At 66.7% G+C, this 56,929-nt stretch carries 50 protein-coding genes and 1 tRNA gene (1 of these 51 cut by a window edge); 26 read left to right on the top strand and 25 right to left on the bottom strand.

Translation table 11 applies throughout. The features are described from left to right. From DIE23_RS12935 to purT, 4 genes are all read right to left on the bottom strand, one after another. A protein-coding gene (locus tag DIE23_RS12935; protein ID WP_124612481.1) for a DEAD/DEAH box helicase crosses the window boundary here: on the bottom strand, positions 1–233 show its 5' portion. It extends 1,315 nt beyond the left edge of the window; 233 of the gene's 1,548 nt are visible here — the first part of the coding sequence; the start codon lies at positions 231–233; the stop codon falls past the left edge of the window. Positions 234–665: 432 nt separating this feature from the next. Further along, positions 666–1,049 carry an MliC family protein gene (locus DIE23_RS12925; RefSeq protein ID WP_124612480.1) on the bottom strand — a complete coding sequence of 128 codons (384 nt, stop codon included), beginning with the start codon at positions 1,047–1,049 and terminating at the stop codon, positions 666–668. Positions 1,050–1,131: 82 nt separating this feature from the next. Next, on the bottom strand, positions 1,132–1,326 hold the full coding sequence (locus tag DIE23_RS12920; RefSeq protein WP_124612479.1) for a DUF6726 family protein: 195 nt from the start codon (positions 1,324–1,326) through the stop codon (positions 1,132–1,134). Positions 1,327–1,344: 18 nt separating this feature from the next. Further along, complete coding sequence (gene purT, locus DIE23_RS12915; RefSeq protein WP_124612478.1) at positions 1,345–2,559, bottom strand: formate-dependent phosphoribosylglycinamide formyltransferase; 1,215 nt, start codon at positions 2,557–2,559, stop codon at positions 1,345–1,347. A gap of 216 nt (positions 2,560–2,775) precedes the next feature. Here purT and DIE23_RS12910 point away from each other — a divergent pair, with 216 nt between their 5' ends. Both DIE23_RS12910 and DIE23_RS12905 read left to right on the top strand, forming a co-directional pair. Then, entirely contained in the window at positions 2,776–3,321 is a 546-nt protein-coding gene (locus DIE23_RS12910; protein WP_124612477.1) for an META domain-containing protein, read from the top strand. Positions 3,322–3,510: 189 nt separating this feature from the next. Beyond that, complete coding sequence (locus tag DIE23_RS12905) at positions 3,511–8,406, top strand: DNA translocase FtsK (RefSeq protein WP_124612476.1); 4,896 nt, start codon at positions 3,511–3,513, stop codon at positions 8,404–8,406. Between the two features lie 110 nt (positions 8,407–8,516). Here DIE23_RS12905 and DIE23_RS12900 read toward each other — a convergent pair whose 3' ends face one another. Next, positions 8,517–9,764, bottom strand: coding sequence for a lactonase family protein (locus tag DIE23_RS12900; protein WP_124612475.1), 1,248 nt, complete (start codon positions 9,762–9,764; stop codon positions 8,517–8,519). A gap of 166 nt (positions 9,765–9,930) precedes the next feature. On the opposite strand from DIE23_RS12900, the gene DIE23_RS12890 reads away from it, so the two are divergent. Further along, positions 9,931–11,760, top strand: a complete 1,830-nt coding sequence (locus tag DIE23_RS12890; RefSeq protein ID WP_124612474.1) for a glycoside hydrolase family 15 protein — start codon at positions 9,931–9,933, stop codon at positions 11,758–11,760. Positions 11,761–11,972: 212 nt separating this feature from the next. Beyond that, positions 11,973–13,457 (top strand): polyhydroxyalkanoate depolymerase, encoded by a 1,485-nt coding sequence (locus DIE23_RS12880; RefSeq protein WP_124612472.1) that lies wholly within the window; start codon positions 11,973–11,975, stop codon positions 13,455–13,457. A gap of 97 nt (positions 13,458–13,554) precedes the next feature. Here the strand turns inward: DIE23_RS12880 and DIE23_RS12875 are convergent, their stop codons facing one another. Next, positions 13,555–14,187, bottom strand: coding sequence for a TetR family transcriptional regulator (locus DIE23_RS12875; RefSeq protein ID WP_124612471.1), 633 nt, complete (start codon positions 14,185–14,187; stop codon positions 13,555–13,557). A 156-nt stretch (positions 14,188–14,343) separates the two neighbouring features. On the opposite strand from DIE23_RS12875, the gene rsxB reads away from it, so the two are divergent. Beyond that, positions 14,344–15,333, top strand: coding sequence for an electron transport complex subunit RsxB (gene rsxB, locus DIE23_RS12870; RefSeq protein ID WP_124612470.1), 990 nt, complete (start codon positions 14,344–14,346; stop codon positions 15,331–15,333). Continuing rightward, on the top strand, positions 15,330–15,974 hold the full coding sequence (gene nth, locus DIE23_RS12865) for an endonuclease III (RefSeq protein ID WP_124612469.1): 645 nt from the start codon (positions 15,330–15,332) through the stop codon (positions 15,972–15,974). Before rsxB ends, nth begins: the two co-directional genes overlap by 4 nt. A 104-nt stretch (positions 15,975–16,078) precedes the next feature. On the opposite strand, the gene DIE23_RS12860 is transcribed toward nth, so the two are convergent. Then, the gene (locus DIE23_RS12860) at positions 16,079–17,008 is read right to left on the bottom strand and encodes a DMT family transporter (RefSeq protein ID WP_124612468.1); all 930 of its coding nucleotides are present in this window, start codon (positions 17,006–17,008) and stop codon (positions 16,079–16,081) included. Between the two features lie 247 nt (positions 17,009–17,255). Here DIE23_RS12860 and DIE23_RS12855 point away from each other — a divergent pair, with 247 nt between their 5' ends. Then, a complete protein-coding gene (locus DIE23_RS12855) occupies positions 17,256–17,690 on the top strand; it encodes a DUF1841 family protein (protein ID WP_044846445.1) in 435 nt (144 codons plus the stop codon). 72 nt (positions 17,691–17,762) lie between these two features. On the opposite strand, the gene DIE23_RS12850 is transcribed toward DIE23_RS12855, so the two are convergent. Both DIE23_RS12850 and DIE23_RS12845 read right to left on the bottom strand, forming a co-directional pair. Next, complete coding sequence (locus DIE23_RS12850; RefSeq protein WP_124612467.1) at positions 17,763–18,122, bottom strand: cytochrome c; 360 nt, start codon at positions 18,120–18,122, stop codon at positions 17,763–17,765. Between the two features lie 40 nt (positions 18,123–18,162). Next, positions 18,163–18,522, bottom strand: a complete 360-nt coding sequence (locus DIE23_RS12845) for a cytochrome c (RefSeq protein ID WP_124612466.1) — start codon at positions 18,520–18,522, stop codon at positions 18,163–18,165. A gap of 245 nt (positions 18,523–18,767) precedes the next feature. Here DIE23_RS12845 and DIE23_RS12840 point away from each other — a divergent pair, with 245 nt between their 5' ends. The 5 genes from DIE23_RS12840 (at position 18,768) to DIE23_RS12820 (ending at position 23,909) form a co-directional block, all read left to right on the top strand. Further along, the gene (locus tag DIE23_RS12840) at positions 18,768–19,610 is read left to right on the top strand and encodes a MoxR family ATPase (RefSeq protein WP_124612465.1); all 843 of its coding nucleotides are present in this window, start codon (positions 18,768–18,770) and stop codon (positions 19,608–19,610) included. A gap of 21 nt (positions 19,611–19,631) precedes the next feature. After that, positions 19,632–20,807 (top strand): VWA domain-containing protein, encoded by a 1,176-nt coding sequence (locus DIE23_RS12835; RefSeq protein WP_124612464.1) that lies wholly within the window; start codon positions 19,632–19,634, stop codon positions 20,805–20,807. 57 nt (positions 20,808–20,864) lie between these two features. Further along, entirely contained in the window at positions 20,865–22,076 is a 1,212-nt protein-coding gene (locus DIE23_RS12830; RefSeq protein WP_124612463.1) for a benzoate/H(+) symporter BenE family transporter, read from the top strand. A gap of 168 nt (positions 22,077–22,244) precedes the next feature. Continuing rightward, positions 22,245–23,198, top strand: a complete 954-nt coding sequence (gene tal / locus DIE23_RS12825) for a transaldolase (RefSeq protein WP_124612462.1) — start codon at positions 22,245–22,247, stop codon at positions 23,196–23,198. Positions 23,199–23,453: 255 nt separating this feature from the next. Next, on the top strand, positions 23,454–23,909 hold the full coding sequence (locus tag DIE23_RS12820; RefSeq protein ID WP_124612461.1) for a VOC family protein: 456 nt from the start codon (positions 23,454–23,456) through the stop codon (positions 23,907–23,909). Positions 23,910–23,985: 76 nt separating this feature from the next. Here the strand turns inward: DIE23_RS12820 and mctP are convergent, their stop codons facing one another. The 3 genes from mctP to DIE23_RS12805 all read right to left on the bottom strand — a co-directional run bounded on the left by mctP (position 23,986) and on the right by DIE23_RS12805 (position 26,891). Continuing rightward, positions 23,986–25,536: a monocarboxylate uptake permease MctP gene (mctP, locus tag DIE23_RS12815; RefSeq protein WP_124612460.1), complete on the bottom strand. Its 1,551-nt coding sequence runs from the start codon at positions 25,534–25,536 to the stop codon at positions 23,986–23,988. Next, a complete protein-coding gene (locus DIE23_RS12810) occupies positions 25,533–25,775 on the bottom strand; it encodes a DUF3311 domain-containing protein (RefSeq protein WP_124612459.1) in 243 nt (80 codons plus the stop codon). The genes mctP and DIE23_RS12810 overlap by 4 nt, the downstream gene beginning before the upstream one ends. A gap of 198 nt (positions 25,776–25,973) precedes the next feature. Further along, complete coding sequence (locus DIE23_RS12805; RefSeq protein WP_124612458.1) at positions 25,974–26,891, bottom strand: spermidine synthase; 918 nt, start codon at positions 26,889–26,891, stop codon at positions 25,974–25,976. A gap of 143 nt (positions 26,892–27,034) precedes the next feature. On the opposite strand from DIE23_RS12805, the gene DIE23_RS12800 reads away from it, so the two are divergent. The 3 genes from DIE23_RS12800 (at position 27,035) to DIE23_RS12790 (ending at position 28,853) form a co-directional block, all read left to right on the top strand. Beyond that, on the top strand, positions 27,035–27,289 hold the full coding sequence (locus DIE23_RS12800) for a hypothetical protein (RefSeq protein ID WP_124612457.1): 255 nt from the start codon (positions 27,035–27,037) through the stop codon (positions 27,287–27,289). Positions 27,290–27,671: 382 nt separating this feature from the next. After that, positions 27,672–28,232: a hypothetical protein gene (locus DIE23_RS12795; RefSeq protein WP_124612456.1), complete on the top strand. Its 561-nt coding sequence runs from the start codon at positions 27,672–27,674 to the stop codon at positions 28,230–28,232. Between the two features lie 33 nt (positions 28,233–28,265). After that, positions 28,266–28,853, top strand: a complete 588-nt coding sequence (locus DIE23_RS12790) for a hypothetical protein (RefSeq protein ID WP_124612455.1) — start codon at positions 28,266–28,268, stop codon at positions 28,851–28,853. A 96-nt stretch (positions 28,854–28,949) separates the two neighbouring features. Here the strand turns inward: DIE23_RS12790 and DIE23_RS12785 are convergent, their stop codons facing one another. From DIE23_RS12785 to DIE23_RS12770, 4 genes are all read right to left on the bottom strand, one after another. After that, the gene (locus DIE23_RS12785) at positions 28,950–29,426 is read right to left on the bottom strand and encodes a DNA-deoxyinosine glycosylase (protein WP_124612454.1); all 477 of its coding nucleotides are present in this window, start codon (positions 29,424–29,426) and stop codon (positions 28,950–28,952) included. Beyond that, on the bottom strand, positions 29,426–30,022 hold the full coding sequence (locus DIE23_RS12780; protein WP_124612453.1) for a chorismate lyase: 597 nt from the start codon (positions 30,020–30,022) through the stop codon (positions 29,426–29,428). The genes DIE23_RS12785 and DIE23_RS12780 overlap by 1 nt, the downstream gene beginning before the upstream one ends. Before the next feature lie 8 nt (positions 30,023–30,030). Next, positions 30,031–31,929, bottom strand: a complete 1,899-nt coding sequence (htpG, locus tag DIE23_RS12775) for a molecular chaperone HtpG (protein ID WP_124612452.1) — start codon at positions 31,927–31,929, stop codon at positions 30,031–30,033. A gap of 158 nt (positions 31,930–32,087) precedes the next feature. Beyond that, positions 32,088–33,548, bottom strand: a complete 1,461-nt coding sequence (locus DIE23_RS12770; protein WP_124612451.1) for a PLP-dependent aminotransferase family protein — start codon at positions 33,546–33,548, stop codon at positions 32,088–32,090. A gap of 230 nt (positions 33,549–33,778) precedes the next feature. Between DIE23_RS12770 and DIE23_RS12765 the strand changes: the two genes are divergently transcribed. The 7 genes from DIE23_RS12765 (at position 33,779) to DIE23_RS12730 (ending at position 42,141) form a co-directional block, all read left to right on the top strand. Then, entirely contained in the window at positions 33,779–34,471 is a 693-nt protein-coding gene (locus DIE23_RS12765; protein ID WP_124612450.1) for a VOC family protein, read from the top strand. Positions 34,472–34,526: 55 nt separating this feature from the next. Further along, positions 34,527–35,435: a DMT family transporter gene (locus DIE23_RS12760; RefSeq protein ID WP_006752871.1), complete on the top strand. Its 909-nt coding sequence runs from the start codon at positions 34,527–34,529 to the stop codon at positions 35,433–35,435. 152 nt (positions 35,436–35,587) lie between these two features. Beyond that, complete coding sequence (locus DIE23_RS12755; RefSeq protein WP_124612449.1) at positions 35,588–36,769, top strand: PLP-dependent aminotransferase family protein; 1,182 nt, start codon at positions 35,588–35,590, stop codon at positions 36,767–36,769. Positions 36,770–36,803: 34 nt separating this feature from the next. Beyond that, the gene (locus DIE23_RS12750) at positions 36,804–37,271 is read left to right on the top strand and encodes a RidA family protein (protein WP_409364232.1); all 468 of its coding nucleotides are present in this window, start codon (positions 36,804–36,806) and stop codon (positions 37,269–37,271) included. A 22-nt stretch (positions 37,272–37,293) separates the two neighbouring features. Next, on the top strand, positions 37,294–38,172 hold the full coding sequence (locus tag DIE23_RS12745; protein WP_124612447.1) for a PhzF family phenazine biosynthesis protein: 879 nt from the start codon (positions 37,294–37,296) through the stop codon (positions 38,170–38,172). A 220-nt stretch (positions 38,173–38,392) separates the two neighbouring features. Continuing rightward, complete coding sequence (locus DIE23_RS12735) at positions 38,393–40,732, top strand: EAL domain-containing protein (protein ID WP_124612446.1); 2,340 nt, start codon at positions 38,393–38,395, stop codon at positions 40,730–40,732. Positions 40,733–40,932: 200 nt separating this feature from the next. Beyond that, entirely contained in the window at positions 40,933–42,141 is a 1,209-nt protein-coding gene (locus DIE23_RS12730) for a chromate transporter (RefSeq protein ID WP_124612445.1), read from the top strand. Positions 42,142–42,184: 43 nt separating this feature from the next. On the opposite strand, the gene DIE23_RS12725 is transcribed toward DIE23_RS12730, so the two are convergent. Next, complete coding sequence (locus tag DIE23_RS12725; RefSeq protein WP_059509958.1) at positions 42,185–42,631, bottom strand: multidrug/biocide efflux PACE transporter; 447 nt, start codon at positions 42,629–42,631, stop codon at positions 42,185–42,187. Between the two features lie 111 nt (positions 42,632–42,742). On the opposite strand from DIE23_RS12725, the gene DIE23_RS12720 reads away from it, so the two are divergent. Further along, positions 42,743–43,627, top strand: a complete 885-nt coding sequence (locus DIE23_RS12720; protein WP_124612444.1) for a LysR family transcriptional regulator — start codon at positions 42,743–42,745, stop codon at positions 43,625–43,627. A 62-nt stretch (positions 43,628–43,689) separates the two neighbouring features. Here DIE23_RS12720 and DIE23_RS12715 read toward each other — a convergent pair whose 3' ends face one another. The 5 genes from DIE23_RS12715 to DIE23_RS12695 form a co-directional block, all read right to left on the bottom strand. Next, the gene (locus DIE23_RS12715; RefSeq protein ID WP_124612443.1) at positions 43,690–44,148 is read right to left on the bottom strand and encodes a CopD family protein; all 459 of its coding nucleotides are present in this window, start codon (positions 44,146–44,148) and stop codon (positions 43,690–43,692) included. 244 nt (positions 44,149–44,392) lie between these two features. Beyond that, the gene (gene parC / locus DIE23_RS12710) at positions 44,393–46,714 is read right to left on the bottom strand and encodes a DNA topoisomerase IV subunit A (protein WP_124612442.1); all 2,322 of its coding nucleotides are present in this window, start codon (positions 46,712–46,714) and stop codon (positions 44,393–44,395) included. A 224-nt stretch (positions 46,715–46,938) separates the two neighbouring features. Continuing rightward, positions 46,939–48,921: a DNA topoisomerase IV subunit B gene (locus DIE23_RS12705; RefSeq protein WP_124612441.1), complete on the bottom strand. Its 1,983-nt coding sequence runs from the start codon at positions 48,919–48,921 to the stop codon at positions 46,939–46,941. A gap of 223 nt (positions 48,922–49,144) precedes the next feature. Continuing rightward, the gene (locus DIE23_RS12700) at positions 49,145–51,130 is read right to left on the bottom strand and encodes an ATP-binding cassette domain-containing protein (RefSeq protein WP_185646440.1); all 1,986 of its coding nucleotides are present in this window, start codon (positions 51,128–51,130) and stop codon (positions 49,145–49,147) included. 206 nt (positions 51,131–51,336) lie between these two features. Next, positions 51,337–51,741, bottom strand: coding sequence for a DUF4399 domain-containing protein (locus DIE23_RS12695; protein WP_124612439.1), 405 nt, complete (start codon positions 51,739–51,741; stop codon positions 51,337–51,339). Between the two features lie 199 nt (positions 51,742–51,940). Here DIE23_RS12695 and DIE23_RS12690 point away from each other — a divergent pair, with 199 nt between their 5' ends. The 3 genes from DIE23_RS12690 to DIE23_RS12680 all read left to right on the top strand — a co-directional run bounded on the left by DIE23_RS12690 (position 51,941) and on the right by DIE23_RS12680 (position 53,729). Then, positions 51,941–52,123, top strand: coding sequence for a rubredoxin (locus tag DIE23_RS12690; protein WP_006478164.1), 183 nt, complete (start codon positions 51,941–51,943; stop codon positions 52,121–52,123). Positions 52,124–52,270: 147 nt separating this feature from the next. Continuing rightward, positions 52,271–52,345: transfer RNA gene (locus DIE23_RS12685), tRNA-Arg, on the top strand. A 163-nt stretch (positions 52,346–52,508) separates the two neighbouring features. Further along, positions 52,509–53,729, top strand: a complete 1,221-nt coding sequence (locus tag DIE23_RS12680) for a phage integrase central domain-containing protein (RefSeq protein WP_124612438.1) — start codon at positions 52,509–52,511, stop codon at positions 53,727–53,729. Between the two features lie 163 nt (positions 53,730–53,892). On the opposite strand, the gene DIE23_RS12675 is transcribed toward DIE23_RS12680, so the two are convergent. From DIE23_RS12675 to DIE23_RS40145, 3 genes are read right to left on the bottom strand one after another with little or no spacing between them, the layout of a single operon-like run. After that, positions 53,893–55,281 (bottom strand): restriction endonuclease subunit S, encoded by a 1,389-nt coding sequence (locus tag DIE23_RS12675; RefSeq protein WP_124612437.1) that lies wholly within the window; start codon positions 55,279–55,281, stop codon positions 53,893–53,895. Then, positions 55,278–56,720, bottom strand: coding sequence for an N-6 DNA methylase (locus DIE23_RS12670; protein ID WP_124612436.1), 1,443 nt, complete (start codon positions 56,718–56,720; stop codon positions 55,278–55,280). The genes DIE23_RS12675 and DIE23_RS12670 overlap by 4 nt, the downstream gene beginning before the upstream one ends. Positions 56,721–56,730: 10 nt before the next feature. Beyond that, positions 56,731–56,865: a hypothetical protein gene (locus DIE23_RS40145; protein ID WP_260436051.1), complete on the bottom strand. Its 135-nt coding sequence runs from the start codon at positions 56,863–56,865 to the stop codon at positions 56,731–56,733. Positions 56,866–56,929 lie beyond the last annotated feature (64 nt).

Below are 56,929 nucleotides of genomic sequence, written 5' to 3'. Positions count from 1 at the left end.
TGCGCGGCGCCCATGACGTCGCGGCCGGCGAGCACTACCGGAATGGCCTGCGCCTGAATCGGCGTCGGCGTCGTATAGCCCTGCTCCGCAATGGCTTTCAGGATATCGGCGGCAAGGCCGAATTGATCGAAGGTTGCGTCGGCTGGCTTGGCGACAGAATCGGACATGGTGGCGTTTCGCTCAAAAGGCGCGGCGGGGACATCGTGCGTCAGGCCGGCCGGGCCTGCGCTCATCACATTTCGGAAGTAGACGGAGCCGCGGCGCGCCGCGCGGCGCCGCTCTGGCGCTCGGGACCGGTTCGATTCGAACATCGGGCGCCACAGGCCGTGCGGACTCCGTTCGGCGCGAATGCCGGCGGAAAGGGCCGTATTGTAGCACTGCGCAGCAATCTGTCCGTGACAACGCCGCGAACGGCCCCGATGGCGGTTCGCGGCGGGCGCCAGCAGGCCGGGCGCGGGCGGTGCGTCGAGCGATCGGGCTATCCCGATCGGCTGATGGTGAATATCAGGGGTCAAATCTCGACCACCCCCGTCGGAAAGTCAGCAGGCGGCCAACGAGCGCGATCGCTGCCCGCCCCACCGTCCTGTCCAAGGTCGAACCCGGCGGCCCGCACCGATCGCGGCGATCGGCACGCTCGCATGACTACCCGATCGCGTGCGCAGCGCTCAACCCTTCTTCTTTTTCTTCTTCTCGACCTGCACGCAGTCGCCAAGCAGCGGTGCCGCATTCTGGTCGGCGATCTCGTCGCGCAGCGTCCCTTCCTTGCCCTTCGTCCACCACGTATAGCGTCCGGCCTCGTAGCGCGCGCCCGACGCAGAAACGGTATCGACGAACAGCAACTGCTGCCCGTTGACCGGCACCAGCGCGAAGCTCTGGCCGTTGCCCGCGCGCCAGTACGACACGCGCACCGGCTGCTTCTGGTTCGCGCACTGATAGAGGGTCTGCACGCGCGAATCGGCGTCGATCTCCTCGACGGTCAGTTGCGCGGCATGCGCAACGGAAACGGCGGCGCCGGCCAGCGCGAGCGCGGCGAAGGTTTGGCGAATCATGCAGGTCCTCTCACGAGACGGATGGAGGCGCGCCCTCGCGGGACGCGCGGTTATCGTTGGTTATGGGTTAACGGTTCGCCGGTCAGGGATCGATGACGTCGGCGCACGCGTCGGTCGGCGCGGCCGCGACATGGCCGACGACCGGCACGATCTTCAGCCCGGCCGATGCGATCCGGCACGGCGCGGCCGCGAGGCCGCACCCCGCAAGACTCGCGACGAGCGCCAGCGCGGCGCCCAGCTTGCCGATACGGCCGATCCGCCGCCATGTCGACACCATCGCGCTCTCCTGGCCGGATCAGCGCGCCGACACGGGCCGTACGGCCGCCGCGGCGCGCTTCGCGCGTTCGCGGGCTTCGTCGACGGTCGCGCCGGTCGCGAGTGCGACGCCCATGCGCCGCTTCGCAAAGCTTTCCGGTTTGCCGAACAGGCGCAGGTCGGCGCCCGGCACGGCCAGCGCGTCGCGCACGCCCTCGAACGCGATGCCGCGCTCGTCGAGCCCGCCGTAGATCACCGCCGACGCGGCCGGCGAGCCGAGCGTCGGATCGACCGGCAGCCCGAGAATCGCGCGCGCGTGCAATTCGAACTCCGACTGGCGCTGCGACGCGAGCGTCACGAGGCCGGTGTCGTGCGGCCGCGGGCTCACCTCGGAGAACCAGACTTCGTCGCCGCGCACGAACAGCTCGACGCCGAACATCCCGCGCCCGCCGAGCGCTTCGGTCACCTTGTGCGCGATCTCGCGCGACTTTTCAAGCGCGACGGCGCTCATCGGTTGCGGCTGCCAGGATTCGACGTAGTCGCCCGCCACCTGCACATGCCCGACAGGCTCGCAGAAGTGGGTACGCGTCTCGAGCGTCGCCGGGTCGATCGCGCGCACGGTCAGCTGCGTGATCTCATAGTCGAAATCGATGAAGCCCTCGACGATCACGCGGCCGTGGTTCACGCGGCCGCCCGCCATCGCGTAGTCCCAGGCGGGCTTCACGTCGGCTTCGGTCCGCACGACCGACTGCCCCTTGCCCGACGACGACATCACCGGCTTCACGACGCACGGCATGCCGATCTTCGCGACGGCCGCGCTGAACGCGTCGAACGACTCGGCGAACGCATACGGCGAAGTCGCCAGCCCGAGCTCCTCGGCCGCGAGGCGGCGGATACCTTCGCGGTTCATCGTGAGCTGCGTCGCGCGTGCGGTCGGGATCACCTCGGCGAGGCCGGCCGCCTCGATCGCCGCGAGCGCATCGGTCGCGATCGCCTCGATCTCCGGCACGATCAGGTGCGGACGCTCGGCCTCGACGACCGCGCGCAGCGCGGCGGCGTCGGTCATGTCGATCACGTGCGCGCGATGCGCGACCTGGTGGCCCGGTGCGTCCGGATAGCGGTCGACCGCGACGACTTCGACGCCGAGCCGCTGCAACGCGATGATGACTTCCTTGCCGAGTTCGCCCGCGCCGAGCAGCATGACGCGCGTGGCCGAGGGTGAAAGCGGCGTACCGAGCCGCTGACCGATCTGCATGTGATTTCCCGCTGGTTCTGTTGGAGGACGAAAACGGCTTCGATGTTAACACGCGCACCCGTGCCGGTCCGGCCGGTTTCGTCGCGTCGCCGCTCCGCCGCGCGAGGCTCGCGGGCGGGTTGCGAACGTTTTCACGCGCGAAGTGTCGGCTCGCCTCGCGCGGGGCGGGTGCGTTACTCTTACGCCTTGATCAGAATCCGATGAGGAACGAGGCTCATGTCCCACCTGTCCGCCGCCGCACGCGCACGCACCGGCCTGCTTCGCCCGTTGCGCGCGCCGCTCTGCGCGTTGACGCTTGCCACGCTTCTCGCCGCCTGCGCGATGCCGACCCACCCCGATTCCGCCGCCCCCGCACCCGACCCGTACAACCCCGCCGCCGTCCAGCTGCTCGACGACACGACCTGGGAACTCACGAGCTGGGTGAACGCCGACGGCACGCCACGCACGATTCCGCATGGCGACAACGGCGAGCCGATCAAGCTCGCGCTGTCCACCGAATCGGGCGTCCGGCGCGCCAGCGGCTTTTCGGGCTGCAACCGCTACATGGGAACCTACGCGCTCAAGAACGGCCTGCTGAGCTTCGGGCCGCTCGCCGGCACGCGCATGGCATGCCCGAACGCGCTCGGCGGCCAGCTCGAACACGCGTACCTCGATGCGCTCGCGCACATCGAGAAGACCGGCGTGCAGATGCGCGAGCCGCAGCAATTGCAGATCGTGACCGAAGCCGGCGCGACGCTGACCTTCACGCGTCGGAGCCCCTGATGCTGCGCGCGGGCGAAGGCCGACCGGCCGCCTTCGCCGCGCGCGAATCCCGGACGCCTGCATCGCGCTGCCTGGAAGCGCTTCGACGCCTTCATGCTGCCTTGGCGTCCTGTCAGTCTTGTTCGCCGGCCGGTTAAACTCGGCGGGTCGCGCACCGCGCTCCCCGCCCTCTTCCTGTTTCATCAAAGCATGCACACGGTTGTCTTCGGCTGGTTCGGCATCTCCGCCGTCTGGTTCCTCCTTCTCATCTGGCGTCTCGTTCAGGCGATGCTGCCCGGCGGCGGCGGACTCGCCGGCCGCGGCTCGATTCGCCTGTGGCTCGGCTTCGCGGCCGTGTTCATTGCAAGCTGCGCGCTGACGAGCCCGCTGTCGGGCCCCGACACGAATGCGCTCGGCCACGCGCTCTCGAACGGCTTCGCGCATGTGCTCGGCCCGATCGGCACACCGGTCACGATGGTCGTGCTGTTCTTCGCGGGCCTGCCATGGCTGACCGGCATCGGCTGGCGGCAGTTCGCCGCGTGGGTCGACACGTCGTTCGGCGTCAAGCTCGCGCGCGACGTCGGCGACGACGACGTGCGCGGCGTCGCCGACCTGCCGCGCAGCGCGCTGCATCGCGACGACGACATCGTGCAGCCAACCACCGCCCATACCGTCAACTCGATGGCGCCGCGGCAGAACGGCCGGTATTCGCGCCCGACGTTGTGGAAACCCGATCCGCAGGCCCGGCCGAAGCCACGCAGCCAGGCAGCACCGCGTCCGCTCGCGGAGCCGGTCGCGCCGTCGGGCTGGCTGAAGCCGACGTCGGCCACGCGCATGTCCCCGCCGCCCGCACCGGGCACGACGAGCGCCATGCCGCCTCCGACGACCGGCAGCACCGCCAGCCTCGCGCGCGCCGCCGCGAACGCGCAAGTGCCGCGCCCCAGTCCGGCCCCGCTTCCGGCCGGGTTCGAGCCCGTTCGGCCGCAACCGACCGCCGCGCGACCGGCCGCAGCCGCACTGAAGCAGCCGGCCGCGCAGCGCAGCGCGGTCACGCCACGCCCGGTCGCCGCGACGCCGCCGCGTACGCCCGCGCGCCCGGTGACGGGCGCCGGCGCCGCCGGCCAGTCGCCGGATGCGGCACGACGCCGCCCCGCGCCGCCGCCCCCCGCACGCGCGCCGCTCTACGCGTGGGTGCAACAGCCCGCGGAGCCGATCACGCCGGCGCCGAGCGTTCACGACACGCTGCGCTCGATCGAGGCCAGTACCGCGCAGTGGGCGACGCTGGACGATGTGCTGTCGACCGATGCATCGCCGGCGACGGCCGCCGCGGCGACCGTGGCTGGCGCGGTTGCAGCGGCAGGCAGCGTGGCCGCGTCGGCATCGCCGGCCGTACCGGCCGGGGCCCTTCCGGTTGCGCACCCGGCCGCGCCCCGCGACGCCGGCCGTCCGGATGCGCGCGAAGCTGCGCCGGCATACGACGACGCGCCGATCGTGCTGGATGCGTTCATGCCGGCCGAGCCGAGCGTGCGCATCGATACGGGCGCCTCGGCGTTCGGCGAGGCCGTGCGGCATGCCATGCCGGATCTCGGCGTCGAGACCGATGCGCCGACGCGTCATGCGGACGGCGAGCAACGGCATGGCGCCGATGCGCCTGCCGCGCCGGCATTCGATGCCCCGATCGACTTTGCACCATGGGAAGACATCGTCAGCCAGCCGGTTTCCGGACTCGGCGCGTCGCACGAAAGCCCGATTGCGGCGCCGCTGTCGGACGCGGATGAGCCGGTGGCCGCGAGCGCGGCTGTCGATACGCCTTCGGCCGCCGTCACGTCGACGGCAAGCGCCATCGGCCGTACCGTCGATGCGAAGGATTCGGCAACGGCCGCCGGGATCGTCGGCCAGGCCCAATCTCAATCTGCGGCGCTTGCCGATACCGCGGCATCGGTCCATACGAAACAAGGCGCGCACGCGACTCAGGACGTTGTGAACCTTGTTCAGCAGGTCACGCCGACCACTCCCCTCCCCGCTTCGCCGATCGCGGCAACGCCGGCGCGGCCGCTTGCCGATACGATGCCGGTCGCCGCACCGACGACGGTCTCCGTGGCCCTGTCGGATACGGCACCGGCCGGCGTCGTGACGGGAACGACCTGGCATGCAGCAACAAAGCACGCCGGCGAAACCGCACCGTCGCCTGCAGGCACGCAACGCGCGACGCCGCCGGCACCGGCGAGCACGTCGAACAGCACACCTGTCGCCGCGACGCAGTCATTTGTCGACATGACGAGCACGGCCTCCGATTCGCTGTCGCAACCGGCTGCATCGGCTGCATCGGCCGCGTCCGTTGCATCGGTTGCGCCGTCCGCGCCGGCGGGTGCCACGGGCACCGCATACGGTTCCAGCGATCGCGTGCCGGCTGTGGCATCGTCGGCGATCGGTACTACGGGTCCGGCATCGGGCACGGTCACGCCGGCGCCCGCACCGACGACGCCTGCCAACACGCATTCAACGGGTGCCGCCGTCCTGCCCACCGCGCAACCGTCCGCGCCAGCGGCCACGTCTGCGCCGACGCATGCGACCGGTGCCTTCGGTCTGACCGCGGCACGACCTCTTGCGTCCGCGCCGGGTACAGCGGCGGCGACCTCCGTCCTGACGTCCACGACGAGCACGTCCGGTCCGGCCACCGCGCAACCTTTCGGGTCCACACCGGCCGCAGCAGCCGCGACATCTGTCCCGACGTCCGCGGCAGGCGCTTCCAGCCCGACCGCGGTGCAGCCTCTCGCACCCGCACCGTTCGCCGCGGCCGCGACGTCTGCGACGGGCGCCTCGGGCATGACCGCCACGCAGCCGTCCGTGACCTCACCCGCGTCGACCGGCACGTCCCTCGGCGCAACCGCATCGCAACCGCCACAAAGCATACCGGTGTCGCCTGCCGACTCGTCTTCCGCGCCGTCGGGCAGCGGATTTGCCGCAACGTCGACCGCATCGGCGATGCCTTCGGCAGCACCGACGAACCGTACGCCTGACACTTCGTCGATCGGCGCACCGGCCACGCCGACCGCGCAAACGGCAACCGGCACCGCGCCTACCGCCGCCGTCGTCCCGGCACCGTCGTCCGGGGCACTTGCCCCGACGAGAACGGTCGCGACCGCAGCGACAGTTGAGACCGCTGCGACCGCCGCGTTCGGCGGCACGCCTGCCGCGACAAATGGCGCGCTGGCCTCCTTCGCCGCAACCGCCGCCGCGACGGCACCGGCCGCGCCCCCGACTTCCGCGCCCCCACCGGTGCCGGCATTGCCGACGTTCTCCGCGCCGGGCGGATCCATCGACACCGCGACACTGGCGCAATCCATCGCGTCCGCACCGGTGCCACAGACCCAGCCGTTCACCCCCCCGCCTGCTCCCGCCGCTGCGCCGGCAAGCTGGTCAATGCCCGGCGCCGGCGCGACGCCCACGACAACCGGCACCGCCATCCCGGCCGTCGCGACCGCGCCGCTTCCGGCCGCAACGCCTCCGGAAGCCACCGTGCCGCCGGCACCGGCGGAATCGATCACCCCGGCCCCCGACGCATGGGCCGCTTCCGCCCGCCCGCCGCGTCCGAACGCGTTCGAATTCCACGCACCCGCATCGTTCAACGTCGAACTGCCGACGCTCGACCTGCTCGAGCCCGCCTCCGACGACATCGAAACAATCACCGAGGAACACCTCGCGCAGACGGCCCAGGTGATCGAACAGCGCCTGCAGGAGTTCAAGGTGCCGGTGACGGTGGTCGGCGCATCGGCGGGCCCGGTGATCACGCGCTTCGAGATCGAACCCGCGCTCGGCGTGCGCGGCAGCCAGATCGTCGGCCTGATGAAGGATCTGTCGCGCGGCCTCGGCCTCACGTCGATCCGCGTCGTCGAGACGATTCCCGGCAAGACCTGCATGGGCCTCGAGCTGCCGAACGCGAAACGCCAGATGATCCGCCTGTCGGAGATCCTCGAATCGCGCCAGTACCAGCATTCGGCGTCGCAGCTGACCATCGCGATGGGCAAGGACATCACCGGCCACCCGGTCGTCACCGATCTCGCAAAGGCGCCGCACATGCTGGTCGCTGGCACGACGGGTTCGGGCAAGTCGGTCGCGATCAACGCGATGATCCTGTCGTTGCTGTACAAGGCGGCGCCCGAGGACGTGCGCCTGATCATGATCGACCCGAAGATGCTCGAGCTGTCGGTCTACGAAGGCATCCCGCACCTGCTCGCGCCGGTCGTCACCGACATGAAGCTCGCGGCGAACGCACTGAACTGGTGCGTCGGCGAGATGGAGAAGCGCTACCGGCTGATGTCGGCCGTCGGCGTGCGCAATCTCGCGGGCTTCAACCAGAAGATCCGCGACGCGGAGGCGAAGGAAAAGAAGATCGGCAACCCGTTCTCGCTGACGCCCGACGATCCCGAGCCGCTGTCGAAGCTGCCGCTGATCGTCGTCGTGATCGACGAGCTGGCCGACCTGATGATGGTCGCCGGCAAGAAGATCGAGGAGCTGATCGCCCGTCTCGCGCAGAAGGCGCGCGCGGCCGGCATCCACCTGATCCTCGCGACCCAGCGTCCATCCGTCGACGTGATCACCGGTCTGATCAAGGCGAACATCCCGACGCGCGTCGCGTTCCAGGTGTCGTCGAAGATCGACTCGCGCACGATCCTCGACCAGATGGGTGCCGAATCGCTGCTCGGCCAGGGCGACATGCTGTTCCTGCCGCCGGGCACGGGCTACCCGCAGCGCGTGCACGGCGCGTTCGTCGCGGACGAGGAAGTGCACCGGATCGTCGAATACCTGAAGCAGTTCGGCGAGCCGCAGTACGAGGAAGGCATTCTCGACGGCCCGGCCGCCGACGGTGCGACGCAGGACCTGTTCGGCGACGCGCCGGATGCGGAAGCCGATCCGCTGTACGACGAAGCGGTCGCGTTCGTCGTGCGCACGCGGCGCGCGTCGATCTCGTCGGTGCAGCGGCAGCTGCGCATCGGCTACAACCGCGCCGCGCGCCTCGTCGAGCAGATGGAAGCGGCCGGACTCGTGTCGCCGATGGGCATCAACGGCAGCCGCGAGGTGCTCGTGCCGGCCGCGGCCGACTGAGCATGGCGGCCGCACGGCCGCCGACGAGCGAGACGGGCGCCCCGCGCAAGCGGCCGCCCGAACGAACAAGGGCGCTGCCTCGGCAGCGCCCTTTTTTCATTGGCCGCGATTTACTGCGCCACCGGCACCAGCTTGAAATCGACCGGGCTGCCGAGCGCCACCTTCTGCGGATTCGCGCCGAGCCGCCCCGTTTCGACATCGCGGCTGAACACGTAGAACGTATCGCTGTCCTGGTTGCCGACGATCAGCCACTTGCCGGTCGGATCGATCAGGAATTCGCGCGGCGTCTTGCCGAGGCTCGACTGGCGCCCGACGGTCTTCAGCCGGCCATCGGACTGGTTCACCGCGTAGATCACGATGTCGTTCACGTCGCCGCGGTTGCTCGCGTACAGGAAGCGGCCGTCCGGCGACAGGTGGATCGCGCCGCCGCCGACCTTGCCCTTGAAGCCCGCCACCGTCATCGGCAGCGTCTCGACCGGCGTCAGCTTGCCGTCGTGGTAGCCGAACACCTCGACCGATGCGTTGAGTTCGCTCGTCACGTACGCGAAGCGGCCGTCGGCGCTGAACACCATGTGACGCGGGCCGGAGCCGGCCTTCACCGGCGTGTAGCGCGTGTCGGTCGGGCTGAGCAGCCCGCGGCTGCCGTCCACCGTGTAGCGGTAGCCGTAGATCTTGTCCGCGCCGAGGTCCTGCACGAACAGGTAACGGCCATCGGGCGAAAACACCGTCGAGTGTACGTGCGCGCCGTCCTGGCGCCCCTTCACGGGCCCCGTGCCTTCGTGATGCACCGTCAGCACGGCCGGGCCGACCGCGCCGCCGTCGCGGAGCGGGAACACGGCGAAGCTGCCGCCCGGATCGGCCGCGACCGAGTAGTTGGCCGTGACGAGGTACTTGCCGTCCGGCGACAGCGCGAGATAGCAAGGATCGTTCCCTTCCGACGACACGCGGTCGATGAACGTGAGCGCGCCCGTCTTCGGATCGAAGCCAAACGCGCTGACGCCGCCGCGCTGCGTGGCCGGCCCGTTGTCGCCGGGCAGTTCGTTGACCGCGTAGACGGTGCGACCGTCGCGGCTCGGCAACAGGTAGGACGGATTCACGGTCTTCGCCGACGACACGGGCGCGACGCTGCCCGTCTTCGTATCGAAGCGGTACACGTAGATCCCGTCGCTGCCGTGCCCCGTATAGGTGCCGACGAGCAGGTTGTAGACGCCGTCGGCCGGTGCCGGCGATTGTTGTGCAAAGGCGTGGGTCGCGGACAAGGAAAGCACGATCGCGAAACCTTTCATCCAGTGAGCGAGCCTAAGCGGGAACCCTCGTGTCGAAGCGCGCGCGTCATGCTCGCGTAATCGGTTGGGCATTGAATCCTCCTTGCATCGAGTCGCTTCAAGTGTTGAGATAGGACGAAACGCCGGCCGTTCATGCGCTCCGCCGCCCGGCCGAGTATACGGGGCGCGACGCCGGCGCGTGAAGTCCGGGCGCCGCAGCCTGCTTTGTGAACTCGAATAACCCAAGGACCGCTTGCCCATGCCCGCCCTGATCGAAGACTACGCCCTCGTCGGCGACGGCCACACCGCCGCGCTGATCTCGAAAGACGGCTCCGTCGACTGGCTGTGCTGGCCCCGCTTCGATTCGGGCGCCTGTTTCGCGGCGCTGGTCGGCACGCCCGAGCACGGCCGCTGGCTGCTCGCGCCGGCCGCCGACGCCGCGATCACGCACACGACGCGCCGCTATCGCGGCGACACGCTGATCCTCGAAACCGACTACGAAAGCGCCGACGGCGCCGTCACCGTGATCGACTTCATGCCGCCCGGCAACGGCTGGTCCGAACTGGTCCGGATCGTCGTCGGCCGCCACGGCACGATGAAGATGCGCATGGAACTGGTGTTGCGCTTCGACTACGGTTTCTCGATCCCGTGGGTCACGCAGCTGACGCGCGAGGACGGCATGAAGGCGATCGCCGGCCCCGATACCGTGGTGCTGCGCACGCCGGTGCCGCTCACCGGCAAGAACCTCCATACGCTTGCGGAATTCACGGTGAGCGCCGACGAGCGCATCCCGTTCTCGCTCAGCTATGCGGCGTCGCACCTGCGGCTGCCGCCCGCGCGCGATCCGCTGTCGATGCTCGCGCGCACCGAGAACTACTGGCTCGAATGGTCGGGCCGCTGCCAGGTGCAGGGCCGCTACGCGGCCGCCGTGCGCCGTTCGCTGATCACGCTGAAGGCGCTCGCGTACGAGCCGACCGGCGGGATCGTCGCGGCGCCGACCACGTCGCTGCCCGAGAAGATCGGCGGTAACCGCAACTGGGACTACCGCTACTGCTGGCTGCGCGACGCCACGATCACGCTGCTCGCGCTGATGCGCGGCGGCTATTACGACGAGGCGCGCGCATGGCGCACGTGGCTCGGCCGCGTGATGGCCGGCTCGCCGGAGCAGATCCAGATCATGTACGGGATCGCGGGCGAGCGCCGGCTGCCGGAAATGGAGCTCGACTGGCTGCCCGGCTACCAGGATTCGAAACCGGTGCGCGTCGGCAACGGCGCCGCGAACCAGCTCCAGCTCGACGTGTTCGGCGAAGTGATGGCCGCGCTGCACCTCGCGCGCGTGGGCGGCCTGCAGGCCGACGACACGGTATGGTCCGTCCAGTGTTCGCTGCTCGACCATCTCGAGAAGATCTGGCGGGAGCCCGACGAGGGCATCTGGGAGACGCGCGGCGGCCGCCGCCATTTCACGTTCTCGAAGGTGATGGCGTGGGTCGCGTTCGACCGCGCGATCAAGTCTGCGGAGATGTTCCGGCTGCCCGCGTCGCTCGACCGTTGGCGCGCACTGCGCGACCAGATCCACGCCGACGTGTGCGACAACGCATGGCATGAAGGCAAACAGGCGTTTGCCCAGAGCTACGGCAGCGACGAGCTCGACGCGAGCGTGCTGCTGCTGCCGCTGCTGGGCTTCCTGCCGCCGGAAGACCCGCGCATCGTCGGCACGGTCGAGGCGGTCGAACGGGAATTGCTGCACGACGGCCTCGTGATGCGCTACCGCACGACCGAGTACGACGACGGTTTGCCGCCCGGCGAAGGCACGTTTCTCGCGTGCAGCTTCTGGCTGGTCGACAACTACGCGCTGCTCGGCCGGATCGACGAAGCGCACCGGTTGTTAAGCCGGCTGCTCGCGCTGTCCAACGACCTCGGGCTGCTCGCCGAGGAATACGACCCGGTCGAGGGCCGGCTCGTCGGCAACTTCCCGCAGGCGTTCTCGCACGTGGCGCTGGTGCATACCGCGATGAACCTGATGCACCACGAAGAGGCGATGGCGCGCGCGGCCGGCCAGCCCGCGCCGGCCGTGGCGACGGGGCGCTGACCGGGGGGTGGATCGGCTTCTTCAGAGATCGTCAATTCGCAAAAGGTTGATGAAAAATCGGGGAAATGTTGCATTGCAACATCCGTCGTTGTCCGATATGATCGACTCGATTGTCCGGCTGCACTGCAACATGGCCGGTCGCTGACCCACACGGCACGCCGCGACGCCCCACGCCGCCCTTGCGCACCGTCCCCCACGCGGGAGTAGTCTGCATGCTTTACCAATTGCACGAATTCCAGCGGGCGATGCTGAGCCCGCTCACGGCCTGGGCCCAGGCCGCTTCCAAGTCGTTCGCCAACCCGTCCAGCCCGTTCTCGCTGATGCCCGGCGCGACGCGGATGGCCGCCGCGTACGAACTGATGTACCGGCTCGGCAAGGATTACGAGAAGCCCGAATTCAACATTCACCAGATCGTCAAGGACGGCCACAACATCCCGATCGTCGAGCAGACGATCGTCGAGAAGCCGTTCTGCCGGCTGCTGCGCTTCAAGCGCTATTCGGACGACGCCGATGCCGTCACGCAGCTGAAGGACGAGCCGGTCGTGCTGGTCTGCGCGCCGCTGTCGGGTCACCACTCGACGCTGCTGCGCGACACCGTGCGCACGCTGCTGCAGGATCACAAGGTGTACATCACCGACTGGATCGACGCACGGATGGTGCCGGTCGAGGTCGGCCCGTTCCACCTGCACGACTACATCGCGTACATCCAGGAATTCATCCGCCACATCGGCGCGCGCAACCTGCACGTGATCTCCGTGTGCCAGCCGACCGTGCCGGTGCTCGCGGCGATCTCGCTGATGGCGAGCCGCGGCGAGGACACGCCGCTCACGATGACGATGATGGGCGGGCCGATCGACGCGCGCCGCAGCCCGACGTCGGTGAACTCGCTCGCGACGCAGCACTCGACCGCGTGGTTCGAGAACAACGTGATCCACACGGTGCCCGCGAACTATCCGGGCGAAGGTCGTCACGTGTATCCGGGCTTCCTGCAGCACACGGGCTTCGTCGCGATGAACCCGGAGCGTCACGCGCAATCGCACTGGGACTTCTACCAGAGCCTGCTGCGCGGCGACGAGGACGACGCCGAAGCGCACCGCCAGTTCTACGACGAGTACAACGCGGTGCTCGACATGGCCGCCGAGTATTACCTGGAGACGATCCGCGTCGTGTTCCAGGAGTTCCGGCTCGCGGAAGGCACGTGGGATGTCGCAGGCGAACGCGTGCGTCCGCAGGACATCAAGCACACCGCACTGATGACGATCGAGGGTGAACTCGACGACATCTCGGGCAGCGGCCAGACGCACGTCGCGCACGAGCTGTGCACGGGCATCCCGCAGGACGATCGCCGTAGCCTGACCGCCGAGAAATGCGGTCACTACGGGATCTTCTCGGGCCGCCGCTGGCGCACGATCATCTACCCGCAGCTGCGCGACTTCATCCGCGAGCATGCGCCGGAACCGAAGAATGGCGCGACGAAGGCGCCCGATGCGCCGGCCACGACGACGCTCGCTGCCGTGCCGACCGCCAAGCCGCAGCCCGAAGCGACGGCGCGCGCGACCGCCGCGAAGCGCACGCGCGCGAAGGCACCGGCCGCGACGGTTGCGCCCGCCAGGACGGCCGCCGCGAAGGCCGCACCGGCCGCAAAACGCGCGGGCAGCACGCGCGCCAAGCCCGCTCGCACGCGCAAGGCCGCCTGACGCGCCGCCGCGTTCCGACGCAAAAACGCCGCCGTTGCTTGCGCACGGCGGCGTTTTTTTATCCGGCCGCGGGTGGGCCGCGCGTCGGCGCGTCGGTTCAGCGTCGCAACAGATACGCGAGCAGCACCTCGGTGTTCATCCTGACCATCTCCGCGCGCTCGTCGGCTTCGCTGAAGTCGCGGCCGAGCGTCGCGGCGAGCGTGAAGCGGTTCGACACGATGTAGTAGCCGAGCCCCGACAGCGTCACGTAGAAGTGCAGCGGATCGACGTCGCTGCGGAACAGCCCGGCCTTCTGGCCACGCATCAGCACGTTGCCGAGCTTCGCGACGATCGGCGACATCATCTCGCGGATCCGCGTCGACTTGTGCAGGTAGCGCGCTTCGTGCAGGTTCTCGTTGTTGATGAGCCGCAGCAGCTCCGGATGATCGCGGTAGTAGTCCCACACGAAATGCGCGAGCCGCGTGACGGCCTCGACGGGCGCGACGCCATCGAGATCGAGCACGCGCTCGGCCTCGGTCAGCGCGGAAAACGCGTGTTCGAGCACGGCTGTAAACAGCTGCTCCTTGCTGCCGAAGTAGTAATAGAGCATGCGCTCGTTGGTTTCGGCCCGGCGCGCGATCTGGTCGACGCGTGCGCCGAACAGCCCTCCACTCGCGAACTCCTCGGCTGCCGCCATCAGGATGCGGCGGCGTGTACCTTCAGGATCTCTTTTGATTTTTGGCTGATTCATGGTGGCGTTTTGCTATGTGAGCCGCGTGATCCGGACCGGCACCCCCACCGCCTCGGCGCCGGCTGCCCTGGAACGAGCGCGCCGCGTGCGGCCGCCCTCCTGCTGAGCCCCTGCAAAAAAGCGGTTCGATTATGCGCACAGACAGCGTCCAGCGCAATGCGGGAAATCGGCGATAATCAAGGTTTGGCAAACCTTTCCGGCCGCGCCAGACGCGGCCGAGAGCCATTCGACGCTGCTGCGCCCGTTGTCACCGTGACCGATTCCAAGACCCTCGCGGATCGCATCGAAGATCTGCTTCCCCAGACGCAATGCACGAAGTGCGGCTATGACGGCTGCCGTCCGTACGCCGACGCGATCGCCGCCGGCGATGCGAACTACAACCAGTGCCCGCCCGGCGGCGCCGAAGGCATCGCACGCCTCGCGAGCCTGCTCGGCAAGCCCGTGATCCCGCTGAACCCCGTCAACGGCACCGAGCATCCGCGCGCCGTCGCATTCATCGACGAAAGTCTGTGCATCGGCTGCACGCTGTGCATGCAGGCGTGCCCGGTCGACGCAATCATCGGCGCACCGAAACAGATGCACACGATCATCGAATCGCTGTGCACGGGCTGCGACCTGTGCGTGCCGCCCTGCCCGGTCGACTGCATCGCGATGGTCCCCGTGACCGACGAGCGCACCGGCTGGGACGCGTGGTCGCAGGAACAGGCGGACGCCGCGCGCGAGCGCCACGACCGCCGGCTCGCCCGCCAGCGTCGTGAACGCGAGGCCGCCGAGGCGCGCGCCGCCGCCCGCCGCGCGGCCAGCGCCGGTGCGGCCAAGGCTGCGCCGGCCGCGGCACCGCCTGGCGCGCCGAGCGCGGCCCCGGCCGACGACGCCGACGCGAAGAAACGCGCGATCATCGCCGCCGCGCTCGAACGCGCACGCAAGAAGAAGGAAGAACTGTCCGAGCAAGGCGCCGGGCCGAAGAACACCGAAGGCGTGAGCGCGGCCGTGCAGGCGCAGATCGACGCGGCCGAAGCCCGCCGCAAGCGGCTCGCCGAACAGCAGGCACCGCGCGACGCCGATGCCGCCGGCGACCATCCCGACGATCCGAACAACGGCGACCGGAACGGCACGACCGCGCCGCCCGACAAGAACCGTCCATGAACGCCACGAAACGACGCGCGATCTACGAAACGCTCCAAAGCCTCAATCCGCATCCGACCACCGAGCTCGAATACACGACGCCGTTCGAGTTGCTGATCGCGGTGATGCTGTCCGCGCAGGCGACCGACGTGTCGGTCAACAAGGCGATGCGCAAGATGTTCCCGGTCGCGAACACCCCGCGACAAATCGTCGCGCTCGGTGAAGAAGGCGTCGCCGACTACATCAAGACGATCGGCCTGTACCGCACCAAGGCGAAGAACGTCGTCGCGACGTGCAATATCCTGCTCGAACGCTACGACGGCGAGGTGCCGGCCGATCGCGAGGCGCTCGAGAGCCTGCCGGGCGTCGGCCGCAAGACCGCGAACGTCGTGCTGAACACCGCGTTCGGTCAGCCGACGATCGCGGTCGACACGCACATCTTCCGCGTCGCGAACCGCACGGGGCTCGCGCCGGGCAAGGACGTGCGGGCCGTCGAGGCCGCGCTCGAGAAGTTCACGCCGAAGGAATTCCTGCAGGACGCGCATCACTGGCTGATCCTGCACGGGCGCTATGTGTGCAAGGCGCGCAAGCCCGAATGCTGGCACTGCGTGATCGAGCCGCTGTGTGAATTCCGGCCGAAGACACCGCCGCCGAACGAGTGAGCGCGAGCCGCGGCTGACGCACCGTATGCGGCCGCTCGAGCCGCGCGCGGCACGACCCGCGGACGCCGCTGCGGCACCCGCGGCTGTCCCCTTCCCCATTCCCGCTATGCGTTGGACGTCGCCGTCGCGTCGTCGGCCGCCGCGCCGCCCGCGCGCACGAGCGCCAGCACGGCCGCGAGGATCGCGACGCCGCCGATCCACTGCAACGGCGACAGCGCCTCGCCGAACAGCAGCGCCGCGAGCGCGACCGTCACGACCGGTTCGAGCGTCGACAGCATCGACGTGCGCGCGGCGCCCAGCCGCTCGAGCCCGGCGAAGAACGCGAGCATCGCGGCGACCGTCGACACCAGCGCGATCGCAAGCATCGACGCCCAGCCGGCGGCCGTCGCCGGCCAGCGCGGTGGCGCGCCGAACGCCGCGGTCCGCACGATCGCGATCGCGACGAGCGTCGCGGTCGCCGACAGGCAGATGATGGCGGTCGTCGCGAGCGGATCGACGCCGCGCGTCGCCTTCGTGCCGCCGACGATGTACAGCGAATAGATCACCGCGGCGGCCAGCGCGAGTGCGATGCCGAGCGGCTCGCCGTGGCCGCCGCCGACCATCAGCGCGGAGCCCGCGACACAGAGCACGAGCGCGATCGCCTTCGCGCGCGTGAGGCGCTCGCCGAGCCGCCACGCGGCCAGGAGCGTGACGAAGGCCGGGTACAGGTACAGCAACAGCGCGACGAGGCTCGCCTGCGCATGCTGGAGCGCGCTGAAATAGCAGAACGACTGCCCGACGTAGCCGAGCGCCCCCATCGCCACGAGCGGCGCAAGCGTGCGGCCGCGCGGCCATGCGACGCGGCGGTGCCGGGCGATCGCGGCGAGGATCGCGCCGCCGATCGCGAAGCGCACGATCAGCAGCCCGAGCACGTCGACGCCGCCCGCATAGGCATAGCGGCCGAAGATCGCCATCGCGCCGAAGGCGGCGGCGGACAGCGCGACATAGAGCGCGCCCTGCAGCGCGGCGGACGATGAGCGGGCGGTGGCGGACATGATGGAACGGTGCGAGCGCGACGACGGGAATCGTCGGAGTGTAGCGGCGCGGCGGCCGGCGGCCTAGCCCGCGCTTACCCGTTGGCACCGCGCCGCGCCCCGCGCACGCTGGCTGCGGCCGGCGTCGCCACGATGCGCCACGGTATCCGCCCCGCCCGCGCACCACCCGCCGCCAGCACCGTGCGCCGTCCCGGCGTACAATGCGCGACGCGGCATGACGCCGCCCGAATCACGACGTTTCCCCACCATGTTCAATCCGAGTCGCGACGAAGTTCGTCGCTTTTTCACCGAGACCTGGCGCAAGCAGCGCGCCGGCGAGATCCTGACGCCGCTGGAAGCGATGGCAGCCGACTGGATCGTCGAGCACCCCGAATACCACGACGACCTCGCGGACGCCGACGGCGCCGCCGCGCGCAACTACACGCCCGAGGAAGGCCGCACGAACCCGTTCCTGCACCTGTCGATGCACCTCGCGATCAGCGAGCAGCTGTCGATCGACCAGCCGCCCGGCATCCGCGCCGCGCACGACAAGCTGGCCGCGAAGCTCGACTCGACGCACGAGGCGCAGCACATGATCATGGAATGCCTCGGCGAGACGATCTGGGAAGCGCAGCGCACCGGCACGCCGCCCGATACGGACGCGTACCTTCAGCGTATCCTGCGCCGCGCGTCGCGCGACTGAGCGCCGCGGACAAAAAAATACCCCGCCGCGGCGGGGTATTCTGGCTGCACGGACCGGGAAGGCCCGGCGCGCTTACTTCTTGAAGACGAGATCGGTCTCTTTCAGCGACTCGATGTAGGCCGCGATGTCCTTCATGTCGTTGACCGACAGGTTCTGGACCTGCGCCTGCATGATCGCGTTGTTGCGACCGAGCAGCGGGTTCGTCAGCCCCATCTGGTACTGGCGCATCGCCCACACGAGGTAGTCGGCGTGCTGGCCCGCGAGGCGCGGATACTCGGCGTTGATCGGCTTGTTCAGCTGCGCGCCGTGGCAGGCCGCGCAGTTGTGCGATTCGACCAGCTCCTTGCCCTTCGTGGTGTCCGCCGCATGCGCGGTACCGATCGCGAGGCCGGCCGCCAGTGCAACCGCCGCCGTCTTGAATGCGTTGTTCATGAATGCTCCTGTCCCGCCGGTCAGATCGGCGGCGCGCGCTTTACTTGTAGGGATTGTCCTTCGTGTCGGCCTTCTGGGCGGCGTAGTAGGCCGCCAGATCCGCGATGTCCTGGTCCGTCAGCGAACCGGCGATCGCGTTCATCGACGGGAAGTGACGATCCTTCTTGCGGTAGGCCTTCAGCGCGTTCTCGAGGTATTGCTCGTTCTGGCCGCCGATGACGGGCACCCGGTAGACCTCCGGGTAAGCCGCGCGGTAATCCTGGATGCCGTGGCAACCGATGCACATGGCGGCCTTGCTTGCCCCGTCCTTCGGGTTGCCGACCACACCGGCCGCCTGCGCGCTGCCCGCGAGCGCCACGAGCGCTGCGACAACGACGTGTTTGCCGACGAATTTGTTCATAGCTCTTGTAACCTAGCTTGAGGGGAAACTGGCGCCGAAGCGGCAACGGCCCGCGCCGTTTTGCTTATCGGATCGCCACGCAGGCCAAAAAAAACGGCCAGATTGTACCGCGTCGGCGGGGAACGCGTCCATATGGCGCCCCGGTCCGCCCCGCCGCAGCCCCGCAACGATACGCGGCCCCGGCCCAACCGGACAGCCCTTCTGACTTATACTGGGTTTTTTTGCGACCAGGAAAGAGCGCCGCCATGCGTTTCGAAGGATCCTCGCACTACGTCGCCACCGACGACCTGAAGCTCGCGGTCAACGCCGCGCTGACGCTGCAGCGCCCGCTGCTGATCAAGGGCGAGCCCGGCACCGGCAAGACCATGCTCGCCGAGGAAGTGGCGGCCGCGCTCGAGATGCCGCTGTTGCAGTGGCACATCAAGTCGACGACGAAGGCGCAGCAGGGCCTGTACGAATACGACGCGGTCTCGCGGCTGCGCGACTCGCAGCTCGGCGACGAGCGCGTGAAGGACATCTCGAACTACATCGTGCAGGGCGTGCTGTGGCAGGCGTTCAACGCCGAGCGCCCGAGCGTGCTGCTGATCGATGAAATCGACAAGGCCGACATCGAATTCCCGAACGACCTGCTGCGCGAGCTCGACCGGATGGAATTCCACGTGTACGAGACGCGCGAGACCGTGCGCGCGAAGCATCGCCCGCTCGTGATCATCACGTCGAACAACGAAAAGGAGCTGCCCGACGCATTCCTGCGCCGCTGCTTCTTCCACTACATCCAGTTTCCCGATCCGTCGACGATGCAGCAGATCGTCGCGGTCCATTTCCCGAACATCCGCGAGGAACTGCTGCGCGCGGCGCTCGAGAGCTTCTTCGAGTTGCGCGCCGTGTCGGGGCTGAAGAAGAAGCCGTCGACGTCCGAGCTGCTCGACTGGCTGAAGCTGCTGCTCGCCGAGAACATCCCGGCCGACGCGCTGCGCGGCGCCGACGCGAAGCAGATCGTGCCGCCGCTCGCAGGCGCGCTGCTGAAGAACGAGCAGGACCTGAGCCTGCTCGAGCGGCTCGTCTACATGAACCGGCACAACCGGTAAACCACCCGCGAAGGCCCGGCCATGCTGCTCAATTTCTTCTACGCGCTGCGCGCAGCCAAGCTGCCCGTCTCGGTGAAGGAATACCTGACGCTGCTCGAATCGCTGAAGGCCGGGCTGATCTCGCCGTCGATCGACGCGTTCTACTTCCTCGCGCGGATGACGCTCGTCAAGGACGAGCAGTACTTCGACAAGTTCGACCAGGCGTTCGGCGCATATTTCCACGGCGTGTCCGCGCTGCCGTCCGAAGCGTTCGACATTCCGCTCGACTGGCTCGAGAAGCGCCTCGAGCGCGAGCTGTCGCCGGAGGAAAAGGCGCAGATCGAAGCGATGGGCGGCCTCGACAAGCTGATGGAGCGCCTGAAGGCACTGCTCGACGAGCAGAAGGAACGCCACGAAGGCGGCAACAAGTGGATCGGCACCGGCGGCACGTCGCCGTTCGGGCACGGCGGCTACAACCCCGAAGGCATGCGCATCGGCGGCCCGTCGAACGGCAACCGCACCGCGGTCAAGGTGTGGGAGGCGCGCGCGTACCGCGACTACGACGATTCGGTCGAGATCGGCACGCGCAACATCAAGGTCGCGTTGCGGCGCCTGCGCCGCTTCGCGCGCGAAGGCGCGGCCGAGGAGCTCGACCTGCCCGGCACGATTCGCAGCACGGCCGCGAACGCGGGCTGGCTCGACCTGCGGATGGTGCCCGAGCGCCACAACAACGTGAAGGTGCTGATGCTGCTCGACGTCGGCGGCTCGATGGACGACCACATCAAGCGCACCGAGGAGCTGTTCTCGGCCGCGAAGGCCGAGTTCAAGCACCTCGAGTTCTACTACTTCCACAACTGCGTGTACGACCACCTGTGGAAAAACAACCGCCGCCGTCACTCGGAGCGCACCGCGACGTGGGACGTGCTGCACAAGTTCACGCCCGACTACAAGCTCATCTTCGTCGGCGACGCGACGATGAGCCCGTACGAGGTGCTGCAGCCCGGCGGCTCGGTCGAATACAACAATCCGGAGGCCGGCGCCGTCTGGCTGCGCCGCCTCGCCGACCAGTTCCACCACCATGCATGGCTGAACCCCGAGCCCGAGCGGCTATGGGAATACCGGCAATCCGTCTCGATCATTCGCGACGTGCTCGGTCAGCGCATGTACCCGCTCACGCTCGCGGGCCTCGAAACCGCGATGCGCGCACTCAGCAAGTAACGAACCCACCCTGCAGACACGAAGGCCGCGTCCGAGCGGCCTCCCCCCGGAGATAGCATGAACCCTTCGCCCACCGCGAGCGCTGGCCGCGCCGGCGGCCGCCGCTTTTTCACCGATACGTCCGTGTCCGCGCTCGTCGCCGGCTTCGTCGCGATGATGACGGGCTACACGAGCTCGCTCGTGCTGATGTTCCAGGCCGGTCGCGCCGCACACCTGACCGACGCGCAGATCTCGTCGTGGATCTGGGCACTGTCGATCGGCATGGCGCTGACGACGATCGGCCTGTCGCTGCGCTTTCGCGCGCCCGTCGTGGTCGCCTGGTCGACACCCGGCGCCGCGCTGCTGATCGCGTCGCTGCCCGGCGTGCCGTATCCCGAGGCCATCGGCGCGTTCGTCGTGTGCGCGCTGCTGCTGACCGCGATCGGCGTGAGCGGGCTGTTCGACACGCTGATGCGGCGCATTCCGGCCGGCATCGCGGCCGCCTTGCTCGCGGGCATCCTGTTCGAGATCGGCATCGAGATCTTCCGCGCCGCGCAGTTCCAGACCGCGCTCGTGCTCGCGATGTTCTTCACCTACCTGATCGTCAAGCGGCTCGCGCCGCGCTATGCGATCGTCACGACGCTGGTCGTCGGCACCGCGGTGGCCGGCGGCCTCGGCCTGCTCGACTTCAGCCGCTTCCATATCGCGCTCGCGCAGCCCGTGTTCACGATGCCAGCGTTCTCGCTCGCATCGATCGTCAGCATCGGCATTCCGCTGTTCGTCGTCGCGATGGCGTCGCAGAACGTGCCGGGCATCGCGGTGCTGCGCGCGGACGGCTATTCGACGCCGTCGTCGCCGCTGATCGCGACGACCGGCCTCGCGTCCTTGCTGCTCGCGCCGTTCGGCTCGCACGGCGTGAACCTCGCTGCGATCACCGCGGCGATCTGCACGGGCCCCGAAGCGCACGAGGATCACGCGAAGCGCTACACGGCCGCCGTGTGGTGCGGCACGTTCTACCTGATCGCCGGGATCTTCGGCGCGACGATCGCCGCGCTGTTCGCGGCGCTGCCGAAGGCGCTCGTCGTGTCGGTCGCCGCGCTCGCGCTGTTCGGCTCGATCATGAGCGGGCTCGCGAACGCGATGCAGGACGTGAAACAGCGCGAAGCCGCGCTCGTCACGTTCATGGTCACCGCGTCCGGCCTCACGCTGCTGTCGATCGGCTCGGCGTTCTGGGGGCTCGTCGCGGGGATCGTCACGCAGGTGATCCTGAACGCGCGTCGCCCCGCGTGATGCGGCGCGACGCCCGCCACGGCGGGCGCCGGACACGCCAAAACGTGTTCGACACGAATCGGGCCTAAAATGATGGATCGGAGGCGGCGCCCGGCGCCGCTTCGCTTCGCCGCCGCGCTCGCGCGGCCCGTGAGAACCCGGCGCCCCGCGCCCTTCTTCCGAATCGTCATGACTACCGCACTCGACCAGCTGAAGCAGTACACGACCGTCGTCGCCGACACGGGCGATTTCCAGCAGCTCGCGCAATACAAGCCGCAGGATGCGACCACGAACCCGTCGCTGATCCTGAAGGCCGTCCAGAAGGACGCGTACAAGCCGATCCTCGAGAAAACCGTCCGCGATCACCGCAACGAACCCTCCGATTTCATCATCGACCGCCTGCTGATCGCATTCGGCACGGAGATCCTGAAGCTGATCCCGGGCCGCGTGTCGACCGAGGTCGACGCACGCCTGTCGTTCGACACGCAGCGCTCGATCGACAAGGGTCGCGAACTCATCAAGCTGTACGAAGAGGCCGGCATCGGCCGCGAGCGCATCCTGATCAAGCTCGCGTCGACGTGGGAAGGCATTCGCGCCGCCGAGGTACTGCAGAAGGAAGGGATCAAGTGCAACATGACCCTGCTTTTCTCGCTCGTGCAGGCGGCCGCGTGCGCGGAAGCCGGTGCGCAACTGATCTCGCCGTTCGTCGGCCGCATCTACGACTGGTACAAGAAGCAGGCCGGCGCGGAGTGGAATGAAGAGCGGGACGGCGGCGCGAACGATCCGGGCGTGCAGTCGGTGCGCCGCATCTACACGTACTACAAGACGTTCGGCTACACGACCGAAGTGATGGGCGCGAGCTTCCGCACGACGAGCCAGATCACCGAACTCGCGGGCTGCGACCTGCTGACGATCAGCCCCGATTTGCTGCAGAAGCTGCAGGACAGCACCGACACGGTGGCGCGCAAGCTGTCGCCGGACGCGCTGTACGACAAGCCGACCGAGCGCGTCGCGATCGACGAGGCATCGTTCCGCTTCCAGCTGAACGACGAAGCGATGGCGACGGAAAAGCTGGCCGAAGGCATCCGCGTGTTCGCCGCCGATGCGGTGAAGCTCGAGAAGCTGATCGACGCGCTGCGCTGAACCACGTGCACGTGACGTGACGTGACGGCTGTCAGTTGAACTGTCAGCAACCCTGACAACAGCCGTCAGCAAGCGTGACGAACGGCCGCGAACCTCGTGTTCGCGGCCGTTTTTATTTTTCATTCCATCGTCAAGCGCGCGCACTACAATCCACGTCACGAGTGCGCTGGCCGCATCCCGGCGTGCTCTTCCCGGTCAATCTTGGAAGTACCCGGGCCGGCACCGACACGCCGACCCGGTCAACTGGAGACAACGATGCAAGTCCAACCGTACCTGACGTTCTACGGCCGCGCGGAAGAAGCGCTTCAGTTCTACGAAAAGGCGCTCGGCGCGAAGACGATGTTCAAGATGCACTTCAAGGATGCGCCGCCGAATCCCGATTACCCGATGTCGCCGGAGATGGCCGACAAGGTGATGCATGCGAGCTTCACGATCGGCGACTCGATGATCATGTGCTCGGACGGCGACTGCAGCCAGCCGGGCGGCGGCACGCATGCCGGCTATTCGCTGTCGCTGAACCCGGCGACGGTCGAGGAAGGCCAGAAGCTGTTCAATGCACTCGCCGACGGCGGCGAAGTGACGATGCCGTTCGGCAAGACGTTCTGGGCGCTCGGCTTCGGGATGGCGAAGGATCGCTTCGGCGTGCACTGGATGGTCAACGTCGAGGACCTGTCGCAACGCGAGGATCTCTCGAAACGCGCGCAGGGCTGACGCCAACGAAAACGCCCGCCACTTTGCGGTGGCGGGCGTCGTTGTTGCTGCGCGACACGCGGCCGCGCCGCCCGTATCAACCCTCGACGACGTCGAGATAATCCTCCGGCCGCGTGCGGTCCTCCGCATGCGCCATGCCCAGCACCCGCACCAGCACGCTCACCACCACCGCCACCACCAGGTTCACGACCAGCGACCACACGGCCGCGTAGCCGGGAATCGCGAGACCGAACAGGTGGATCGTGAAGATCGAACTGGCCAGCTTCAGCGAGATCGCCATCCACGTACCGCACACGATGCCGGCCGCCCAGCCGGCCAGCAGGCCGCGATAGTCGAGCACGCGCGTGTACAGGCCGAGCACGATCGCCGGCAGCGTCTGGATGATCCAGATCCCGCCGAGCAGTTGCAGCTGGATCGCATAGGTCAGCGGCAGCCCGAGGATGAACGCGACCGCGCCGACCTTCACGATCAGCGACACGAGCTTCGCGACGTGCGTCTCCTGGTCGTGCGTCATGTTGCGGTTCACGAACTCGCGGTGGATGTTGCGCGTGTACAGGTTCGCGGCCGCGATCGACATGATCGCCGCCGGCACCAGCGCGCCGATGCCGATCGCCGCGAACGCGACGCCGACGAACCACGACGGGAAATACTCGAGGAACAGCGCGGGCACCGCGAAATTCGGGCCGAACGCCTTGAAGTACGGCGCGTACTGCGGCATGTCCTTCACGCCCGCCGCGAGCGCCATGTAGCCGAGCAGCGCGAGCAGGCCGAGCACGAACGAGTACGCGGGCAGCATCGCCATGTTGCGGCGGATCGAGTTACCCGACGCCGACGACAGGATCGCCGTGACCGAGTGCGGATACAGGAACAGTGCGAGCGCGGAGCCGATCGCGAGTGTCGCGTAAGCACTGTAGCCGTTCAGGCTCATCGCGTCGGGCGCCTTCAGCAGCAGCTTCGCCGGCGGCACCGACGCGAAGATGTGCCCGAAGCCGCCGAGCTTCGCCGGGATCACGATGACCGCCGCGGCGATCGTGATGTAGATCAGGATGTCCTTCACGATCGCGATCATCGCGGGCGCGCGCAGCCCCGACGTGTACGTGTACGCGGCCAGGATCGCGAACGCGATGATGAGCGGCAGGTCGCCGACGAAGCCCGTCGTGTCGAAGCCGAGCGCGCCGATCACGACTTCGATGCCGACGAGTTGCAGCGCGATGTACGGCATCGTCGCGACGATGCCCGTCACCGCGATCGCGAGCGCGAGCATCCGGCTGCCGTAGCGTGCGTTCACGAAGTCGGCGGCCGTCACGTAGCCGTGGCGCTTCGCGATGCTCCACAGCTTCGGGAACACGATGAACGCGAACGGGTAGATCAGGATCGTGTACGGCAGCGCGAAGAAGCCCATCGCGCCGGCGCCGAACACGAGCGCGGGCACCGCGACGAACGTGTAGGCCGTGTAGAGGTCGCCTCCGAGCAGGAACCACGTGACGATCGTGCCGAAGCGGCGGCCGCCGAGGCCCCATTCGTCGAGGTGGGCGAGATCGCCGCGCCGCCAGTTCGCGGCCAGGAAACCGATGATCGTGACGCCGATGAACAGGAGTACGAAGACGAAGGTCGCGCCGAGATTCATCGTGCACCTCCGTGCGGGCCGCGCGCCTTCCACGCGTTCTTGGTCTTGAAATAGACGAACGCGGTGATCACCGCGCTAATGAACACCCACAGCAGCTGGTACCAGTAGAAAAACGGAAAACCGAACCATTGCGGTTCGATCTTGCTGTACGACGGTACCCACACCATCGCGATCAGCGGCAGCACCAGCAGCCAGAGCCAGCGCTTGGCGGCCCGATTGGCGTCGGCATCGTGAGCCATGACGTCTCCTCATCTTTCCCGGTTATCGATCTTGTTGAGCGGGTACGGCGGCGAGAGGAGCGGCAAAACGGGTAGGCTGCGGCTCCCCCAGCTTCGCGCCAGTATAGGAGCCGCGAGCGCGCGGTCAAGCGGGGGCGAACCCGAGGTGATCCGCCCCCAGTCATGCGGTTGCACCGGCATGCGGCCGGCGCATGAGCGTCAGATCGCGAACGAGGATTCGCGTGCGCCCGTCGTTTCTTTCAAGGCTTTCACCCACTTGCGCGCGGGCAGCTTCAGCGTGTCCTCGATCAGCTTCGCGCGTGCTTCCAGTTGCGCGAACGGCACGTCGAGCGCGGGGCCCGAGAACGCGATCGCGATCCGGTTGCCGTCGTGCACTTCCGGCAGCGCGATCACGCGATGGTCGAACGCCGCGTTCAGGTGCTTCATGTTGCGCACGAAGCTCGGATGGTCGCCGAACAGATTGATCGTCGCGATGCCCGCGTCGGCGAGGCAGCCGCGCACCGCGCGGTAGAACGCGACGCTGTCGAGCACCGGGCCGCGCGCGGTCGCGTCGTACAGGTCGATCTGCAGTGCGCCCGTCGTGCCGCGGTTGGCCGGATCGTTGACGAAGTCCCACGCGTCGGCTTCGTGCACGACGAGGCGTGCGTCATCGGGCGGCAGCGCGAACATCGTACGCGCGGCGACGATCACGGCCGGGTTCAGTTCGACGGCCTCGACCTTCGCGTGCTGCAGGAAGCGGTGCGAGAACTTGGTCAGCGCGCCGGTGCCGAGCCCGAGCTGGACGATCCGCTCGGGCGTTTCGAGGAACAGCAGCCACGCCATCATCTGCTGCGCGTATTCGAGTTCGATGGCGAGCGGCTTCGAAATCCGCATTGCGCCCTGCACCCATTCGGTACCGAAGTGCAGGAAGCGCACGCCGCGCTCTTCCGAGAACGTGACGGGCGCGAAGCGCGGCTTGCGCGGTGCTTCGAGGACGGGCACGTCGTCGTGTTCGCCGATGTCGGGGCGGCGCTTCACGCGCGGCGGCTGGAGCTTGTCGGAGCCGTTGTAGGCGGACGGCTTGCGTTTCTTGAACGCGCGCGCCTCGGCGGACGCGCGCTTGATCAGTCGGGTCATGATTGAATCTCGCTGGGTGACGCTGGATGAGCGGACGAGAGGATAGCATTGGTGAGGGGAGTCGCGGCCGTGCCGCACAGTCGGCCCGCCGGACCTCGAATCCCCGTGGCACCATGCTGCATGCGCCGATCGAAGGAGGACACATGACCTCGAACGACAAAAAGATCTGGTTTCCGGCAAAGCGCTACGGATGGGGCTGGGGATTGCCGGTAGCCTGGCAGGGCTGGGTCGTGCTGCTGCTGTTCGCGATCGGGATTATCGCGTGCGCGTGGTGGGTGCCGCCGCACCGATCGCCGATTGCATACGGTGCATGCATCGTGGTGTTGGTCGCGCTGTTGACTGCCGTTTGCTGGATCAAGGGCGAAAAGCCCAGCTGGAGATGGGGCAAGGACGATTGAGCGCCGGAGCGACGTCCGTCCGCGCCAACCGGATCGGCGTCGATCGTGAATCGGCCGCCACTGCACCAGCTTCTGCTCGAACGACAGCATCGCATTCGCGCGGCTCGCCGCGCACCGCACCGAGCAACCGCCAGAACTGATCGATGATCTGGCCCATTCGACATCGAACCGGAACCGCCTCGGCTTGCCTGCCCGCCTTGGACCCGGTGCGTCGTTTCCGTTCATTCAAGATTCGCGGTTCCGTGCCGATATTCCCGAACGGAGGCCAAAATCGAATTCCACCAGACAAGACCTCACGTGCCCATCCGCCGTTCGCGCATCGGGCCGCATTGCTTTACAGCCCCCGCGTAAGCCAATTTTAATAATCAGAGGTAGTTCAAATATGCGCAACGTTGTCCGTACAGTCGGCCTGATCACGCCGATTGTGCTATTGGCCGCTTGTTCGATGGTTGCTCCGCCGTATTCCCCCGCTGTCGACAATATCCAGGCGCTCAAGAACGTCGCTACCGCACACGCGAAGATCGGCACGTTCGAATCCCAAACGGATACCACCAATCGGTATCCGGTCCCGTTGCGCGCCAACCTGATGAAATCCCCGGTTGGTGATTCGTTCGGCGCATATCTTGCCGACGCGATGACGAAGGAATTGCTGCTGGCCGGCAAGCTCTCGCCGCAAAGCGATGTCGAGATCAAGGCGACGCTCTTGGAAAACGACATCGACGTCGGTATGGCAACCGGCGCCGCGAGACTGTCGGCGCGCTTTATCGTGATGCGCGCCGGCGCCGTGCGCTACGACAAGGTCAAATCCGCGCGCACGCAATGGGATTCGGCGTTCGCGGCAATGATTGCCGTACCGAAAGCGCGCGAAGAGTATCCGCTCGCCGTACAGAAGTTGCTCGGCGAGCTATACGCCGATCCCGCCTTCCTCGAGGCAATTCAATAACGTTACCAACCACACGACGAGAGACCAAGCACAATGGCATTGATTCGAATGATTGCAGTCGCAACCGTGGTCGCGGCATTGTCCGGCTGCGCGCACGAAATTTCGCTGACCGGCGACGCGAACAAGATTCCGGCCCTGTCGACATCGCCGCTCGACAAGACGGTGGGTCTGGTCATCACGGATGATCAGTTGTCGCGGGAAGTGATCACGCCCGGCGGGGGAGGCGACAAGGTCAGCTATCGCCCATACCACGACCTTGAATTGCCGATTTACATCGGTCTCGGCCACGTATTCAAGAACGTGACCAAACTCAAGAGTGCGCCCGACGCAGCAACGATTCAGGCCAAGCATCTCGATTACGTGATCACGCCGACGATCAAGACGACGTCGTCGTCCCCCAGCCCGTTCACGTGGCCGCCCACGGATTTCTCGGTCTCGCTCGCCTGCACCGTCGCGGATCCGAGCGGTCAGACCGTGGTCACTGCGGACGTGACCGGTACCGGCCACGCGGAGTTCAGCGAATTCAAACGCAACTTCGGCCTTGCCGGGCAGCTTGCCACGGCCGATGCGGTGTCCAAACTGCAATCCGCGCTGGCAAAGGCGCCCGAGTTGCAAAAGTAAGACAGGCACGGTGCGGCTACGCCGCACTGCCCACGCGCGATTCAACCGAGTCGATCGCGGCGCTTCCGATCCTGGAATGAGAATTCGCCATCGCGGTCAGCGGCGGATTCCCTGCCAAAAGACGAGCTTCTGATCGAAAGAAAGCGTCGCGTTCGCCGGGCTCGACGAAGGCAGCACGAGCGTCTCGTACCCGGCCTGGCCGATCACCTCGGCAAAGCGCCCCGCCGTCTTCCCGTTGAAACACACTTTCTTCAGCAACGGCGCATGCTCGCGCAACGACGCGAAGTCGTTCGGTTTCGCGTTGCGGATCGCAGAATCGAGACTCCCTTGCCGATGGCACGCATCGAGGACATCCCAGATGCCGATGCCGTGCGAAAGCACGCGCTCGAGGCGCACTTCATAAGCAAGCTCGTGCAGCCCGGGCTCGCCGAGCACCGCACCCAACAGTCGCCAGAACTGATTGCGCGGATGCGCGTAGTACTGCGCGGCATCGAGCGACGCCTCGCCCGGAAAGCTGCCGAGGATCATCGTGTGCGTATTCGGCCCGACGACCGGCGGAAAGCCTTGCAGCATCACACTGCTGCGCGCGGTCCGACGGATCCCGGCCCGTCGCCGTGCGCATCGAGATGACGCCACAGCGCCGGCAGCATGCATTCGGTGACCATCAAAGGCTTGCCGTGCCGCTGGAACACCGAGCGCCGCGCGACGAACGCATGGGGCGCCCGCGCACCCTGCAATGCATGGCTCGCGAGCGTATACAGCGGATGACCGGCGATCACGCGCCGGCTGACGAGCGCGGAGCGCTCGACCTGCGGATCGCTATACAGCAGCTCCGCGAGCGGCCGCGTGCGCAACCGCCGCATCGCCTGCCAGACACCCTTGCTGGCCGCGAGCGGCGCGATGCTGTGCGCGGCGACGTACGGTGTGCCGTCGACCGACAGGATCACCTCGCGCACCCACATCGGCGCGCGCGGCGCACTGTCGAGCGCGTCCGGCTCGTCGAACCACGGACAGTCGACGGCCTCGCGCGTCACGCGCACGTTCACGCTGCCGAGCCGCGCGAGATGCGCGGTCAGCGAACCGCCGCGCGTCAGCCAGTCGCGCTGGTCGAGCGTGCAGCCGGGCCGGGGCGTTTCGCGCCAGCCCGCCCGTGCACCGTCGAATCGCATCCGCGCGTTCACGCGGTGCGCGACAGCAGCAGCGCGTTGGTCCGCTTCACGAAGCTCGCCGGATCGTCGAGCATCCCGCCTTCGGCCAGCAATGCCTGGTCGAACAGCAGATGGCACCAGTCGCCGAAATTGCCGCTGTCGGCGTTCAGCTGCTTCACGAGCGCGTGCTCGGGGTTGATCTCGAGGATCGGCTGCATCGCCGGCGCGTTCTGGCCGGCCGCCTTCAGCATCCGCTGCAGGTAGCCGCTCATGTCGTTGTCGTCCGCGACGAGGCACGACGGCGAATCGGTCAGGCGGAACGTGACGCGCACTTCCTTGACCTTGTCGCCGAGCGCTTCCTTCATCTTCTCGACGACCGGCTTGATCGCCTCGCCCGCCTGCTCCTGCGCCTTCTTTTCCTCGTCGTTCAGCTCGCCGAGGTCGAGATCGCCGCGGGCAACGCTCGCGAGCGGCTTGCCGTCGAATTCATGCAGGAACGACAGCATCCATTCGTCGACGCGATCGGTCAACAGCAGCACCTCGACACCCTTCTTGCGGAACACTTCCAGATGCGGGCTGTTCTTCGCGGCCTGCCATGTATCGGCGGTCACGTAGTAGATCTTGCTCTGCTCGGTCTTCATGCGCGACACGTAGTCGGCGAGCGACACGTCCTGCGCGTCGGTGTCGCCGTGCGTCGACGCGAAGCGCAGCAGCTTCGCGATGCGCTCGCGGTTCGCGTGATCCTCGCCGAGGCCTTCCTTCAGCACCTGCCCGAACGCGCTCCAGAACGTCTTGTACTTCTCCTTGCCGGCATCCTCTTCCGCGTTCGCGAGTTCCTCGAGCATCGACAGCGCGCGCTTCGTCACGCCTTCGCGGATCGCCTTCACGTCGCGGCTTTCCTGCAGGATTTCACGCGACACGTTCAGCGGCAGGTCGGCCGAATCCACGACGCCCTTCACGAAGCGCAGGTATTGCGGCAGCAGCTGCTCGGCGTCGTCCATGATGAACACGCGCTTCACGTACAGCTTCAGGCCGCCGCGGTAGTCGCGGTTCCACATGTCGAACGGCGCGTGCGCCGGGACGAACAGCAGTTGCGTATACTCGCTGCGACCCTCGACGCGGTTGTGCGTCCACGTGAGCGGATCCTGGTGGTCATGCGCGACGTGCTGGTAGAACTGCGTGTACTGCTCGTCGGTGACGTCGCTCTTCGAACGCGTCCACAGCGCGCTCGCCTGGTTGACGGTCTCGTCCTCGTCCTTCAGGACCATCTCGCCCTTTTCCTGATCCCACTCTTCCTTCCGCATCAGGATCGGCAGCGCGATGTGATCGGAATACTTCTGGATGATCGACTTCAGGCGATGCGACGACAGCAGCTCGTCCTCGCCTTCGCGCAGGTGCAGCGTGATCGTCGTGCCGCGCTGCGCGCGCTCGATCGCGTCGATCGTGAAATCGCCTTCGCCCGCGCTTTCCCAGCGCACGGCTTCGTTCGCCGGCAGGCCGGCGCGGCGCGTCTCGACGGTGATCTTGTCCGCAACGATGAAGCCCGAGTAGAAGCCGACACCGAACTGGCCGATCAGCGCCGCATCCTTCTGCTGGTCGCCGGACAGCTTCGTGAAGAATTCCTTGGTGCCCGAACGCGCGATCGTGCCGAGGTTCGCGATCGCCTCGTCGCGGCTCATGCCGATGCCGTTGTCCTCGATCGTGATCGTGCGGGCGGCCTTGTCGAAGCCGATGCGGATGCGCAGGTTCGGATCGTTCTCGTACAGCGCGTTGTCCGCGAGCCCTTCGAAACGCAGCTTGTCGGCCGCGTCGGACGCGTTCGACACCAGTTCGCGCAGGAAGATTTCCTTGTTGCTGTAGAGCGAATGAATCATCAGGTGGAGGAGTTGCTTGACCTCTGCCTGAAAGCTCATCGTTTCGTGTGCCATGGATGCTGTTTCCTCTTACTTGAACTTGAATGGTGTGGCGCAGGCGCCCGGCGCGCGATGCCGGCGGGCCCGTCAAGGACGACCGCCTGGCGCAGGCGGTTTGGGCGGGTATCTGGGGACGGGCGACCGGATTTCAAGGGGCGGCGTGCCGCCCGCCATCACGACGCGCGCCGCGTCGCCGACTCGATGTAGCGTGCGAGAAACCCCGGCAGCGCCGGATCGCCGCAGTTCGCGACGTTGAAGCGCGTCCACGTCGACGTCGACTGCTGCGGCGAGAACAGGCTCCCCGGCGTCAGCAGGAACCCTTCCTCGTGCGCGGCGGCCGCGAGCGCGTCCGAATCGACGCCCGTGTCGGCCCACAGGAACATCCCGGCCGCCGGCATCGTGAAAAGCCGCAGCCCGGTGCGTTCGAGCATCCGCGCGGTCTTGTCGCGCACACCGTCGAGCCGCGTGCGCAGCCGCTCGACGTGACGCCGGTAATGCCCTTCGGTTAGGATCTTGTACAACACGCGCTCGTTGAGCTCCGGCGTCGTCATCCCGACCAGCATCTTCTGGTCGGTAACCGCCTTCGCGATCTCCGGCGCGCAGGCGACATAGCCGACCCGCAAATTCGCCGCGAGCGTCTTCGAATAGCTGCCCAGGTAGATCACGCGCTTCAACTGGTCGAGGCTCGCGAGCCGCGTGGCCGGGTAGCTCGGCGGGCACAGGTCGCCGTACACGTCGTCCTCGACGACGAGGAAGTCGTACGCCTCCGCGAGTTTCAGGATCCGGAACGCCTGCGCGGCCGACAGCGACGTGCCGGTCGGGTTCTGCAGCACCGAATTGATCACGAGCATCTTCGGTCGCCACATCTGCACGAGCGTTTCCAGCGCGTCGAGATCGGGGCCGTCGGGCGTATAGGGCATCCCGACCAGTTGCGCGCCCTGCGACGCGAAGCGGCCGAACATCTGGAACCACGCGGGATCGCCGACGATCACCGCATCGCCGGGCCGCACGTAGATCCGCGAGATCAGGTCGATCGCCTGCGTGATACCCGACACCATCACGAGCTGCTCGGGCTTCGCGCCGATCTCGACTTCCGCGAGGCGCGTCTGCAGTTGCTGGCGCAGCGGCAGGAAGCCCTGCGCGGTGCCGAAACCGAGCATCTGCGCGCCCGACTGGCGCCCGAGCGCGCGCAGCGCACCGGTGATCAGCTCGCCGTCGAGCCAGCGGCCCGGCAGGTAGCCGAGACCCGGCCCTTTTTCCGGACTGACGGTATGCAACATGTTGCGCAGCAGCCAGACCACGTCGATCGTGTTGTGCACCGGCGCGGCCTCGGCCACGCGCACCACGTTGTCGGCCGGCTGCGGGCCGGTGGCCGTGCGCTCGCGCACGTAGAAACCCGAGCCGCGCCGCGAGTCGAGGTAGCCCTGCGCGACGAGCCGCTCGTATGCCTCGACGACGGTGAAACGCGACACGCTCTTGTCGAGCGCGAGCTTGCGGATCGACGGCATCCGCATGCCGGGCCGGAACACGCGTTCGTCGATACGGCGCCGCGCCCACTGGACGAGCTGGTCGACGAGCGTGAGCGTGGCCGTATCGTGCGGCGCGGGAATCTGGGCGAGTGGGACGGTGGACATGGGCGGCAGCTCCAACTGTACCGAAGGCTATCGCGCCGATTGTACCGTTACTGTGCCGGTGCCGACGATTACAGTTGACCGCAATGGCGATCGTGCGGCCGCCGTTCCGGCCCCGCCAAACGCGGGTCGGCACCGCCCGGCTTGCATCGCCGCCCGGGCCCCGGCCGGCCGCCCGACCACCCGGCGCATCGCCTGCCTACCATGACACTTTCGCTTCCCGACCGACGTTCATGCCAGCCCGCTCCCTGACCCTCGACCATCTCGTGATCGCCGCGCGCACGCTCGACGAAGGCGTGCGCCATGTCGCCGACGCGCTCGGCATCGAACCGGCCGGCGGCGGCCGCCATCCGCTGATGCGCACCCATAACGCGCTGTTCGGCGCGTGGGGCGGGCTGTATCTCGAAGTGATCGCGATCGATCCCGACGCGCCAGCCACGGGTGAGGACGCCACGCCGCCGCGCGCGCGGCTGTTCGGCCTCGACGATCCGGCAATGCACGCACGGCTCGCGCAGGGCCCGTTCCTCGCGCACTGGGTCGCGCGCGTCGACCGCCCGCGCCAGCTCGCGTTGTGGCAAAGCCAGTACCCCACGCGCATCGCGCCGGTCGTCGCCATGCGGCGCGGCGACCTGAGCTGGGGCCTCACGGTGCCCGACGACGGCGCGTTCCCCACGTGGCAAGGCGTGGGCGACGGCCTCGTGCCGTCGCTGATCCAGTGGGACAGCCCACGCCATCCGGCCGAATCGCTGCCGAACGACGGCATCGCGCTGAAGGCGCTCAAGGGCGTCCACCCGCGTGCGGACGCCATTCGCGAGCAGCTCGACTGGCTCGGCGCCGGCCATCTGATCGAACTCGAAACCGGCGACGGCCCGCCCGCGCTCGTCGCCGAATTCGACACGCCGCAGGGCGCGCGCACGCTGCGCTGAACGCCCTGCCGCCCCTTCGATTACACGAACCCAGCAATACGGAGACACCCAGTACATGAATTCGCGCGAAACCCGGGGCATGCTGCTCGGCCTCATCGGCGTGATGATCTTCAGCCTCACGCTGCCGATGACGCGTATCGTCGTCTCCGAACTCAATCCGCTGCTGAACGGGCTCGGCCGCGCGCTCGCCGCGTCGGTGCCGGCCGGCCTGCTGCTGTGGTGGCGCCGCGAACGGCTGCCGACCCGCGCGCAGCTGAAAAGCCTCGCGGTCGTGTCGGCGGGCGTGATCATCGCGTATCCGGTGTTCTCCGCGTGGGCGATGAAAACCGTGCCGGCCTCGCACGGCGCGGTCGTGAACGGCCTGCAGCCGCTGTTCGTCGCGCTGTACGCGGCGTGGCTGTCGCACGAACGGCCGTCGAAGGCGTTCTGGGCCAGCGCACTGGCGGGCAGCGCGCTCGTGATCGCGTTCGCGCTGCGCGACGGCGGCGGCACGGTGCAGGCCGGCGACGCGCTGATGCTCGTCGCGGTCGGCATCGGCGCGCTCGGCTATGCGGAAGGCGCGCGCCTCGCGCGCCAGATCGGCGGCTGGCAGGTGATCTGCTGGGCACTCGTCGTATCCGCGCCGTTTCTCGTGCTGCCGGTCGGCTGGCTCGCGTGGACGCAGCACGTCGCGCACCCTGCACCGCTCGCACTGCGCACCTGGCTCGCCTTCGGCTACGTGACCCTTTTTTCGCAATTCATCGGCTTTTTCGCGTGGTACGCCGGGCTCGCCATGGGCGGCATCGCGCGCGTCGGCCAGGTGCAACTGCTGCAGATCTTCTTCACGATCGCCTTTTCCGCGCTGCTGTTCGGCGAAACGGTGACGCCGTCGACGTGGCTGTTCGCGGCCGCCGTGATCGCGACCGTGATGCTCGGCCGGCGCTCGGCGGTGGCCACGGCCCCGCGTCCCGCTCGCGCCGGTTGATGAGGTGCGCCATAATGTTCGTTTTGCCTGAACGGTTTTGCCCACCCGGCCGCGACGGCTCGATCGCGCTCCCGCACGCCCACCCGGCTGCGCCGACGCAATCCGCCTGATCGACCTTTCTTGACTGACCACGATATCCGAACGAGGAGACTATGAATCCGAGCGACCTGCATCCGCCGCACTGGCAGCTTTCCGAACGCGCCCGCAAGCTGACGAGCTCTGCGATCCGCGAGATCCTGAAGGTCACGGAACGCCCCGAGGTCATCTCGTTCGCAGGCGGCCTGCCCGCTCCCGCGACGTTCCCGGCCGAACGCATGCGCGCCGCGGCCGACCGCGTGCTGCGCGATGCGCCCGCCGCCGCACTCCAGTACAGCGCGACCGAAGGCTACCTGCCGCTGCGCGAATGGATCGCCGAGCGCTACAGCGTGCGCGTGTCGCAGGTGCTGATCACGACCGGCTCGCAGCAGGCGCTCGACCTGCTCGGCAAGGCGCTGATCGATCCGGACAGCCCGATCCTCGTCGAAACCCCGACCTACCTCGGCGCGCTGCAGTCGTTCTCGCTGTACGAGCCGCGCTACGTGCAGGTGCCGACCGATGAGCAGGGCCTGCTGCCCGAGGGCCTCACGCCCGACCTGACGCAAGGCGCGCGCCTGCTGTACGCGCAGCCGAACTTCCAGAACCCGACCGGCCGCCGCCTGCCCGTCGAGCGCCGCCGCGCGCTCGCCGCGTTCGCGCAGTCGAGCCCGTTCCCGGTGCTGGAAGACGACCCGTACGGCGCACTGAACTACCAGGGCGAGCCGCTGCCGACGATGCTGTCGATGGCACCGGACCACGTCGTGCACCTCGGCACGTTCTCGAAGGTGCTCGCGCCGGGCCTGCGGATCGGCTACATCATTGCCCCCGAGGAACTCCACTTCAAGCTCGTGCAGGCCAAGCAGGCCACCGACCTGCACACGCCGACGCTCACGCAGCGCATCGCGCACGAAGTGATCAAGGACGGCTTCCTCGACGAGCACATCCCGACGATCCGCCAGCTGTACGGCGCGCAATGCGAGGCGATGCTCGCGTCGCTCGCGCGTCACATGCCGGAAGGCGTCACGTGGAACCGCCCGGACGGCGGCATGTTCATCTGGGTGAACCTGCCCGCGCAGATCGACAGCATGAAGCTGCTCGAGGCCGCGGTCGACAACCACGTCGCCTTCGTGCCGGGCGCGCCGTTCTTCGCGAACGACCCGCAGCAGAACACGCTGCGCCTGTCGTTCGTGACGGTGCCGCCGGAAAAGATCGAGGAAGGCGTCGCGCGCCTCGGCAAGCTGCTGCGCGAGCGTCTCTGATCCCCTTTTTCCCTGTCACGACTCTCTACGAGGAATCGAACACATGGCTAACGTCTACGACAAACTGAAGTCGCTCGGCATCGAGCTCCCGACCGCCGGCGCACCGGCTGCCGCCTACGTGATGAGCGCGCAAAGCGGCAACACGGTCTACCTGTCGGGCCACATCGCCAAGAAGGACGGCAAGGTCTGGGCAGGCAAGCTCGGCGCCGACCTGCAGACGGAAGACGGCAAGGCGGCTGCGCGCTCGATCGCGATCGACCTGCTCGCGACGCTGCACGCGCACACCGGCGACCTGAACAAGGTCACGCGCATCGTGAAGCTGATGAGCCTCGTCAACTCGGCGCTCGACTTCACCGAACAGCACATCGTGACGAACGGTGCGTCGGAACTGATCGCCGAAGTGTTCGGCGACGCAGGCAAGCACGCGCGTTCGGCGTTCGGCGTCGCGCAGATTCCGCTCGGCGCATGCGTCGAGATCGAACTGATCGCCGAAGTCGCGTAAGTCACGTCACGTGACCGCCACGATGACCCGCCGCGTCCGCTTCAAGCAGGTCGACGTCTTCACGTCGGTGCCGTTCAAGGGCAACCCGCTCGCCGTCGTATTCGACGCCGACTCGCTCGGCGACGACGACATGCTCGCGATCGCCCGCTGGACGAACCTGTCGGAAACGACGTTCGTGTGCACGCCGACCGATCCGGAGGCCGATTACCGCGTCCGGATCTTCACGCCGGGCGGCGAACTGCCGTTCGCCGGCCACCCGACGCTCGGCACCGCGCACGCGTACCTGGAAAGCGGCGCGCGGCCGCGCACGCCGGGCCGGCTGATCCAGCAGTGCGGGGTCGGCCGGGTCGAACTGCGCGAACAGGCCGATGGCTGGGCATTTGCCGCGCCGCCGGCACGGTTCACGCCGCTCGACCGATCGGACTACCCGGTGCTCGCGGCCGCGTTGCGCAGCGACGCGATCGACCCGGATGCCGAACCTTGCGCGGTCGACAATGGCGCGCCGTGGCTCGTGGTGCGGCTCACGTCGGCCGAGGCCTGCATCGGCCTCGCCCCCGATCCGGCCGCGCTCGAGGCGATCACCCACCGCTACGGCGCGCACGGCCTCGCGGCCTACGCGCCCCATCCGGACGGCGACCCCGCGACGTTCGAAATCCGGTGCCTGATGACGGGCGGCGGTTTCGGCACCGGCGAGGATCCCGTCACCGGCAGCGCGAATGCCGCGCTGGCCGGGTTGCTGAGCCGCCAGCAGCGCCACCCCGGCACCTCGTATACCGCCCGCCAGGGCACGGCGATCGGCCGCGACGGCCGCATTGCCGTGCGCTATGACGACGACGGCACGATCTGGATCGGCGGCCACGTCGTGACGGTCGTCGACGGCACGTTCCAGGCGCCCGCCTGACGTTTCGCCATGTGCGATGGCGCCGGCCCGGCCAGCGCCCTACGATTCCCCCGGCTATCGCAAAAACGTTCCAGCCAGTAATATCGGGCCTAATCCGTCGCTTCGGCGGGTCTGTCCATGGTTGCGCATTCCGCGAACGAACAGACGCCGGTGCGACCCTAACCATAGCCGGCCATCCCGACGCGGGATGGCGCACGCGAGCAGGACGCTGCCCTCTTCGATGAGCTCCGCCCGGACAAACCACACGCCGCCGAACCGGCCGCTACGCGCGCCACGCAAGTCGCGCCGGCGCGCGCTGTTCGCGATCCCGCTGCTCGGGATGCTGGCGCTTGCGCTGCTGTGGGCCGTGATCATCGCGCGGCTGTCGGTCGAAAAGGACAGCGCGTACAAGGAAGCGGCGGCCTCCGCGGCGATCCTGTCGTCCGCGCTCGAACAGCACACGGTCAAGGCGATCCACCAGGTCGACCAGATCACCCGCTTCGTCAAGTTCGAATTCGAAAAATCGCCCGCGCGCTTCAACCTCGCGAGCGCGGTCGAAAAAGGCGTCGTGCCGAGCGACACGCTGATCCAGGTTTCGCTCGTCAACGCGAAGGGGATCCTGTTCGCGAACACGGCCGAACTCCATCCGAAGCCGATCAACCTGGCCGACCGCGAGCACTTCAAGGTCCACCTCGCGCACAACGACGACCGCCTTTACATCAGCAAGCCCGTGCTCGGCCGCGTGTCGAGCCACTGGACGCTGCAGATGACGCGGCGCCTGAACAATCCGGACGGCAGCTTCGCGGGTGTCGTCGTGGTGTCGGAAGACCCGAGCTACTTCACGAACGACTTCTACAACAACGCGGCGATCGGCAAGGAAGGCGTGATCTCCGTGGTGTCCGACACCGGCACCGTGCTCGCGCGGCGCACCGGCTCGCTCAACAACGCACCGGGTGCGTTCTCCGCATCGGGCGTCTACCCGATCGCCGAGCGCGTGACGGGCACGATCATCGACCCGATCGACGGCGTGACGCGCATCGTGTCGTACCGCCACCTCGACGGCTACCCGCTCGCGGTGATGGTCGGGCTGTCGCAGACCGAGGAATTCGCGGACTACTACCACACGCGCAACGTCTACCTGCTGATGACGAGCTTCATCACGCTCGCGATGCTCGCGTTCTTCGGCGTCGCGACGGGGCTGATCGGCAAGCTGCTCGGCCGCGAGCGCGAGATGACCCAGCTCGCCGAATACGACCTGCTCACCGGCCTCGCGAACCGCTACGCGACCCTGCGCGGGCTGCGCAACGACGTGTCGATGCCAACCAGCCTGTCGCGGCTCGGCCTGCTGTTCATCGACCTCGACAACTTCAAGACCGTCAACGACACGCTCGGCCACAACGCCGGCGACATCGTGCTGCAGATGACCGCGTCGCGCCTGTCGGATGCCGTCGGCGACGAAGGGTCGCTCGCGCGGATCGGCGGCGACGAGTTCGTCGTCGTGATGAAGGGCGACGACGTCGAACGGCGCGCGGTGCGGCTCGCGGAAGCGATCATCCGGATGTTCGGCGAGCCCTTCGACGTGCGCGGCAGTTCGTTCGTGCTGCACGCGAGCATCGGCATCGCGCTGCACACCGTCGCGAACGAAAGCGAGATCGACCTGCTGAAGAAGGCCGACCTCGCGATGTACAGCGCGAAGGACGCGGGCAAGAACTGCTACCAGTTCTACGCGCCGCACCTGTCGCATCGCGCGGATCACCTGATGCGCTGGGAACAGCAATTGCGCGTCGCGCTCGCCGAGGGGCAGTTGTTCCTCGCCTACCAGCCGAAGATCGACCTGACGCACCGCACGATCACCGGCTTCGAGGCGCTCGCGCGTTGGGACCACCCCGAACACGGGATCATCTCCGCGAACGAATTCATTTCGATCGCCGAATCGACGGGCCTGATCGTGCCGATCGGCGACTTCGTGATCCGCACCGCGTGCGAACAGATCGCGCGCTGGCGCGACGAGGGCCACGACACGCTGACGCTCGCGATCAACATCTCGCCGGTGCAGTTCTGGCGCGGCGACCTGATCGAGACGATCTCGCAGGCGCTGCAGGACACCGGCATCGACGCGAACCGGCTCGAACTCGAGATCACCGAGACCGCGATGATGGAATATCCGGAGCTCGTGTCCGAGAAGATCGTCGCGTTGAAGAAGCTCGGCATCCGGATCGCGCTCGACGATTTCGGCACCGGCTACTCGTCGCTGTCGTACCTGCACCGCTTCTCCGTCGATACGCTGAAGGTCGACCGCTCGTTCGTGCAGGCGATCCCGAACGATCGCAGCGTGTGCGTGATGGTGTCGTCGATCGTGCATCTCGCGCGCTCGCTCGGCCTGACGGTCGTCGTCGAAGGCACCGAAACCGAGGAGCAGATTGCATGGCTGTCCGCGCTCGGCGAGATCGAGGCGCAGGGCTTCCTGTTCTCGCGCCCCGTGCCGGCCGACGCGATCCCCGCGCTGATCGCGCGCTTCGGTGTGCGCGGCGACCGGCCGAACGTCCTCGCGCACCGCGCGACCGGCAGCACCGGCGCATGAGCCTGCAACCCGCGCGGCACATGTTGCGCAGCACACCGATTGTTTCGGTTTCCGATCCTGCTGTTTAGTTCATTTACTAGCGTTTTCGCGCATGGCAGTGTCACGACGCGCGGCGGACAATTGGGAGGGCCATCGTGTCGGCAGGCCGCCGGCACGTCACCATGCGCGAGACCAGGCCCTGCGCCAACAGCAACACCATCATGACCACCGTCGAAGTCGAAGCGGCCGAACGTGTCGAACAGGCACAGGCATCCCTGTGGGCCTTGTTCAAGGTCGTCGCCGCCATTTCCGCCGTGTCGTGGGGCGGGCTTTCGATGATGGCGCAGCTCGAACGCCACTACGTTGAACGGTTGCAGCGCATCGAGCCGCACGTGTTCGCCGATTTCGTCGCCCTTGCATGGCTCGTGCCAGGCCCTGTCGGCTGCAATGTCGCGGTGCAGGTCGGCCAGACGCTGCATGGCCGCGCCGGCGCGTGGGTCGCCGGCATCGCGAGCGTCCTTCCGTTCTCCGTGCTGATGACGCTATTTGCGATCTTCTACCGCACACCGATCGTGCGCTCGCTCGCCGCGCCGATCCTGATCAATCACTTCGGGATGGTGCTCGCCGCGCTGATCGGCGTCACGTGGGTCAAGCAGTTGCGCACGCTCGCGCGCACGCGGCTCGAACAGGTGATCGCCGCGCTGTCGACGATTCTGCTCGCTTTCGCGCATAGTCCGGCCGCTTTCGTCGGGATTCTTTTCGCGGCGTTCGCAGCAGGCTGGCTCACCGGGCCGCCGCAACACGACGCAGTCGACTTCACGCTGTCGAAGCGCGACCGCAACCTGCTCGTGCTGCTCGCCGTCCTCGTCGCGGTATTCGCCGTGCCGCTGCCCGGCGACTACCAGATGACGCTGCTGTGGCCGCGGCTCGCCGGCGCCGGCATGACGCTGTTCGGCGGCGGCTTCTCCGCGCTGCCCGTGCTCAAGACGCTGTTCGTGTCGCCGGCCACCGGCATCTCCGATCGCGACTTCACGCTCGCGTTCGCGCTGTCGCCAGTGTCGCCCGGCCCGCTGCTGAACGTCGTGCCGTTTCTCGGCTACCTGACCGACGGCTGGACCGGCGCGCTGCTCGCGACCGCCGCGCTGTTCATTCCGTCGGGGTGTCTCGTCGTGTTCGCGCAGAACCATCTGTTCCGGCTCAAGCGCCATTCGCGCTTCGAGCACGGGATGCGCCTGCTGCGCGCGGCGACGACGGGCTTTCTCGTCGTCGCCGTCGTGAAGATCCTGCATCGCGAACCGGCCGATCCCGTCTATTGGCTCACGGGCGCCTTTGCGACGCTGTGCTTCGCGCGCTTCAAGGTGCCCGTGTATGCCGTCTACGCTGCGGTCGCGATCACATGCGGCGTGTGGCTGTGGGCCGTCGCGCACTGACGGTCGGCAGCGGTCACCGCCACCCCCGCCGGACGCTTGCCGCTCAGCCCGCCTGCACCGCGACGCGGCGTGCGACCCAGCGTGCGCGCAGCGCGTCGTACGCGAGGTTGAAGCAGAACGTGTAAGGCAGGAAGAACAGCACGATGCCGAGGTCGAGCAGCAGCGCCTCGACGAGGCTCACGTTCAGCCACCACGCGGCGACCGGCACCACCATCGCGACGAGGCCAAGCTCGAACGCGACCGCATGCGCGATCCGCATGCCGAGCGTGCGCGTGAGGCCGGCCCGCCGCTCGAAGCGATCGAACAGCGTGTTGAACGTCATGTTCCAGGCCATCGCGATCAGCGAGACCATCACCGTCAGCACGCCGACGTGCGACACCGGCATGTCGAGCAGCCACGCGCCGATCGGCGCGCACAGCGCGATCGCCACCAGCTCGAACGTCAGCGCGTGAACGAGGCGTTCCGTCACCGTTTTGTTCATCTGTTTCATGGTTCCCTCCGATTCGTTTGTACCACCATGTCGGCCATTTTGATCGGCACAACCGTATGAATCCAGTTTGATATCATCGGTTTTACCGATATGACGCCAGAGATCCACCGCATGCGCCACGCACCCGAAGCCCTGCTCGCGTTCGCCGAAGCCGCGCTGCTCGGCTCGTTCACGGCCGCCGCCCGCAAGCTCGGCAAGCGCCAGTCGACGGTGTCCGAAGCGATCGCGAACCTCGAGATCGATCTCGGCGTGCAGCTGTTCGACCGCTCGACGCGCGCGCCGACGCTGACCGATGCCGGTCGCGCGCTGCTGCCGCAGGTGCAGCGCGCGCTGGAAGCCGGCGCGGCGATCGACCGCACCGCCGCGCGGCTCGCGCAGGGCGAGGAAGCGCGGCTGACGCTCGTCGTGTCCGACACGTACCAGTCGAAGCGTTACGAGGAAACCTTGATGGCGCTCGAGCAGCGCTTTCCTGCGCTCGAGCTCGAATGCCAGATCGCCGAACACGAGGACGTGCTCGACCTGATCCAGCAGGGCCGCGCGCAGCTCGGGTTGATGGCCGCGCGCGCCGTCTACCCGCCCGATATCGGCGCGGCGACGGTGGCGGAAGAATCGGAGATCGGTCTGTTCGTCGGGCGCACGCACGCGCTTGCGGCGTATGGCGACGCCGACGTGCCGCACGCGGCGCTGCGCGACGCGCGCGAGCTGCGCCTCAACACATACGTGAAACCGGAGGATCGCGGCGCCGACGACCGGATCGTCGTCGGCACGCAGCGCTGGCTCGCGCCGAGCTATCTGATGCTGCTGGAGATGGCGGTGCTGGGGTTCGGCTGGGCCGAGCTGCCGCGCTGGATGGTCGAGCACTTCGCGCGCGATCGCCTCTGCGAGCTGCGCTCGCGCGGCTGGCCGCGCCGCGTGCGGGTCGATGCGGTGTGGTCGCGCAACCGGCCGCTCGGCCCGGCCGGCGCGTGGCTGCTCGACGCGATGCTGGCCGCGTAGCGGCGCGCGGCATCGCGCCGGCGGCGGGCGCCGAACGGCGCCGCAAGTTCAGAGGTCGGCGATCAGAAGCCGCGCGACAGCACGGCCGCGCCGATCGTCACGACGCCGAGCACGAGGTTGACGACGACCAGCAGGCGCACCGTATTCACCGCGCGCGCACCGTCCGGCCAGTTCTGCGCCTGCACCGCGCGGCGGATGCGCGGGAACAGCGCGAAGCGGATATGACCGAAGATCAGCATCATCACGACGCCGAGCCCCGCCATCGCATGCAGCGACCACGTCGCATGCGCGCCGCCGAATGCCGTGAGCAGGAAACCGCCGGACAGCAGGATCACGATCACCGAGCCCGACACCCAGTTGAAGAAACGGCGGAACACGCCCTCGATCAGCGGCAGCCGCAGCTGCGGCGTCAGGTCGGACAGCGCCGGGCGCAGGCAGAAGTTCGCGAAGACCATCCCGCCCACCCACACGGCGACGGCCAGCAGATGAAGAAACAGCGCGACGGCAACGGCGTGGGACATGGCGGCAATCCTGTTATGGGTTGAGTGCAACGAACAGCCGCGTCACGCGCGGTCTCGAGCGACGTTCGACCGGCGCGCCGCCGCGCGGTTCAGCCCCCTGGCGGTATTTCACAATATTTTGCAAGTTCCGCGTGACGGCGCCACGCTCGCTTTCCTGAATGCGTCGCCCCAAAGAACAGGCCGCACGCCCGCCGAAGCGGAGGTGCGGCCTCGATGCCGGTCGAACCAGCGACCGGATGCGGCGTCAGCCGAGCAGCGGACGCAGTTCGTTGACGACCTTGAGCTTCGTTTCCGGCGTGCGGCCCTTGCGTGCGCGCTTGCTGACGTGCGGCGCGAGCCCCGCGTACGACAGCGTTTCTTCCTGCGCCTTGCCGCCGCGACCGGTGCCGATCAGCACGACGCCGGCCGGGTCGATCGCGAGCGCCTGCACGAGCGTTTCCTTGTCGTCGAGCGCCATCAGGATCACGCCGCGGCCGCCGCCGGACAGCGTCTTCATCTCGTCCATCCCGAATACCAGCAGACGGCCGCCGCTCGACAGACACGCGACCTGCGTCGCGTTCGGCAGCACGGGCATCGGCGCAAGCGGCACCGCGCCCGTATCGATCGTCATGAACGACTTGCCGGCCTTTACGCGGCTCACCATGTCGCCAACCTTCGCGAGGAAGCCGAAGCCGGTGCTCGATGCGAGCAGCAGTTGCTGCTCGGCCGGCGCCGCGTAGTAGTGCATCAGGTGCGAGCCCGATTCGAGCTCGATCAGGGACGTCACCGGCACGCCGTCGCCGCGCCCGCCCGGCAGCACCGACACGTCGACCGAGTACACGCGGCCGCTGCTGCCCCACGCGATCAGGCGATCGGGCGTGCGGCACTGGAACGCCGCGTACAGGTGGTCACCGGCCTTGAACGAGAAGCCCGCCGGGTCGAGCCCGTGGCCCTTCAGCGCACGCACCCAGCCCTTCTGCGACACGACGACCGTCACCGGCTCGTCGACGACCTTCGCCTCGAACGTCGCGCGCTTTTCCTGCTGGATCAGCGTGCGGCGATCGTCGCCGTACTGCTTCGCGTCGGCCTCGATCTCCTTGATCATCAGCCGCTTCATCGCGCTTTCGTTCGCGAGCAGTTCCTCGAGCTTCGCCTTCTCGTCGCGCAGCGCTTCGAGTTCCTTCTCGATCTTGATCTTCTCGAGCCGCGCGAGCTGACGCAGCCGGATTTCGAGGATGTCTTCGGCCTGGCGGTCGGAGAGGCCGAACGCGCTCATCAGCGCGGCCTTCGGCTCGTCCGCCTCGCGGATGATGCGGATCACCTCGTCGATGTTCAGGAAGACGATCATCCGCCCTTCGAGGATGTGGATGCGGTCGTCGACCTTCGCGAGACGATGGCGGCAGCGGCGCGTCATCGTCAGCTGGCGGAACTTCACCCATTCGTCGAGGATCGTCAGCAGCCCCTTCTGGCCCGGCCGGCCGTCGGCGCCGATCATCACGAGGTTCAGCGTCGCGTTCGACTCGAGGCTCGTGTACGCGAGCAGCGTGTTCACGAATTCCGTCTGGTCGATCGTGCGCGACTTCGGCTCGAACACGAGCCGCACCGCCGCTTCCTTGCCCGACTCGTCGCGCACCGCGTCGAGCAGGTCGAGCATCGCCTTCTTGGTGTTGAGCTGCTCGGGCGTGAGCGTCTTCTTGCCGAGCTTGAGCTTCGGGTTGGTCAGCTCCTCGATTTCCTCGAGCACCTTCTGGCCCGACGTGTTCGGCGGCAACTCGGTGACGACCAGTTGCCACTGGCCGCGCGCGAGATCCTCGATCTTCCAGCGCGCGCGCACCTTCAGGCTGCCGCGGCCGGTTTCATAGGCCGCCGCGATCTCGGTGTCGCTCGAGATGATCTGGCCGCCGCCCGGGAAGTCCGGGCCGGGGATCAGGTTCATCAGCTCCGCGTGCGTGAGCTTCGGATTGCGGATCAACGCGACCGCCGCCGCCGCGACCTCGCGCAGGTTGTGCGACGGGATTTCGGTGGCGAGACCGACCGCGATGCCCGACGCGCCGTTCAGCAGCACGAACGGCATGCGGCTCGGCAGCGTCTTCGGTTCCTCGAACGAGCCGTCGTAGTTCGGCATGAAATCGACCGTGCCCTGGTCGATCTCGTCGAGCAGCAGCTTCGAGATCGGCGTGAGCCGCGCTTCGGTGTATCGCATCGCCGCCGCGCCGTCGCCGTCGCGCGAGCCGAAGTTGCCCTGCCCGTCGATCAGCGGATAGCGCAGCGAGAAATCCTGCGCGAGACGCACGAGCGCGTCGTACGCCGACTGGTCGCCGTGCGGGTGGTATTTACCGAGCACGTCGCCGACCACGCGTGCCGACTTCACCGGCTTCGCGTCGGGGCCGAGGCCCATTTCGTTCATCGCGAACAGGATCCGGCGCTGCACCGGCTTCTGACCGTCGCACACGTCGGGCAGCGCGCGGCTCTTCACGACGCTGACCGCGTAGCTGAGGTACGCCTGCTCCGCGTAGTTGCCGAGCGTCAGCGCATCGGCGTCCGGTGCGTCGGACCCGGCGAAGAGATCGGAAGTATTGTCGTCCATCTGTATTCCGTATTCGTAAGTGGCGTGAGGCCGGGCCGGGCGTCATGCCCGGCCGCGCGGATGCGGTGTCGTGTTCGATGCCAAGCGGTGCTGATGCGCCAGCGGATTCGCGTTCGCGGCAAGAAGCAAACCGCAGCGATGCCGAGCGGCATCGCGAGGATTTGCGACGCCGCCACGGGCGCGAAGGCGCAGCGCATCAGTGCCGATTGGCGTCGAACACCGCACTAAATATCCGCTTCGACGTCGTTGCCCTTTTCCTCGAGCCAGCCGCGCCGCGCGGCTGCCTCGCCCTTGCCCATCAGCATCGTCATCCGCGCGACGGTCGCCTCGTAGTCAAGCTCGCCGAGCTTCACCGGCATCAGGCGGCGCGTGTCGGGGTTCATCGTCGTGTCCCACAGCTGCTCGGCACTCATTTCGCCGAGGCCCTTGAAGCGGCTGATGCTCCACTGCGTTTCGCGCACGCCGTCCTTGCGCAGCTTGTCGAGGGTCGCCTCGAGTTCGCCTTCGTCGAGCGCATAGAGCTTCTGCGCGGGCTTCTTGCCGCGCGCGGGCGCATCGACGCGGAACAGCGGCGGCCGCGCGACATGCACGTGACCGCGCTCGATCAGCTGCGGGAAATGCTTGAAGAACAGCGTGAGCAGCAGCACCTGGATGTGCGAGCCGTCGACGTCCGCGTCCGACAGGATGCAGATCTTGCCGTAGCGCAGGTTCGCCAGATCGACGGTGTCGTCCGGGCTGTGCGGATCGACGCCGATCGCGACCGAGATGTCGTGCACCTCGTTGTTCGCGAACAGACGGTCGCGCTCGGTTTCCCACGTGTTCAGCACCTTGCCGCGCAGCGGCAGGATCGCCTGGTATTCCTTGTCGCGGCCCATCTTCGCGGAACCGCCCGCCGAGTCGCCCTCGACGAGGAACAGTTCGTTGCGCGCGATATCTTCCGTCTCGCAATCGGTCAGCTTGCCGGGCAGCACCGCGACGCCCGAGCTCTTGCGCTTCTCGACCTTCTGGCCCGCGCGCGTGCGCGCCTGCGCCTGCTTGATCACGAGTTCGGCGAGCTTCTTGCCGTGCTCGACGTGCTGGTTCAGCCACAGTTCGAGCGCCGGACGCGAGAACGACGACACGAGCTTCACCGCGTCGCGGCTGTTCAGGCGTTCCTTGATCTGCCCCTGGAACTGCGGATCGAGCACCTTCGCGGACAGCACGAACGACACGCGCGCGAACACGTCTTCCGCGAGCAGCTTCACGCCCTTCGGCTGCAGGTTGTGCAGTTCGACGAAGCTCTTCACCGCCTGGTAGAGACCGTCGCGCAGGCCCGACTCGTGCGTGCCGCCGGCCGGCGTCGGGATCAAGTTCACGTACGACTCGCGCACGAGCGACCCTTCCTCGCTCCATGCGACGACCCACGACGCGCCTTCCCCTTCGGCGAAGGTTTCGTCGGTCGAACGCGCATCGGCGAAGCGCTCGCCTTCGAACAGCGGGATCAGCAGCTCGCTGCCGTTCATCTCGTCGAGCAGGTAGCCGCGCAGGCCGTCCTCGTACTTCCACGCCTGGCGCTCGCCGGTCTTCTCGTTGACGAGCACGACCTCGACGCCCGGCAGCAGCACGGCCTTCGAGCGCAGCAGACGCTGCAGCTCGCCGAGCGGCAGGTTCGGCGAATCGAAGTACTTCGGATTCGGCCACACCTGCACACGCGTGCCGGACTTCTTTTCGCCGCGGCCCGCGCCTTGCGTCGCGAGCGGTTTCACGACATCGCCGTCGGCAAAACCGAGCTCGGCGATCTTGCCGTCGCGCCAGACCGTCACGTCGAGACGCGTCGCGAGTGCGTTCGTCACCGACACGCCGACGCCGTGCAGGCCGCCCGAGAACGTGTATGCGCCGCCGGCGGCCTTGTCGAACTTGCCGCCTGCGTGCAGGCGCGTGAACACGATCTCGACGACCGGCACGCCCTCTTCGGGGTGCATCCCGAACGGGATGCCGCGGCCGTCGTCCTCGACCGACACCGACTGGTCGGCGTGCAGCGTGACCATGATCTGCTTGCCGTAGCCGCCGAGCGCCTCGTCGGACGCGTTGTCGATGACTTCCTGGATGATGTGCAGCGGATTTTCGGTACGGGTGTACATGCCGGGCCGCTGCTTGACCGGCTCGAGACCCTTGAGCACCTTGATCGATGCTTCGCTATAGGCCGCGCTGGGCTTCTTCGTTGACATAGGCGCTGAATTTCGTCATTCATCGGGACGTTGTCCACACCTCGTGTGGACAACATCGTGGACAAAACGTTGAGTTCCGTAAAAAAGCGAATCGAAACAACGGTGTGCTTGGACTGCTCCGAAAGCGGGCGCGCGGCATGCGCTGCGCGGCCCGGGACGCGCGGTATTTTACTGGTTCCGCGTGGCGCGCCGTCGCAAGATCGCTCACGCGGCGCGCGGTGCGTCAGACCGGCTTGCGCTTCGCCTCGAGCGTCTCCCACCGCTCGAGCGCGGCGAGGAGCTCGTCGTCGATCGCCGCGAACCGTTCGGTCAGGCGCGTGCCTTCCTGCGGATCCTTCGCGAAGATCGAGCCGTCCTCGAGCCGCGCGTTGATCGTCTTCTGTTCTTCCTCCAGCGCCGCGATCTTCTCCGGCAGCGCGTCGAGTTCGCGCTGCTCGTTGAACGACAGCTTCACCGTGCGCTGCGCGTTGCGGCCGGCCGCGCTTTTCGCCGCGTCTTCCTTGACCGGCGCCGCGTCCTTCACCGCGCGCTTCGCCGCGTCCTGCTGCGCGAGCTGCTGCGAACGCTCGCTCTGGATCTGCCAGTCGGTGAAGCCGCCGACATATTCGCGCCACTTACCGTCGCCCTCGGCCGCGATCACCGACGTGACGACGTTGTCGAGGAACGCACGATCGTGGCTGACGAGCAGCACGGTGCCGTCGTAGTCGGCCAGCAGTTCCTCGAGCAGTTCGAGCGTCGGGATGTCGAGGTCGTTGGTCGGTTCGTCGAGCACCAGCACGTTGGCCGGACGCGCGAACAGGCGCGCGAGCAGCAGCCGGTTGCGCTCGCCGCCCGACAGCGATTTCACCGGCGAGCGTGCGCGCTCCGGCGCGAACAGGAAGTCGCCGAGATAGCTCATCACGTGCTTGCGCACGCCGCCGATCTCCACCCATTCGCTACCGGGGCTGATCGTGTCGGCCAGGCTCTTTTCCTGGTCGAGCTGCGCGCGCATCTGGTCGAAATACGCGACCTGCAGGTTCGTGCCCGTGCGCACCGTGCCCGCGTCGGGTTTCAGCTCGCCGAGGATCAGCTTGAGCAGCGTGGTCTTGCCGGCACCGTTCGGGCCGACGAAACCGATCTTGTCGCCGCGCATCACCGTCGTCGAGAAGGTTTCCACGACCGTGCGGTCGCCGTAGCGCTTCGTCACGTCCGTCAGTTCCGCGACGATCTTGCCCGACTTCTCGCCCTGCGCGACGTCGAGCTTCACGTTGCCCTGCGAATTGCGGCGCTCCGCGCGCTCGTTGCGCATCTGCACGAGCCGCGCGATGCGGCCGACGCTGCGCGTGCGGCGCGCCTCGACGCCCTTGCGGATCCACACTTCTTCCTGCGCCAGCAGCTTGTCGAACTTCTCGTTTTCCACGCGCTCGACTTCGAGCTGCTGCGCCTTGCGCGTCTGGTACGCGGAGAAATTGCCCGGATACGACAGCAGCCGGCCGCGATCGAGCTCGACGATGCGCGTCGCGACGCGGTCGAGGAACGCCCGATCGTGGGTGATGAACAAGAGGCCCGCACGCTGCGCGACCAGCAGCTCTTCCAGCCAGCGGATGCCGTCGAAGTCGAGGTGGTTGGTCGGTTCGTCGAGCAGCAGCACGTCGGGCTGCAGCACCAGCGCACGCGCCAGCGCGACGCGCTTCTGCATCCCGCCCGACAATGCGTCGACCTGCGCGTCGCCGTCCGTCAGGCCGATCTGGGCGAGCGTCATCGACACGCGCGTGCGCCAGTTCCATGCGTCGTGCGCATCGAGCGACGACTGCAGCGCGTTCATTCGCGCGAGCAGCGCGTCGTGCTCGGCGCCTTCCGGTGTTTCCGCGAGGCGGTGCGCGATCGAATCGTATTCTTCGAGCACTTCGCGCGTGTGCGTGAGCCCCGATGCCACGGCGTCGAACACCGTCGCGCCGGGTTCGAATTCGGGCTCCTGCGGCACGTAGACGGTCACGAGCTCCTGCTGACGCGTGATCAGCCCGTCATCGGGCTTCGCCAGCCCGGCGACGATCTTCAACAGCGACGACTTGCCCGCGCCGTTGCGACCGATCAGGCCGACGCGCTCGCCGGCCTCCAGCGAGAAATCCGCGTGGTCGAGCAACGCGACGTGACCGAACGCGAGTTGCGCGCCGGTAATGGAATAAAGCGACATGGGGAGACGGCGAAGAGAGAAATCGGAAGCGCCCATTGTACCGGTGGCGGACGCCTGCGCCGGGATAGCCGGATGGACTAGGCCGGCGGGCGATTCATTTTGTGCTGCGTTTGTGCTGCGGCGGCATGACGGCGCGCGCTCGGCGGACGGGGCCGGCATCGCGCGCATCGACGTCATGCGGGGCCCGCAGCGGGCAGCCGGCCGTAGCTTCCCGACCGGGCGCCCGCAAGCGGAAGGCGCAATTACTTCACGTTGACCGTGATCGTCGAGCTCAGCTCGGGACCGTACGAACGGTGTGCGCCGTCGCCGAGCTGCAGCGTCAGCGTGTGCTGGCCGGGCGGCAGCTTGATCTCGGTTTCGGTCTGGGCCTTGCCGAAGTGCAGCGAACGCTCACTTGCCGGAATCACATCGCCCTTCGGGATCGGTCGGCCGTCGATCAGCAAGTGGTGATGACCGGTGTTCGGCGTCATGTCGCCGGCCGGCCGAAGCGCCATGCCTTCGAGCCCGAACTTGACGTGCACCGGATTCGACACCGTCGCGCCGTCGCTCGGCGCTTCGAAAAACACGCGCGCCTCGGCCCGCGCAAGCGTGGACACGGCCATCGCCGCCACGCACACCGCACCTGCGATCCACTTTCTGTTCAGCATCGCATTCTCCTTATGATTGGACAGCCCGGGAAGCATACACTGCACGCGCGGCGTACGCGTTTCGGTTGCATTGTTCGCGATGCGCACGTTTAAAACGACGTTACGGAGGTGTTCGGCGAAATTCCGGTAGTATTGCGCCTTTCGTCCGCCGGCCACGCCGCGGACGGCATCGCCGAATTTCCATTTTCCCGAGCGTCACATGAGCGAAGTAACCGAATACCAGAGCTGGGTCTGCCTGATTTGCGGGTGGGTCTACAACGAAGCGGAAGGCCTGCCCGACGAAGGCATCCCCGCCGGCACCCGTTTCGCCGACATTCCCGCCGACTGGCGCTGCCCGCTGTGCGACGTGGGCAAGGAAGATTTCGTCGTCGTGGATTTCTGATTCCGGTTTCCGAACTCGACTGATCGCGCGCGGCGCGTATCGGCACGCATTCCGTCCGCCGATGCGCCGCGCGTTTGCTATACTCTCCGCGCTGTCCACATCGCCGTCCCGTTCGCGTCCTTTGCGCGCGATATCGCGGACATGGCTCTCCCCGTAGTTCAATGGATAGAACAAGCGCCTCCTAAGCGCTAGATACAGGTTCGATTCCTGTCGGGGGGACCAATCTTCCATCTCGTGCGATCCCCAGAATTCCGGCAACCCGTGATAGCATAAGGCTTCGCGGTTTTTTTCAATTCCGTATACGTCCCGGGACGTACTGCGACAGCCGGGGGTATTTGGGGGTATCTCTCGGGGTATCCAAGATACCCCTTGGAGGGATACCCCCATGCCCTTGACCGACAAAGCCGTCAAAAACGCGAAAGCGGGCGACAAGCCTGTGAAGTTGTTCGACGGCGGCGGAATGTTCCTGCTCGTTACCCCGGCCGGTCAGCGCTACTGGCGACTCAAATATCGCGTCAACGGCAAGGAAAAGTTGCTGGCACTCGGCGTGTACCCTGACGTTTCACTAGCAGTCGCACGCAAAAAGCGTGACGAGGCGCGGGAAAAGCTTGCGGCGGGTATCGATCCCAATGAAGCAAAGAGAGAAGTCAAACGAACGGCGCGCATCGCAGCCGCCAGTTCGTTCGAGGCGGTTGCGCGCGAGTGGTTCGACAATCAGCGCGCAGGATGGACCGAGACCTACGCTGAGAAAGTCATCCACTCGCTGGAGATCGATGCATTCCCGAAGATCGGCTCACGGCCCATCGCCAGCATCGAAGCGCCGGAAATGCTGGAGATCATTCGCGCAATCGAAGCACGGGGCGTCCGGGAAACCGCCAAGCGACTGTTGCAGCGTTCGCGCGCCGTATTCCAGTACGCCATCATGACTGGCCGTTGCACCCGTAACCCGTCCGCTGACATCGATGCGGAAACGATCTTAAAAAAGGGGCCGGGCGTACAGCACATGGCCAGGGTCAAGCCGTTGGAGATCCCACAGCTCATGCGCGACATCGCCGCGTATCCAGGTGAGCCAGTTACCCGACTGGCGCTAGAATTGATGGCCCTTACCTTCGTCCGGACGAAGGAAATGATTCGCGCTCAATGGGCCGAGTTCGACGAGACTGCAGCAGAGTGGCGCATCCCGCCCGACAGAATGAAAATGCGGGACCCACATATCGTCCCGCTGTCAGGACAATCGCTGGCGGTGTTGATGCAGCTCCGGCAGATCAATGGTGATCGGCCACACGTGTTCTACAGCGTACATGGCCGAGCACCAATCTCGAACAACACCATGTTGTTCGCGCTTTACCGCATGGGCTACAAGTCACGAATGACCGGGCACGGCTTCCGTGGACTCGCCGCCACGGTGTTACGTGAACTCGGATACAGTCGGGACGTTGTAGACCGCCAGTTGGCGCACGCGGAACGCAACCAAGTTACTGCTGCGTATGTTCATGCCGAGTACTTGCCCGAACGGCGCAGGATGATGCAACACTGGGCCGATCATCTCGACAAACTCAAACAGGTTAGTAACTCCCAGCCCCTGTCTCACCACCGCAGTGGCTAGCGCGACATTTTCCTCAAGTGTTTGTTTGACGTCACAAACAGCTCGGCGTCGATAGGCTTGAGAGCAGCCACTCCTCAGCGCTCTCCTTGACCCCGGGCAAGACCGGTAAAGAACGTCACTCATGCCTTCCGCAGCAACGCGCAGAATGACGTCGTCGCATAACCTAATCAGTCTCCATCGTCAAAACCCTCTCTGTTTTCTTAGGTCGCTTTCCCATCGCCGTATGCGAGTCAAACTGCACCTTGACACGTTTGAGCAACTTTTCCGCTGGCTCATCGTTCGGGTCTTGCGGAACGAGCTCGCCGCGGAAAGCTTTGGCGAGAAGTGCTGGCGTGAGGCGGTCGGCAAGCGGGAGCGAAGCGTCCAAGCGGGAATTGATGCGATCAGCGAAGGCGAACAGCGATTCAACGCGTCGCACGATCTCAGCTTGCTCCTCCGGCGACGGCAGCAAGATTGGCAACTCACACAACATCGTTTTATTTATTGAGGCCAAATTCGTAGTCTGCTTACCGGATCTTCGAAAGTATTCAAGCCCGCGGGAGTTACCCCACCAAGAAATGTACTTAGGTTGGTTGCGTTTGTCGCGCAAGCGGGCCCTGAACACATGGTTCTGGAAAGAGCACCGCGGAATCTGATTTTCCCAAATCCAGCCCCGTCCAAGCTTATCGAGATCGCCCCCTTCGTTGAAAAGAACATCCCCTTCTTCAAGCAACGAATCATTTAACTTCTTGGCTGGAACACGAATATACTTAATCTCAGCGAGGTCTAGATATCCACGCTGAACGTTCGCGACTCGAAGGTATGGAACCTCCTCATCAGACAACGACTGCTTCTTTGAATCTTTCGTCACGCCGCCTTGCACATCGGCTATTTCGCCGAGTCGAACGTCAAGCCATTCATTGGGAAGCCCCTTTAGCAAGCGCCAGTCCTCCGTCAACCGACCTGAGGTTGCAGCGAAGAGAACCGATTGCCGGAATCGCTTTAATATCTCCGAGACATTGGTAAGGCTTTCGCGGCATGCATTCACGCGCGCGAGCAAAGAATCAAGCTTGTCGGCAATGCGTATCTGCTCAGCCATAGGAGGCAGGAGCATTCTGATATTCGCGATATCACCTCGCCGGACGGACGGAACCGCGGTAGCAACCGCAAACCTACCTACGTCAACCGTTCGCATAAACGCGTAGAGAAATTTTGCAGCGAGCTTGCTTTCGTCCGGTACAACGGCCATGCAATTGTTATCCAATAGCGCTGGACGCACGGTAAAAGCTCGTCGATTGAGCTTTAGACCCTCTCCGATTTTCGCAAATACCGTTGCTCCAGCAGCGACCGGCCTGCCACGCAGAGCTGTAACTTCTGACTGTGTAACCCAATTTGCCGCATCGCTCAGAAACCCGTTGGCATGCAAGACAGCGTTGGATATGTCTCTAACCTTCGCGAACGGGTAATCACCTTCGGCTTTACCTTGCAGTCGTGGAGGGAAGCCTATGCCAGAAACACACTCAACGAGATCTCCGAGGACAGTTTCGGCCCAACCATTTGGAAGCGCACTCATTCTTCAGTAGCCTCCACTCCCAATTCGTCCATCAAGCTGCGCAATTCGTTGAGTGCATCTTCCAATTCGTCGATCACCTCTTGGGCCAGCACTTCCGGCTTCGCCATGTCGCCGTCAGCGCCATCGCTCTCGTCTCTGAGCCAGGCAATATCCAAGCTATCGTTGCGCTCGGTGATCTGCTCGCGCGTGAAGTAGCGGCAACGACCTTCCTCGCCCGTATCAACGCGTGCGTCGCTTCCGTCGGGTTTTCTTCCGTAAGCCTTCTCAAACTCGGCGAAATGCTCCCGCGTCAGCGGCGTGCGCTTGCCGAACTGAGGCATGTTCGCGCGGAGATCGTACACCCACACGCCCTTCGTGTTGCCCTTCTCCGTCTTGCCGCGCGTGAAGAAGAGCACATTGGTCTTCACACCTTGCGCGTAGAAGATGCCCGTGGGCAGGCGCAGGATCGTGTGCAGGTTGCACTTGTCCATCAGGTCGCGGCGAATGTCCGCGCCCATGTTGGATTCAAAGAGCACGTTGTCCGGCAGCACAACTGCGGCGCGCCCACCCGGTTTGAGTGAGCGATAGATGTGCTGCAAGAACGCGAACTGCTTGTTGCTGGTCGGAAAAGTGAAGTCATCGCGCGTGGGCAGCCCACCGCCCTTCTTAGTTCCGAACGGAGGATTCGTAATAATCAGATCCGCTTTGGGCAGTTGCTGCCCCTCGCTCGAGAGCGTGTCACCGTAACGGATGCCGCCGCTCTCGTCCGAGTCCAGATCATGCAGCATCAAATTCATCAGGCCGAGCCGGTGCGCCGCCTGCACGATTTCCATGCCGTGGAACTGGAGGCGATATTTCTTGTAAGCCGCTTCGGACAACGCCTCAATATCGTTGTGCTCGCGGATGTAGTGGTTCGCTGCGATAAGGAACCCTCCAGTTCCCGCGGCCGGATCTTGGATTATTTCGCCCAGTTTGGGCTGCATCAGCGACACAATGCTGTCGATCAACACGCGCGGAGTGAAGTATTGACCCGCGCCTGACTTCTTTTCGTTCGCGTTTTTCTCCAGCAGCCCTTCATAGAGATCGCCGAGTCCTTCGGTCTTCGCCGAGTACCAATCAATCGCATCGATCGCGGTGATGAGCGCGGTCAGCGTAGTGGGCTTGTCAATGAACGAACGCGCTGCGGCGAAGATCTCTTTTGTGATGATCGAGCCATGCGTGCCAAGGTGGATCAACATGATCTTATAAGCTTCGAGCCGCTCAGGCGCAGCCTTGCTTTCGAGGTCGTCCCATCGAAACCCCTCCGGGAGCCTGTCCTCGGTGCCGGTTTCCTTGGCCATCTTCAAGAACAGCAGATAGGTCAACTCGGTCACGTACTCGTGATACGTCACGCCATCGTCGCGCAAAACGTTACAGAGGTTCCAAAGCTTCGCGACTATGTCGTGGGTGATAGTGCTCATCGGTACAGTCTCATTGATTGGCAACTTGCTGCCAGATTGCTTCATTCATATCAGCCAGCACGTCGTTTAGTTGCTGGTCGAATACTTGGTTCAGGCGCTTGAAGCCGCCCTGCTGCCCGAAGGGGCCTTCGTTAGAGAGCGTCAAGCAGCACGGCCGGTCAGCGACAACTATTTTGGCCGGTCAACGGGGTAGTTGTCGTTGGGTATCA

It is taken from the genome of Burkholderia sp. Bp9143, from assembly GCF_003853645.1.
GTDB lineage: Bacteria > Pseudomonadota > Gammaproteobacteria > Burkholderiales > Burkholderiaceae > Burkholderia.
The sequence above is the reverse complement of the archived record's forward strand: the minus strand, read 5'-3'. Positions and strand labels throughout refer to the sequence as shown.

What these genes read in the sequence shown, in the direction of transcription:
- DIE23_RS12830 (WP_124612463.1), top strand. Translation starts at nt 20,865, where the DNA reads ATGAACCCTTCGCCCACCGCGAGCGCTGGCCGCGCCGGCGGCCGCCGC.
- DIE23_RS12680 (WP_124612438.1), top strand. Translation starts at nt 52,509, where the DNA reads ATGCCCTTGACCGACAAAGCCGTCAAAAACGCGAAAGCGGGCGACAAG.
- purT (WP_124612478.1), bottom strand. Translation starts at nt 2,559, where the DNA reads ATGCAGATCGGTCAGCGGCTCGGTACGCCGCTTTCACCCTCGGCCACG.
- DIE23_RS12905 (WP_124612476.1), top strand. Translation starts at nt 3,511, where the DNA reads ATGCACACGGTTGTCTTCGGCTGGTTCGGCATCTCCGCCGTCTGGTTC.
- DIE23_RS12770 (WP_124612451.1), bottom strand. Translation starts at nt 33,548, where the DNA reads ATGTCCACCGTCCCACTCGCCCAGATTCCCGCGCCGCACGATACGGCC.
- DIE23_RS12745 (WP_124612447.1), top strand. Translation starts at nt 37,294, where the DNA reads ATGACCCGCCGCGTCCGCTTCAAGCAGGTCGACGTCTTCACGTCGGTG.
- DIE23_RS12730 (WP_124612445.1), top strand. Translation starts at nt 40,933, where the DNA reads ATGACCACCGTCGAAGTCGAAGCGGCCGAACGTGTCGAACAGGCACAG.
- DIE23_RS12765 (WP_124612450.1), top strand. Translation starts at nt 33,779, where the DNA reads ATGCCAGCCCGCTCCCTGACCCTCGACCATCTCGTGATCGCCGCGCGC.
- DIE23_RS12700 (WP_185646440.1), bottom strand. Translation starts at nt 51,130, where the DNA reads ATGGGCGCTTCCGATTTCTCTCTTCGCCGTCTCCCCATGTCGCTTTAT.
- DIE23_RS12755 (WP_124612449.1), top strand. Translation starts at nt 35,588, where the DNA reads ATGAATCCGAGCGACCTGCATCCGCCGCACTGGCAGCTTTCCGAACGC.
- DIE23_RS12900 (WP_124612475.1), bottom strand. Translation starts at nt 9,764, where the DNA reads ATGCCCAACCGATTACGCGAGCATGACGCGCGCGCTTCGACACGAGGG.
- DIE23_RS12880 (WP_124612472.1), top strand. Translation starts at nt 11,973, where the DNA reads ATGCTTTACCAATTGCACGAATTCCAGCGGGCGATGCTGAGCCCGCTC.
- DIE23_RS12910 (WP_124612477.1), top strand. Translation starts at nt 2,776, where the DNA reads ATGTCCCACCTGTCCGCCGCCGCACGCGCACGCACCGGCCTGCTTCGC.
- DIE23_RS12795 (WP_124612456.1), top strand. Translation starts at nt 27,672, where the DNA reads ATGCGCAACGTTGTCCGTACAGTCGGCCTGATCACGCCGATTGTGCTA.
- DIE23_RS12690 (WP_006478164.1), top strand. Translation starts at nt 51,941, where the DNA reads ATGAGCGAAGTAACCGAATACCAGAGCTGGGTCTGCCTGATTTGCGGG.
- DIE23_RS12855 (WP_044846445.1), top strand. Translation starts at nt 17,256, where the DNA reads ATGTTCAATCCGAGTCGCGACGAAGTTCGTCGCTTTTTCACCGAGACC.
- DIE23_RS12840 (WP_124612465.1), top strand. Translation starts at nt 18,768, where the DNA reads ATGCGTTTCGAAGGATCCTCGCACTACGTCGCCACCGACGACCTGAAG.
- DIE23_RS12675 (WP_124612437.1), bottom strand. Translation starts at nt 55,281, where the DNA reads ATGAGTGCGCTTCCAAATGGTTGGGCCGAAACTGTCCTCGGAGATCTC.
- DIE23_RS12780 (WP_124612453.1), bottom strand. Translation starts at nt 30,022, where the DNA reads ATGCGATTCGACGGTGCACGGGCGGGCTGGCGCGAAACGCCCCGGCCC.
- DIE23_RS12875 (WP_124612471.1), bottom strand. Translation starts at nt 14,187, where the DNA reads ATGAATCAGCCAAAAATCAAAAGAGATCCTGAAGGTACACGCCGCCGC.
- DIE23_RS12810 (WP_124612459.1), bottom strand. Translation starts at nt 25,775, where the DNA reads ATGGCTCACGATGCCGACGCCAATCGGGCCGCCAAGCGCTGGCTCTGG.
- DIE23_RS12800 (WP_124612457.1), top strand. Translation starts at nt 27,035, where the DNA reads ATGACCTCGAACGACAAAAAGATCTGGTTTCCGGCAAAGCGCTACGGA.
- DIE23_RS12760 (WP_006752871.1), top strand. Translation starts at nt 34,527, where the DNA reads ATGAATTCGCGCGAAACCCGGGGCATGCTGCTCGGCCTCATCGGCGTG.
- nth (WP_124612469.1), top strand. Translation starts at nt 15,330, where the DNA reads ATGAACGCCACGAAACGACGCGCGATCTACGAAACGCTCCAAAGCCTC.
- DIE23_RS12735 (WP_124612446.1), top strand. Translation starts at nt 38,393, where the DNA reads ATGAGCTCCGCCCGGACAAACCACACGCCGCCGAACCGGCCGCTACGC.
- DIE23_RS12715 (WP_124612443.1), bottom strand. Translation starts at nt 44,148, where the DNA reads ATGTCCCACGCCGTTGCCGTCGCGCTGTTTCTTCATCTGCTGGCCGTC.
- DIE23_RS12835 (WP_124612464.1), top strand. Translation starts at nt 19,632, where the DNA reads ATGCTGCTCAATTTCTTCTACGCGCTGCGCGCAGCCAAGCTGCCCGTC.
- tal (WP_124612462.1), top strand. Translation starts at nt 22,245, where the DNA reads ATGACTACCGCACTCGACCAGCTGAAGCAGTACACGACCGTCGTCGCC.
- DIE23_RS12805 (WP_124612458.1), bottom strand. Translation starts at nt 26,891, where the DNA reads ATGACCCGACTGATCAAGCGCGCGTCCGCCGAGGCGCGCGCGTTCAAG.
- mctP (WP_124612460.1), bottom strand. Translation starts at nt 25,536, where the DNA reads ATGAATCTCGGCGCGACCTTCGTCTTCGTACTCCTGTTCATCGGCGTC.
- rsxB (WP_124612470.1), top strand. Translation starts at nt 14,344, where the DNA reads ATGCGGGAAATCGGCGATAATCAAGGTTTGGCAAACCTTTCCGGCCGC.
- DIE23_RS12790 (WP_124612455.1), top strand. Translation starts at nt 28,266, where the DNA reads ATGGCATTGATTCGAATGATTGCAGTCGCAACCGTGGTCGCGGCATTG.
- DIE23_RS12670 (WP_124612436.1), bottom strand. Translation starts at nt 56,720, where the DNA reads ATGAGCACTATCACCCACGACATAGTCGCGAAGCTTTGGAACCTCTGT.
- DIE23_RS12705 (WP_124612441.1), bottom strand. Translation starts at nt 48,921, where the DNA reads ATGTCAACGAAGAAGCCCAGCGCGGCCTATAGCGAAGCATCGATCAAG.
- DIE23_RS12845 (WP_124612466.1), bottom strand. Translation starts at nt 18,522, where the DNA reads ATGAACAAATTCGTCGGCAAACACGTCGTTGTCGCAGCGCTCGTGGCG.
- DIE23_RS12720 (WP_124612444.1), top strand. Translation starts at nt 42,743, where the DNA reads ATGCGCCACGCACCCGAAGCCCTGCTCGCGTTCGCCGAAGCCGCGCTG.
- DIE23_RS12785 (WP_124612454.1), bottom strand. Translation starts at nt 29,426, where the DNA reads ATGCTGCAAGGCTTTCCGCCGGTCGTCGGGCCGAATACGCACACGATG.
- DIE23_RS12820 (WP_124612461.1), top strand. Translation starts at nt 23,454, where the DNA reads ATGCAAGTCCAACCGTACCTGACGTTCTACGGCCGCGCGGAAGAAGCG.
- DIE23_RS12860 (WP_124612468.1), bottom strand. Translation starts at nt 17,008, where the DNA reads ATGTCCGCCACCGCCCGCTCATCGTCCGCCGCGCTGCAGGGCGCGCTC.
- DIE23_RS12850 (WP_124612467.1), bottom strand. Translation starts at nt 18,122, where the DNA reads ATGAACAACGCATTCAAGACGGCGGCGGTTGCACTGGCGGCCGGCCTC.
- DIE23_RS12890 (WP_124612474.1), top strand. Translation starts at nt 9,931, where the DNA reads ATGCCCGCCCTGATCGAAGACTACGCCCTCGTCGGCGACGGCCACACC.
- htpG (WP_124612452.1), bottom strand. Translation starts at nt 31,929, where the DNA reads ATGGCACACGAAACGATGAGCTTTCAGGCAGAGGTCAAGCAACTCCTC.
- parC (WP_124612442.1), bottom strand. Translation starts at nt 46,714, where the DNA reads ATGGACGACAATACTTCCGATCTCTTCGCCGGGTCCGACGCACCGGAC.
- DIE23_RS12925 (WP_124612480.1), bottom strand. Translation starts at nt 1,049, where the DNA reads ATGATTCGCCAAACCTTCGCCGCGCTCGCGCTGGCCGGCGCCGCCGTT.
- DIE23_RS12920 (WP_124612479.1), bottom strand. Translation starts at nt 1,326, where the DNA reads ATGGTGTCGACATGGCGGCGGATCGGCCGTATCGGCAAGCTGGGCGCC.
- DIE23_RS12725 (WP_059509958.1), bottom strand. Translation starts at nt 42,631, where the DNA reads ATGAAACAGATGAACAAAACGGTGACGGAACGCCTCGTTCACGCGCTG.
- DIE23_RS12695 (WP_124612439.1), bottom strand. Translation starts at nt 51,741, where the DNA reads ATGCTGAACAGAAAGTGGATCGCAGGTGCGGTGTGCGTGGCGGCGATG.